Below are 55571 nucleotides of genomic sequence, written 5' to 3'. Positions count from 1 at the left end.
CCGCGAGGGCTTCCGCCGTGACGACCGGGGCACCGGCTTGCGCCGCGACGACCGTCAGGGCGGCTTCCGCGGTGGCGACCGCCGGGATGACCGTGAGGGTGGCTTCCGTGGCGGTGAGCGCCGCGAGGGCTTCCGCCGTGACGACCGGGGCACCGGCTTGCGCCGCGACGACCGTCAGGGCGGCTTCCGCGGTGGCGACCGCCGGGATGACCGTGACGGTGGCCCGCGGGGCGCTGACCGCCGCGAGGGGGGCTTCCGGCGGGACGGCGGAGCGCCGCGCGAGGGCGGCTTCCGTGGCGGGGACCGTGAGGGCGGTTTCCGTGGTGGCGAGCGTCGCGAGGGCGGCTTCCGCGGCGGCGACCGTGAGGGCGGCTTTCGTGGCGGGGAGCGCCGCGAGGGTGGCTTCCGTGGTGGCGAGCGCCGTGAGGGTGGCTTCCGGCGGGACGACCGTGAGGGCGGTTTCCGTGGTGGCGAGCGCCGTGAGGGTGGCTTCCGGCGGGACGACCGTGAGGGCGGTTTCCGTGGTGGCGAGCGCCGTGAGGGCGGCTTCCGCGGCGGCGACCGTGAAGGTGGCTTCCGTGGTGGCGACCGTGAGGGCGGTTTCCGTGGTGGCGAGCGCCGTGAGGGCGGCTTTCGTGGCGGGGAGCGCCGCGAGGGTGGCTTCCGTGGTGGCGAGCGCCGTGAGGGTGGCTTCCGGCGGGACGACCGTGAAGGTGGTTTCCGTGGTGGCGAGCGCCGTGAGGGTGGCTTCCGGCGGGACGACCGTGAAGGCGGTTTCCGTGGTGGCGAGCGCCGTGAGGGCGGCTTCCGCCGCGACGACCGCGAGGGCGGCATCCGGGACGGCGAGCGCCGTGAGGGCTTCCGCCGTGACGGTGGGGCGCCGCGCGAGGGCGGTTTCCGTGGCGGGGAGCGCCGGGAGGGCGGCTACCGGGGCGGCCGGGAGCGTACCGAGCGGGACGGGGAGCGCCGGGGCTACGGCGACCGGCCGCGTCGGGACGACGGCCGGCAGGGCGGCTACGGGCCGCAGCGGGAACGGCGGGACGACCGGTTCGAGCGTGCCGAGGGAAGCACGGGCGAGCGGGCGGCGGAGCCGGCGCTGCCGGACGAGGTGGTCGCCAGCGACCTCGACTCCACCGTCCGGGCCGAGCTCCTGTCGCTGGCCAAGCCGGTGGCGGAGACCGTCGCCCGGCACCTGGTCGCGACCGGGCTGCTGATCGACGACGACCCGGCGGAGGCGCTGGCGCACGCCATGGCGGCCCGCCGGCTCGCCTCGCGGATCGCGGCGGTGCGGGAGGCGGTCGGGCTGGCCGCCTACCACGCCGGGGAGTGGCAGACCGCCATCGCCGAGCTGCGCACGTACCACCGGATGACCGGGCTGCAGAGCCACCTGGCGGTGCTGGCCGACTGCGAGCGGGCGCTGGGCCGCCCGGAGCGGGCGATCGACCTGTTCCGTGGCGCGGACCGGGAGAAGCTCGACCAGGCCGTCGCGATCGAGCTGCTGATCGTGGCCGCCGGGGCGCGGGGTGACCTCGGGCAGAAGGACGCGGCCGTGGCGATGCTCCAGGTGCGCGAGCTGACCACCGACTCGACCGAGGCGTGGGCCGGGCGGCTGCGCTACGCCTACGCGGACGCGCTGCTCGCCGTGGGTCGCCGCGAGGAGGCACGGGAATGGTTCTCCCGGGCCGCCGACGTGGACGCCGAGGGCGAGACCGACGCCGCGGAGCGACTGCTGGAGCTCGATGGCGTGATCATCGAGGGCGACGACGAGGACGACGAGGAGTTCGCGGCCGGGCCGGGTGCTCCGGGCGGCGTGCCGGCCCAGCCGGACGCCGACCTCACCGGCGGCTCCGCCGAGGACGCACTGGGCCGCCGGGACGACGACGCGGACGACCTCGACGACGAGGACGAGGACGACGAGTTCGACGAGGACGACGACCTCGACGGTGACGCGGACGAGGACGCCACCGGTGGCGACCGGGACGACAACGCCGACGACGAGGACGACGACCTGGACGACGACGACCTGGACGACGACGACCTCGACAGCGACGCGCGGCTGCGCGGCGGGGACCTCGACGGCGCGGACCTCGAGGGCGAGTCCGCCGGTTACCGCGACCGCAACGCCGCCGACCTCGGCGACGACGAGCTGACCGACGGCACCGCCCGGTCCCTCGCCGACGACGCCACGGCGACCGGGGATGCCACGACGGCCGACCCGGCTGACGGATCCGGCGACGGCTCGCCGGCCGGTTCCGCCGAGGCGGGCGGTACGGCGGAGGCGCCCCGCACCGCCGAGACGGACCGCAGCGCGGAGGCGGACCGCCGGTGACCGAAAACGCCGGGGAACGGCTGGTCGACGGGTACACCCTGGTCGTCTTCGACCTGGACGGGGTGATCTACCTGATCGACCGGCCGATCCCCGGCGCGGTCGAGGCGGTCGCCCGGCTGCACGCCGAGGGCCGGGCGGTGGCGTACGCGACGAACAACGCCTCGCGCCGTTCCAGCGAGGTGGCCGACCTGCTCACCGGCATGGGCGTGCCGGCCCGGCCGGAGGAGGTGCTCACCTCCGCCGCCGCGACCGCCGAGCTGCTGCGCGACCGGCTGCCGGCCGGCGCGCCGGTGCTGGTTGTCGGGGCGGAAGCGCTGCGTGCGGAGCTTCGCGCCGTCGGCCTGCGCCCGGTGGCGACCGCCGACGAGGAGCCGGCCGCCGTGGCCCAGGGCTACGGCCCCCAGGTCGGCTGGGTCGACCTGGCCGAGGCGTCCCTGGCGGTCCAGGCCGGCGCGCCCTGGTACGCGACGAACACCGACCGGACACTGCCCAGCCCGCGTGGCCCGTTGCCGGGCAACGGTTCCCTGGTGGCGGTGCTGCGTACCGCCCTGGGTCGGGATCCGGACGTGGTGGTGGGCAAGCCGGAACCGGCGCTCTTCGCCACCGCCGCCCGGCGCGCCGGCGAGGGGCGGGCCCTGGTGGTCGGCGACCGGCTGGACACCGACATTGAGGGCGCCCGCCGGGCCGGGCTGGACAGCCTGCTGGTGCTCACCGGCGTCAGCGGCCTGCCCGAGCTGCTGGCCGCCCCGGAGGAGCGCCGACCGGCGTACGTCTCCGTCGACCTGGCCGGGCTCTTCGACCCGGCGGCGGTGGTCCGGGTGCCGGGCGCGCCGGACGGTGGCGGCTGGTCGGTGAACATGGCCGACGGCGGGCTGATCCTGGACGGCGCGGGACGCCCGCTCGACGCGCTCGCCGCGCTCTGCACGGTGGCGTGGTCGACGGGTGTCGGCCCGCGGGTGCGGCCCGCGTCCCCGGCGGCGGCAGAGGCCCTCGCTGCGCTGGGCCGGCCCGACTGACCTCTCCGGGCGGCCGGATCCGCTTGGGTCAGAGCAGCTTGCGGAGCTTCATCAGGTCGAACGGGTTCGCCTTGATGGACACCCGCCGGGCGGCGAGCGCCTTGGCGAGGTCGAGTTGGCCGTGCACCAGCGCGACCAGGTCGTCGCTGGTGGCGTTCAGCGCGATCTTCGCCTTCGGGTCGTCGCCTTCGGTCAGGTCGACCAGCCGGCCGCCCTCCAGCTTGCCGTGGAACGCCGTGTCCAGGTCAGTGATCCGGCACGCCAGGGTGCGGTCCAGGTCGATCCGCTCCTGCGCCTCCGCGTGGCCGTTCAGCCGGGCAGCCAGCTCCTGCAACGCCTGCCGGCACTCGTCCACGCTGGCCACATCGTCTCCTCACCACGCCACGCCGTTTCCCCCCGGCACGGTACCGCAATGGGACGTCCGGGGTGCCCGGTAGCGTGAACACCTGCACACCCCGCCCCGTGGAAGGACTCAGGCATGCAGGACGCGTGGCGCGCCTATCTCGAGCTGGCCATGGGCCTGACGGAGGCGCCCCGGAAGAAGGCCCAGGACGCCGTGCGACGCGCGGTCGGCCAGGGCGGCGCCACCGCCGCCCAGCTCCAGGCCCTCGCCGAGGAACTGGTCTCCACCGGCCTGGCGAACCGGGAGGCGCTGACCAAGCTGATCCGCTTCGAGGTGGACCGGGCGCTGGGCGCGGTCGGGCTGGCCACCGCCGACGAGGTCGCCGAGCTGACCCGCCGGGTGCATGAGCTGGAACGGCAGCTGCGCGAGGCGAGGACCGCCCCGACCCCGGCCGAACCGGCCGCCGCGGCCCCGGTCTCCGCCCCGCCGGACCGACCGGCGCCCACCCCCGGCAAGGCGGTGGCGAAGAAGGCCGTGGCGAAGAAGGCGATCGCGAAGAAGCCGGCCGCGACGGTGTCGCGTACCTCGGCCGAGGCGGCGCCGGTCAGGCCGGCGAAGAAGGCGACCGGCCGCAAGCAGACCGGCGGTGCCGCGTCGTGACCGCCCCGTACCGCCCCGGGCCGCCGCCCGGCCCGCGTCCGGGTCCGCCCCCGGTCGGCCCCCGCCCCGGGTCGCCGCCGGGGGTACGGCCGGCGCCCGCCCCCGTCGAGGACGTGGGGGATGCCCGGCACCCGGCGGTGGACGCCGCGGTGCACGCCATGATCAACGCCGAGGCGCTCTCCCCGGCGGACCAGATCGCCCAGTACGAGGCGGCGTACGAGACGCTGCGCGAGACCCTGGCCAGCATCGACCAGGCCTGAGGAGAGGCGGAGAAGAACCACCCATGGCACGTCGTACCCGGCTGGATGCCGAACTCGTCCGCCGCGGCCTGGCCCGCTCCCGCGAGCAGGCCGCCGCGCTGGTGGAGGCCGGCCGCGTCCAGCTGCGGGGGGTGCCGGCCCGCAAGCCCGCCGCGATGGTCGACCCCGCCGACCCGCTGCTGGTCACCGGCGCCGACCCCACCGCCGAGTACGTCTCCCGCGGCGGCCACAAGCTGGCCGGGGCGCTCGCCGCGTTCGCACCCGGCGGGCTGACCGTCGCCGGCCGGCGCTGCCTGGACGCCGGCGCATCCACCGGCGGCTTCACCGACGTGCTGCTGCGCGCCGGCGCCGCCGAGGTGGTGGCGGTCGACGTCGGGTACGGGCAGCTGGCCTGGTCGTTGCGGAACGACGACCGGGTGCGCGTGTTCGAGCGCACCAACGTCCGTACCCTCACGCCGGAGGCCGTCGGCGGCGAGGTCGACCTGACGGTGGCCGACCTGTCGTTCATCAGCCTGCGGCTGGTGCTGCCGGCGTTGGCCGGCTGCACCACCCCCGCCGGCGACCTGGCGCTGATGGTCAAGCCGCAGTTCGAGGTCGGCAAGGAGCGGGTCGGCGCGGGTGGCGTGGTCCGCGACCCGGAGCTGCGCGCGGAGGCGGTGCTCGACGTGGCCGCCGCGGCGGCGCAGCTCGGCCTGGGGCTGGCCGGCGTCGCGGCGAGTCCGCTGCCGGGGCCGAGCGGCAACGTCGAGTTCTTCGTATGGTTACGCCGGGACGCGCCCGCCGCGGACCCCGAGCGGGTCCGCGCGGTGGTGGCCGCCGGCCCGCAGGGCTTCCCGCCTCCGGCCGACGCGCCGGAGCCCACGACCGAGGAGGTGTCCGGGTGAGCCGAACCGCGCTGCTGGTGACGCACACCGGGCGTCGGCGCAGCACCGAGCACGCCCGGGCGGTGGCGGCGGACCTCATCGCGGCCGGCTTCGAGGTGCGGGTGGTGGCCGAGGAGGCCGACGATCTGGACCTGCCCGGCGTGGTGCCGGTGACCGGACTGGAGGCCGCCGAGGGCGCCGAGATCGTCTTCGCGCTGGGCGGGGACGGCACCTTCCTGCGCGCCGCCGAGCTGGCCCGACCGGCGAAGGCGCCGCTGCTCGGCATCAACCTCGGCAAGGTCGGCTTCCTCGCCGAGGCGGAGATCGACGACCTGGACAGCGCGGTACGCGACGTGGTCGGGCGCAACTACACCGTGGACGAACGGCTCACCCTGGACGTGACCGCGGAGTTCGACGGCGGCCCGACCATCGAGTCGTGGGCGCTGAACGAGATCAGCGTGGAGAAGGGCGAGCGGGCCCAGATGCTGGAGCTGCTGGTCGACGTGGACGGCCGGCCGCTGTCCCGGTACGGCTGCGACGGCGTGGTCTGCGCGACCCCGACCGGCTCCACCGCGTACGCGTTCTCCGGTGGCGGTCCGGTGGTCTGGCCGGAGGTGGAGGCGTTGCTGCTGGTGCCGATCAGCGCGCACGCGCTGTTCAGCCGCCCCCTGGTGACCGCGCCGACGTCCACCTTCGCGATCACGGTGGACCCGTTCACCACCCTCGCGGTGCTCTGTTGCGACGGGCGGCGGGTGTACGACCTGCCCCCGGGAGCCCGGGTCACCGTGCGCCGGGGTGCGCTGCCGGTGCGCATCGTCCGGCTCAAGGCGCGGCCGTTCACCGACCGGCTGGTCGCCAAGTTCGACCTGCCGGTGCAGGGCTGGCGGGGCAGCCGCCGCTGAGTGCGGGCTCAGCGGTCGGGGTGTGCCGGCATCGTCCGGTCGGCGTACCCGTGCCGCGTCGCCAACGGGTTACGGTAGGAGCCTCCCCCGACGGCGGTGTGCCGCCGCCGGGGCCGGCAGCGACCGTCGAGTGGGCGGTCATCGGGGCGTACGGGCTGCGCTGAGGTGGAGTCCGGGCGGGGCGGTAGGCCCGTGTCCGCCCGGACGCGCGGCCCGGCGGCCGTGGGCCTGGCCAGGGGGTGGTCGGGACCGCGGCGGTCGGGGTGCTGGAGGAGTCGCGGGCCGGCCGCGGCGGGCGGACCGGTTGAGCCGGACCCGATCGGGTGTCGACCCCGATCAGGTCGGTGGATCGGCGAGCCGTCGCCGGAGGAAGCGACGGCTCACGAGCCGAGCGGCGAAGCGCTCGTCCGGCACCCCGGCCATCAGCCACACCGTCCCCGATCGGCAACCCGCCGGCCATCCGGCGCTCCGACCCCGGACGGCCGTTGTCCACCTGGCGACATGTCGCCGATGCGGCAGGCCGCAGCTAGTGACCTTCTGATGATCTCCGTCGCAGACTCCGAGCGGTCGGTCTCCTGGGACCGGCCCTCGGAGTAGAGGAGCGCATCGCATGCACTGGCCCCCACGCTGGCTCGCCGCCGGCGCGGTCGGCGCGCTGGTGGTCGGGTTCGCCGCACCGGCGTCCGCCGACCCGCCCGCCCGGACCACCGCCCCGGCACCGGCCGCGTCCATCCCGGGCGCCGCGCCCGCCCGCATCACCCTCATCACCGGCGACCGGGTCGAGTTGGCCCAGGCGGCCCCCGGTCGGGTCGCCGCCACCGTCCACCCCGGCCCTGGCCGCGAGCGGATCACCTTCCAGACCGTGTCGGCCGACGGTGGGCTGCGCGTTCTGCCCAGCGATGTCGTGCCTTACGTCTCCGCCGGGGTGCTCGACGCCGACCTGTTCGACGTGCAGAAGCTGGTCGCCGAGGGGTACGGCGACGCCGCGCAGGGAGCACTGCCGCTGATCGTCCGCTACCAGGAGCCGGCCGCCGGCCGGCTCCGACCGCTGGCCGGGGCCACCGCCGCCCGGCCGCTCGAGAGCATCAACGGCGCGGCGCTGCGCGTCGCCACGGGCGACCTCGGCCAGCTGTGGAGCACGCTGAAGGTCGCGCCGGCCGCGCGGACCGCCGTGGACGGGCCGGTCCGGCTCGGCGCCGGCATCGCCCGGGTCTGGCTTGACGGGCGGGTCCACCCGGCGCTGGAGCACAGCGTGCCGCAGATCGGGGCCCCCGCCGCCTGGGCGGCCGGCCGGGACGGCGCGGGCGTCCGGGTCGCGGTCCTCGACACCGGAGTCGACGCCACGCACCCCGACCTGGCCGGCCGGATCGCCGAGACGCAGGACTTCACCGGCGGCGGCAGCGCCCGTGACGGGCACGGCCACGGCACCCACGTGGCGGCCACCATCGCCGGCAGCGGCGCCGCGTCCGGCGGGCTGCGCAAGGGCGTCGCGCCCGGCGCGAAGCTGCTGATCGGCAAGGTGCTCGACGACGGCGGCAGCGGCTACGACTCGGGGATCATCGCGGGCATGGAGTGGGCCGCCCACTCCGGCGCGAAGGTGATCAGCATGAGCCTCGGCGGCCCGGCCACCGACGGCACCGACCCGATGAGCCAGGCGGTCAACGACCTCACCGCCGAGACCGGCGCGCTGTTCGTGATCGCCGCCGGGAACGAGGGCGAGGCGGGCACCGTCGGGACGCCGGGCGCGGCCGCCGCGGCGCTCACCGTCGGTGCGGTGGACCGCGACGACAACCTGGCCGACTTCTCCAGCCGTGGTCCGCGCCTGGGCGACAACGGCCTGAAGCCGGAGATCACCGCGCCGGGCGTCGGCATCGTCGCCGCCCGCGCCGCCGGCACCGCCATGGGTACGCCGGTGGACGACGCGTACACGCGGGCGTCGGGGACGTCGATGGCGACCCCGCACGTCGCCGGCGCGGCGGCGATCCTCGCCCAGGAGCACCCGGACTGGACCGCCGGGAAGCTCAAGGACGCGCTGGTCAGCACGACGAAGGCGAACCCTGCGCTGACCGTCTTCGAGCAGGGCGGCGGCCGGGTCGACGTGGCCCGCGCGCTGGGCCAGCGGGTGTACGGCTCGGCCACCGCCGACTTCGGCCGGCTGTACACCGGCGGTGTGGCGGTGGAGCGGACCGTGACGTACACCAACGGCACCGGCGCGGCGCAGACCCTGCGGCTGGCGTTGCAGCTGCGCAACCTGGACACCGGTGCGGCCGAGCCGGACGGGGTGTCGCTCGACGGTGCGGAGGTGGCGGTGCCGGCCGGCGGCAGCGTGAACGTCCCGCTGCACGCCGACCCGGTGAAGCTGGACCGGGGGGTGTACGGCGGGTGGCTGGTGGCGACCGGTGCGGACGGTGTCGCGGTGCGCACCGCCGTCGGCCTGACCCTCAGCGGCCCGCTGCACACCGTCACCATCAAGGCGCTCGACATGCAGGGGCAGCCGGGCGGCGCATCGGTGGTGACCCTGTTCGGCGAGCACCGGGAGTCCGACTGGCTCGGCTACCTCTTCCGCGGGATGGAGTGGCAGGTGCAGGTCGAGGAGGGCCCGTACCTGCTTCAGGGGCTGATCGAGCACGGCGTCCCGCTGGACGAGCAGCTCACCCTGGTCACCGACCCCGAGCTGACTGTCGACCGGGATCTGACCCTGGTGCTCGACCCGCGCAAGGGCACGCCGGTGCGCATCGAGACGCCGAAGCCCAGCGAGCAGCGGGACACGCTCAGCTTCTACGAGCACCGCGTCTTCGGCAACGGCCGGCAGGTCGATCACGGCGTGATGGCGTTCAGCACGGTCCAGCAGGTGAACGTCACGCCGACCCGGCCGGTGCGCCAGGGCGAGTTCGAGTTCGCCTCCCGCTGGCAGTTGGTCGCCCCCATGGTGGACGCCCGGGTCAGCAACGTCTCCGGTCCGCTGGACATCAACCTGCTGGGTCGGTCGCCGGCCCCGGCGGGCCGGCGGAAGCTGCCGCTGGTCTGGGCGGGTGACGGCAGCGCCGCCGAGCTGGCCCGGGCCGGGGTTCGGGGCGCGGCCGCGCTGGTCGCCGGTAGCTACGACCGTGCCGAGGGGGACCAGATCGCCGACGCCGCGGCGGCCGGCGCCGCGATGGTGCTCATCGTCCGCGTGGCGGACGACAGCGCGTGGACGGTCTGGCGCCCGGATGGGGACCGGCTGCCGATTCCGGCGCTGGTGGTCGCGTACGACGACGGGCAGCCGATGATCGCGGCGGCGAAGAGCGGCCGGGCCACCCTGGACGTGGCGCTGACCGTGGACAGCCCCTACCTCTACGACGTGTGGCAGGTGTCGCAGGGGCGGGTCCCGGATCGGATCGTGCACCGGGTCACCGCGGACAACACCGCCGAGGTGACCGCCCGCTACGCCGACACCGGCGGGTTCGACTGGGCTAGCGAGCAGCGGTTCGGGTGGCGTCCCTGGCAGCAGTACTCGTGGAACGATGACCAGCGGATGGTGCGTACCGGCAGCGTGCGGCAGGAGTTCGTCAGCGCCGGGGACTCCTGGTGGCAGCAGCGGGTGCTGCACCGGCTGCCCTGGTCCGACTGGGGTCCGCTGGTCGGCGGGCTCGTCCAGCCGCCTCGGCGGTACGCCGCCGACGACCGGGTCACCGAGACGTGGCACGGCGCGGTGGTCCGGCCGGCCGTGCCGGCGGGCGGCGGGGCGCCGGTGCCCACGCGTACCGGCGACACCCTGAACCTGCGGGTGGCCGAGTTCGTTGACGCGGACGGCCATTCCGGACCGGCCCGGTTCAGTGAGGAGTGGGACCGGGTGCAGGCCCGGCTGAGCCGGGACGGGGAGCAGATCGCCGACCTCTCCAGCGGCTGGGCACCGGTGCCGACCACCCCGGGTGCGGCCCGCTACCGGCTGGACCTCAGCACCGAGCGGTCCTCCGAGGAGTGGCGCTGGGCCACGCGTACCGACACGGCGTGGCAGTTCACTTCGGCCCGGCCGGCCGGGGATGCCGCCCAGCCGCTGCCGCTGCTGCAGGTGGACTACCAGGTCCCCGCCGACCTGCGCGGCGAGGTGCCCGGCGGTCGACCGCACCAGCTCGGGCTGACCGTGCGCCAGCCGGCCGGCGTGCCGGTGCCGACGGGCGTCGGGATGCGGGTCGAGGTGTCCTTCGACGCCGGGCGGACCTGGCAGTCGGTGCCGGTCCACGGCTCGGGCACCCGGTTCACCGCCATGGTGCCGGCCGGGCGCGGCACGGTGTCGTTGCGGGTGCACGCCGATGACCGCGCCGGCGACAGCGTCGACCAGACCGTGCTCGACGCGTACGGGCTGCGCTGACCGGGGCGGGGCGGGGCGGCTCCCGGCCGTCCCGCCCCGTCGCCTCAGATCCAGCCCCGGCGCGCGGCCTGGAAGGCCAGCCCCGGCCGGGTGTCCACGCCGGCGACGGTCATCAGGTCGGCCAGCCGCCGCTGCACGGTACGGCGGCTCACCCCCAGCTGGGAGGCGATGGACTTGTCCGGGACGCCGGCCACGAACAGGGCGAGCAGCCGAACCTCGTCGGGGTCCGGCCGGTAGCCGTCGACGGCCAGCCCGTCGGCCGGCGGGGCGGACGAGCGCAGCGGCGTGGATATCCGCCAGTAACTCTCGAAGAGGGCGATCAGCGCGTCGAGCAGTTGGCTGCGGCCGATCACCGCGGCGCTCGGTTCGCCGCTCTCGCGGTCCGGCACCAGCGGGCAGATCGCCGTCCGTCCGTCCACGATGGCCAGCCGCACCGGCAGCCGGTCCAGCACCCGGGCCTGCTCTCCGGCGCGTACGCCCCGCTCGATGTCCTCGAGCCCGCCCGGTTCGAGGAGCATCTCGCGCTCGTAGATGGCCCGGTAGCGCACCCCGCGGGCCAGCGCGTCGAACTCCTCGACGTTGTCCTGGCCGGGCATGGCCAGCGGGTTGGCCCGGCAGAACCAGAGCACCTCGACCCGGGCGCCGTTCTGCGCGTCCCGCAGGCGCTCGCGGAGCATCCGCGCCCCGGTGATCACCTCCACCAGGTGGTCGGCGTCGTGCCGCCGCATCCCGGCGCGGTACTCCTCGGTCAGCTGGGTGACCGCCGACCGGGCCGCCTCCAGCGCCTCCTGCCGGCGCAGCAGCGCCTCACCGAGCGGGACGTCGGGGGCCAGCGGCCGCAGCGGCGCGTCCGGCTCCGGCCCGATCGGCAGCACCAGCCCCTTGCCGCGCAGGGCCTCGAGCTGCGCGACGACCTCCGCGCGCGGCCAGCGGAGCCGTTCGACGAGCTCCCCGACCCGGGCCGTGGTGAGCTGGACGAGGGAGCGGTACAGCTCCTCCTCGCCGGGGGTCAGGCCGATCACGTCCAACACGGGGCAGAACTGTACGACGTCAACCGCCATGCCCCGATGCGGCGTCGCCGGCTGGTCAACTGTCGGGGGCCGCGTCTACTGTCAGGTGCTGTGCTGGAAGAGCTGCGCATCACCGGACTGGGCGTCATCGAGGACACCACGCTGCCGTTGACCGGCGGGATGAACGTCATCACCGGCGAGACCGGTGCGGGCAAGACCATGGTGGTGACCGGCCTCGGCCTGCTCTTCGGCGGTCGGGCCGACGCCGGTCGGGTGCGCGCCGAACCGGGCCGCGCGGTGGTCGAGGGGCGGCTGCGCCTGCTCGGCCGGGTGGCCGAGACGGTGCACGCCCGGGTCACCGACGCCGGCGGCGAGCCCGACGAGGACGGCTCGCTGCTGCTGAGCCGTACGGTCACCGTGGAGGGCCGTTCGCGGGCGCATCTGGGCGGCCGGAGCATGCCGGTGTCGATGCTCGGCGAGGTGGGTGAGCAGGTGGTGGCGGTGCACGGCCAGTCCGATCAGCTCCGGCTGCTGCGCCCGGCCGAGCAGCGGGCCGCGCTGGACCGGTTCGCCGGCCCGGAGCACGAGAAGCTGCTCGACGCGCTGCGCGAGGCGTACACCCGGTGGCGGGCGGTGGTCGACGACCTGGCCGACCGGCGGCGCAACGCCCGCGAGCGCAACCAGGAGGCCGACCTGCTCCGCCTCGGCCTCGACGAGATCACCCGGGTGGACCCGCAGCCCGGTGAGGACGACGAGCTGAAGGCGGAGGCGCAGCGCCTGGAGCACGCCGAGGGGCTGCGCACCGCGGCCCAGCTCGCCCAGCAGTGCGTGGCCGGCGGGGTCGAGGCGGCCGACGACACTCCCGACGCCACCGCGCTGCTCGGCACCGCCCGGCGCACCCTGGAGGCGCAGGCCGGCACCGACCCGGCGCTCGGCGAGCTGGCCGTCCGGCTGGAGGAGGCGGCCACCCTGGTCGCCGACGTCTCCGCGGAGCTCTCCGCGTACCTGGCCGCGCTGGACGCCGACCCGGCCCGCCTGCAGGCCGTCTACGAGCGGCGGGCCGCACTGCGCGGGCTGACCCGCAAGTACGCCGACGACGTCGACGGGGTGATCGCCTGGGCCGAGCGGGCCCGCACCCGACTGTCCGACCTGGACACCTCCGACGAGCTGCTCGACGAGCTGGAGAAGGAGTCGTCCCGGCTGGCCGGGGAGGTGGCCGAGCTGGCCGGGCGGGTCGCCAGCTCGCGTCAGGAGGCGGCGGTCCGCTTCGCCGGGCAGGTCACCGTCGAGCTGGCCGGGCTGGCCATGCCGCACGCCCGGATCGAGGTGGCGGTGCTGCCGCGCCCGGTGGGGCGGGCCGAGCCGAGCCTGTCGGTCAACGGGGTGGAGGCCGGCGTCGGCCCGGACGGCGCCGACGAGGTGGAGTTGCGCCTGCTGGCCCACCCGGGCGCGCCCGCGCTGCCGTTGCAGCGGGGCGCCTCCGGCGGTGAGCTGTCCCGGGTGATGCTCGCCATCGAGGTGGTCTTCGCCGGTTCCGGTGGCCCGCCCACCCTGGTCTTCGACGAGGTCGACGCGGGCGTCGGCGGCCAGGCCGCGGTGGAGATCGGCCGGCGGCTCGCCCGGCTGGCCCGCAGTCACCAGGTCCTCGTGGTCACCCACCTGCCGCAGGTCGCCGCGTTCGCCGACCGGCACCTCGTGGTGGCCAAGGACACCGGGGGAGCGGTGACCACCAGTGGGGTACGTGTGGTGGAGGACACTGAGCGGGCCCGGGAGTTGGCCCGGATGCTCGCGGGTTTGCCCGATTCCGATCTGGGTATCGCCCATGCCGAGGAACTCCTGGCCGTGGCGGCCAAGGAAAGGCGCCCGTGATCTCCGGATTGTGAGCGCAAGCACACCAGCGTGCGCCGTGGTGTGCTTCCCTGGGTAGGCGGCCCTGCTCAGGCATGTCGCGACAGCAATACCTGCCTCACATGCCAGGATGGTCACGATGCGTCTACCCACGTTGCGCCGGACCCGAAACGCGGAACCGGGCTCAGTCCTCGGCACCGCGCGCCTCGACCGCCGGACGAAGCGGCTGGTCGGCCGGCTCCGTCCCGGGGACATCGCGGTCATCGACCACGTCGACCTGGACCGGGTGGCGGCCGACTCGCTGGTCGCGGTCGGGGTCGCCGCCGTGCTCAACGCCAAGCCCTCGGTCTCCGGGCGGTACCCGAACCTGGGCCCCGAGGTGCTGATCTCCGCCGGTATCCCGCTCCTGGACGACCTCGGCGAGAGTGTCTTCGAGCAGATCCGCGAGGGCGACCAGGTCCGGATCGAGGGGAACACGGTCTACGTCGGCGAGGAGCCGGTGGCGCACGGCGCGCTCCAGGACGCCGAGACGGTGGCCAAGTCGATGGCCGATGCCCGGGAGGGGCTGTCGGTGCAGTTGGAGGCGTTCGCCGCCAACACGATGGACTACCTCAAGCAGGAACGCGACCTGCTGCTCGACGGCGTCGGCGTACCGGACATCGAGACCCAGGTCCAGGGCCGGCACTGCCTGATCGTGGTACGGGGATACGACTACAAGGCCGACCTGGACGTGCTGCGCCCGTACATCCGGGAGTTCAAGCCGGTGCTGATCGGCGTGGACGGCGGCGCCGACGCGCTGGTCGAGGCGGGCTACACCCCCGACATGATCATCGGTGACATGGACTCGGTCACCGACGACGTGCTGCGCTGCGGTGCCGAGGTGGTCGTGCACGCCTACCCGGACGGCCGGGCGCCCGGCCTCGCCCGGGTGACCGCCCTCGGTGTGCCGGCGATCACCTTCCCGGCCGCGGCCACCAGCGAGGACCTGGCCATGCTGCTGGCCGACGAGAAGGGCGCCTCGCTGCTGGTGGCCGTCGGCACCCACGCCACCCTGGTGGAGTTTCTCGACAAGGGCCGGGGCGGCATGGCCTCGACCTTCCTGACCCGGTTGAAGGTGGGCGGCAAGCTGGTCGACGCCAAGGGGGTGAGCCGGCTCTACCGCCAGGGCATCTCCGGTTCCTCGCTGCTGCTGCTGGTCCTGTCGGCGGTGGCCGCGATGGCCTCCGCGGTGGCGGTCTCCACGGTCGGGAAGGCGTATTTGGGCGTGGTCTCCGAATGGTGGGACAATTTTGTGTTCCAACTCGGCCAGCTCTTTTAGCCCCCGACCGATCAAGAGGCTGCAAGCGTGATCAATTTCCGCTACCACGTGGTGTCCCTGACCGCGGTCTTCCTGGCGTTGGCGATCGGCCTGGTGGTCGGCACGGCCGCCCTGAACGGGCCGGTCGCCGACTCGCTCAAGGAGAACGTCAACGCGCTGCGCAAGGACAACCAGCAGATGCGCCAGACGGTCAACAGCCTCCAGAAGGAACTGGACATGGAGGAGGACTTCGCCGCCGAGACGGCGCCGCTCATCCTCCCCGGCAAGCTGGCCGGCCGCCGGGTGCTGGTGGTCAGCCTGTCCACCGGCCGGGAGCACACCGAGGGCGTGGTGAAGATGCTCCAGGTCGCCGGGGCCAATGTCACCGGCCGCATCGACATCCAGGACAAGTTCATCAGCCCGGACAGCGCGACCAACAACAACCTGCTGGAGTTGGCCGTCACCGCCGCCCGCCCCAACAGCGTGCCCACCGGCAACCTGCCGGGCAACGGGCACGGCGTGGAGACCTCCAGCGCCCTGCTGGCCAGCGTCCTGCTGGACCGGCCGGCGGGCAGCCCGCCGGTCACCGACGCCGATCGGAAGGTGGTTCTGCAGACGTACGCGACCGCCGGGTACCTCACCTCGGAGAACAACAAGGTCGCGGGGCCGGCCGAGGCGGTCGTGCTGGTCACCGGGCAGCCGTACGTCGACAAGGACTCGGCGAAGAAGGACGAGTCGGTGGTGAAGATCGCCGAGCAGTTCGACCACAACGGCGCGCTCGTCGTCGGCGGCATGGGCTCGGCCGGCGGCAACGTGGTCGCCGTGGTCCGGGGCGACCCGGTGCTCTCGCAGACCATCTCGACCGTCGACAACGCCAACACCGTGCAGGGTCAGGTCGTCACCGCGCTCGCCCTGGTGCAGCAGCTGACCGAGAAGAAGGCCGGCCAGTACGGTGTCGGGGACAACGCCGCGGGCGGGCTGCTGCCTAAACTGCCGCAGTGACCGAGCGGGCGTCCGCTCTGCACCGCGTCGCGCTGGGTATCCGGATCGGAGGAGTCGGGTGAGACTGGGTCGGCTGCTGGCCGTCGGCGCGGGGGCGGTAGCTGCCCGCTACGTGCTGCGGGCGGTGGGTACATCGCCGGGCGCGCCGGCGCTCGAGCGCACCAACTTCCGCGGTCGCACAGTCACCCTGGCCGCCGGTCCGGCCCTGGCCGTCGGGGCCGCCACCGCGGGCGCACTCGGCGCGGGCAGCGCCCCTGCCGGCGCCGCCGCCCTGGTCGCCGGCGTGGGCGCCGGCACGGTCGGGCTGTACGACGACGTCGTCGGCGCGCGGCCCGAGCAGAAGGCGGCCAAGGGCTTCGCCGGGCATCTGGCCGCGCTGCGCGAGGGCCGGGTCACCGCCGGGCTCGTGAAGATCGTCGGGGTGGGGGCGGCCGGCCTCGGCGCGGCCGCGCTGCTGGCCGCCGACCGCCGGGTCGCCGCCCATCCCCGCCGGCAGCGCGCCGGCGCCTTCGGCCGCGGGCTGGACGTGCTGCTCGGCGCCGGCGTGGTGGCCGGCACCGCCAACCTGGTCAACCTGCTCGACCTGCGGCCCGGCCGGGCGCTCAAGTCGGGGATGCTGCTCGGCGCGCCGCTGTCCACCGGCCCGTACGGCGGCATCGCCGCGGGCGCGGTCGGGGCCGCCGCCGGGCTGATCCGCGACGACCTCGACGAGCGGGTGATGCTGGGCGACAGCGGCGCGAACGCGCTCGGCGCGCTGCTCGGGGTGAGCCTGGCCGCGCGTACCGGGCCGCTGGGCCGGGCCGGCGTCCTCGCCGTGCTCGCCGCCCTCACCGCCGCCAGCGAGAAGGTCAGCTTCACCCAGGTGATCCAGCAGACCCCGGGGCTGCGGGAACTCGACGCGCTGGGCCGGCTCGAAGCCTGACGTGACGAAACCGGCCCCCCTCGCCGGCACCGGCCGGGTGGCCGGAGCGGCCGCACTCATCGCCGTCCTCACCGTGGTCAGCCGGCTCGCCGGCTTCGGCCGGACCGCCGTCTTCACCTGGACGCTCGCCCCCACCGACCTCGGTGGCGCGTACGTGGTGGCGAACAACCTGCCGAACTTCATCTTCGAGATCGTGGCGGGTGGGGCGCTGGCCAGCCTCGTCGTGCCGTTGCTGGCGGCGGCGGCCGACCGGGGCGACCGGCGGGCCGTGGCCGCCACCACCGGTGCCCTGCTCACCTGGGTGCTCGCCCTGCTGGTGCCGCTGGCCGTGCTGGTCGCGCTGCTCGCCGACCCGCTGGTCGCGCTGCAGGGCTCCGGCCTCAGCGAGGTGCAGCAGCAGGCCGGGGCGCGGATGCTGCGGCTGTTCGCGCCCCAGCTGCCGCTGTACGGCGTCGGCATCGTGCTGACCGGGGTGCTCCAGGCGCACCGGCGGTTCGCCTGGCCGGTGATCGCCCCGCTGCTGTCCAGCGTCACCGTCATCGCGGTGTACCTCGGCTTCACCGCCGTGGAGGGGCGACTGGCCACCGTGGCGACGGTGGGCGGGGGTGGTGAGCTGCTGCTCGCCGGCGGCACGACGCTCGGCGTGGTGGTGCTCTCGCTCTCCCTGCTCGTCCCGCTGCGCCGGCTGCGGCTGCCGCTGCGGCCCGGCTTCCGGTTCCCCGCCGAGGCCCGGGCCCGGGTCGGTGCGTTGGCCGTCGCCGGGCTGGTGACCGTCGCCGCCCAGCAGGTCGCCCTGATCGTGGTGCTCAACCAGGTCTCCTACGGGTCGAAGGCCAACCCGGGCATCTACAACATCGCGCAGACCATCTACTTCCTGCCCTGGTCGGTGCTGGCCGTGCCGCTCGCCGTGGCCGCGTACCCGACCCTGGCGGCGGCCCGGGCGGCCGGCGACGAGCGGACCTACCGAGCCACCCTGGCCCCGGCGGTGTGTGGGGTGGTGCTGTTCAGCCTGCTCGGCGCCGCCGCGCTGGTCGGCACGGCGATCCCCGTCGGGCACTTCTTCTTCGCGCCCGAGGCCGCCGGTACGGCCGCAGCCGCGATCGCCGGTTTCGCCCCCGGTCTGCTCGGCTACGGCCTGTTCGCCGTCCTCACCCGGGCCCTCTACGCCCGGGGGGAGACCCGCTCGGCGACCGCCGCCACCGCGGTCGGCTGGCTGACCGTGCCGGTCCTGGCGGTCCTGCTCGGGCATCTGATGCCGTTGGCCGACCGGGTGCTGGCGGTGGCGCTCGCCACCTCCGCGGGCATGCTGCTGCTCGGCGGCCTGCTGATCGTCGCCGTGGTCCGCTCCGCCGGCCGGGCCGCCCTGGCCGGCGTCGGTCGGGCCGGGGCCGCCGGCCTGCTCGCCGCTGCGGTCGCGGGGCTCGGCGGGGCCGCCACCGCCCGCTGGCTCGCCGGCCTCGGGACCCCGACGGCAGCCGGGGCGCTCGTGCAGGGCATGCTGTCCGGGGCCGTGGTCGGCGCCCTGTTCCTCGCCGTAGCCTGGCTGACCGATGCGCGGGACGTGCGGCCGCTGCTCACGGCCGTGACCCGTCGGCTCGGGCGGCGGCGACGGCCGGCTGCCGCCGACACGCCGGAGGAGCAACGCCCCCCGGAGCGGGGCGACGGGAAGGAGACTCTTACCCGGTGAGCGCGAGGAGTGAGCCGGGTTTGCGAGCCCCGCTGTCGCGAACGGAGGGGGCGCACGGTGAGCGCGAGGAGTGAGCCGGGTTTGCGAGCCCCGCAGTCGCGAACGGAGGGGGCGCACGGTGAGCGCGAGGAGTGAGCCGGGTTTGCGAGCCCCGCAGTCGCGAACGGAGGGGGCGCAATGACGGACGCCTCGTCGGCGCTGCGGTGGCCCGGCTCGGTCGCCCTGGTGCTCGCCTCCAGCACCGGCGGGGTGGGCCAGCACATCCGCTCGGTGGCCCGCGGCCTGACCGCCGCCGGCGCGTCCGTGCTGGTCTGCGGCCCGGCCGCCACCCAGGACCAGTTCGACTTCACCGGGGTGGGTGCCCGGTTCGCGCCGGTGGAGATCCCGGCCAGCCCCACCCCGGCCGACGCGCGGGCGGTCGCCGCGCTGCGCCGGGCGCTGTCCGGCGCCGAGGTCGACGTCGTGCACGCCCACGGGCTGCGGGCCGGCCTGGTCGCCGTCCTCGCCCGGCCGGCCGCCCCGCTGGTGGTCACCTGGCACAACGCCGTCCTCGCCGGCGGGCTGCGCGGCCGGCTGTCCCGGCTCGCCGAGCGGATCGTGGCCCGCTCCGTGCGGGTCGCCCTGGGCGCCTCCGACGACCTGGTGGCGCGGGCCGCCGCCCTGGGCGCCGCCGACGCCCGCCTCGCCCCGGTCGCCGCGCCGACACTGCCTCCGCCGCGCCGCCGCCGGGCCGCCGTCCGCGCCGAGTTCGGGGTCGCCGCCGACCGCCCGCTCATCCTCTCCGTGGGCCGGCTGCACCCGCAGAAGCGGTACGACATCCTGGTCGACGCCGCCGCCCGGTGGCGTACCCGGCACCCGGCGCCGGTGGTGGTGATCGCCGGCAGCGGGCCCGCGTACCTCCAGCTCGCCGCGCGGATCTCGGCCGCCCGGGCCCCGGTGACCCTGCTCGGGCACCGCACCGACGTGGCCGACCTGCTCGCCGGCGCCGACCTCGCCGTGGTGACCAGCGACTGGGAGGCCCGGCAGCTGTTCGCCCAGGAGGCGTTGCGCGCCGGCGTACCGCTGGTGGCGACCGCCGTCGGTGGCCTGCCGGACCTGGTCGGCGACGGCGCGGTGCTGATCCCGCCGGGCGACGTCGACGCGGTGGACACGGCGGTGCGCGCCCTGCTGGACGACGAGGCCGGGCGGGCCGACCTGGCCCGCCGCGGCGCCGCCCGGGCGGCGACCTGGCCGACCGAGGCGGACACGGTGGCCACCCTGGCCGCCCTCTACGCCGAACTGGCGCCCGAGCTGTCAACGGGGACCCGGTGATGCTGCGTCGACTGACCCCGGTCCTGCTGACCCTGCTGGTGGTGGTGCTCGGCGTCACCGCGCTGACCGCCCGGCCGCAGCACGGCAGCCCCGGCCGCAGCGCCGACTTCGTGGTGCTGGCCGGGGTGGCCGGGCTGCGCTGGGACGACGTGGACCCGGAGACCACCCCCACGCTGTGGCGGATGGCGGAGGAGGGCTCCATCGGCTCCCTCTCGGTACGCTCCGCGCACCGGCCCACCTGCCCGGTCGACGGCTGGCTCACCCTCGGCGCGGGCAACTTCGCCGCCTGGAACGGCAGCCGCCCGGCGGGTGGCTGCCCGGCCGCCGGAGTGACCGTCGAGCGGCCCGACAGCATCGGCGCCAACCTGCCCGACCAGGAGAGCGTCGTCGCGTACAACCAGGACAAGCTCGCGTGGGGGGCCACCCCGGGCGCGCTGCCCGAGTCCGTGCGCTGCTCGGTGGCGGTCGGGCCGGGTGCCGCGGTGGCCGCCGCCCGCCCGTTCGGCCGGGTCGACCGGTACGAGCCGGTCCTGCCCGCCGCTCCGGCGCGGCTGCTCGGCTCGTGCGTGCTGAGCATCGTCGACCTGGGCAGCGTCGACGGCGAGAACCTGGCGACCCGGGCCGCCCAGGCCCGGCAGGTGGATGCCCAGCTCGCCCGGGTGCTCGCCGCCCGGCCGCCCCGCTCGGCGGTGCTGGTCGCCGGCGTCGGCGACACCGAGGCGCCGTCCCGGCTGCAGGTGGCCATCGCCCACGGTCCGGGCTGGGAGCGGGGCTGGCTGACCTCGCCGAGCACCGGGCGGGAGGGCTACCTGCAACTGGTCGACCTGGCCCCGACCGCCCTGGCCGCGCTGGGCCGGCCGATGCCCGAGCGGCTCTTCCTCGGCCGGCCCGCCGTCTCGGTCGGCGGCCGGCCGGACGACCTGCGTACCGCGATCGACGCGCCGGCCAACGCGGACCGCGAGGCAGCCGCCCAGCGCCGCGTCGCCGGCTGGTTCTTCGGTCTGCTCGCCGCCGCCCAGGTGGCCCTCGCCGTCGCGGTGCTGCCCCTGCTGCGCCGGGCCCGCCGGCATGCCGGCCCGCACGGACCCGAACCGGTGTCCCGGCGGGTGGTGGCGGTCGTGGAACTGCTGCTGATCGCCGCCGCGCTTGCCGTGCCGGCCGCCCTGCTCGCCGATGCGGCGCCGTGGTGGCGGGGGGAGTACGCCGGCTGGTGGTTCGGCTTGGTGACCGTCCTGCTGATCGTCGGTGGCACGGCCGCCGTCCGGTTCAGTCCGGGCTACGAGCGCACCCTCGGCCCGCTCGGCGCGGTGGCCGGCCTGGCCGCGCTGGTGGTCGGGGTGGACGTGCTCACCGGCTCCCGGTTGCAGCTCAACGGCGTGGTCGGATACTCCGCCCTGGAGGGCGGCCGGTACACCGGGCTGGGCACCGTCGGGCTCGGCGTGTTCGTCGCCGGCTCGCTGCTCTGCGGGGGCTGGCTGGCGCAGCGCGTGCCCCGGGCCTGGCGCCTGATGGTGATGGTCGCGGTCGGCGGCGCCGCCGTGGTCGTCGTGGGCAGCCCGTACCTGGGGGCGGACTCGACCGGCGCGATCGCGCTCACCGCCGGGGTGAGCGTCGCCGCCGCGATCTGCACCGGTGGCTGGCTGACCGTGAGCCGGCTGGCCTGGGCCACCATGGCCGCGCTGGCGCTGACCATCGGCTACGCGGTCGTCGACCTGCGCCGGCCGGCGGTCGAGCGGGGCAGCGTCGGCCGTTTCCTGGCCGCGCTCGGCGACGGCACCGGCGGGCTCACCGTGCACCGCTCCAGCGCCGCCAACCTGCAGACCCTGGTGGACAGCCCGCTCACCGTGCTGGCCCTGGCCGGCGCCGCGCTGGTCTGGCTGGCCCTGCTCCAGCCCTGGGGCGGGCTGATGCGGCTGTTCGGCATCTACCCGGCGATCCGGGCGGCGATGGCCGGCACCGGCGTGGCCGCCGGCATCGGCGGAGTGCTGGGCGGTTCGGCGCTGGACGTGGCGGGGGCGGCAGGTGCCCTGGTGGTGCCGATGGCGGCCCTGGCGGCCCTGCGGGTGCTCGACCATTCCACCGACCGCACCCAGCCGGGCAGCGGCCGGCCGGGCGACGAGAGCGGGCTGCGGCCGGCCGGCCCCGGTGACGACGGGCGCCACTCCAGGAGCGGGCACCCGCCCCGAACCGCCGACCAGGGCGCCGACGGCGGCGGCGGTTCCGACGCCTCGGAAACCGACGAGGGCACGCGGGCCCGGGCCGAGGCGCGCCCGGCCCGGGTGCCCGCCCCGGCCCGTCCGGCATCGACGGAGGTCCCCACGGTGTGAGCCGGACCCGGCTTCACGTGCGCCGACGCCGGGTGCCGCGCCGGTCCGGGCCGGGAAACGTGTTACCGTGGAATCCCGTGGATCGCGTGATCACTTCGGTGGTCGGCACGGCGGTTCGCACGACCGCTACGGACGACACGGGAGCAGGCCTTGGCCCCTTCAGCACGGACGACCAGGCACATTTTCGTCACCGGGGGCGTCGCCTCCTCGCTGGGTAAGGGCCTCACCGCCTCCAGCCTCGGCAACCTGCTGACCGCGCGCGGGCTGCGCGTGGTGATGCAGAAGCTCGACCCGTACCTCAACGTCGACCCGGGAACGATGAACCCGTTCCAGCACGGCGAGGTCTTCGTCACCGAGGACGGCGCCGAGACCGACCTCGACGTCGGCCACTACGAGCGGTTCCTCGACCGGGACCTGTCCGGCAAGGCGAACGTCACCACCGGGCAGATCTACTCGGCCGTGATCGCCAAGGAGCGGCGCGGCGAGTACCTCGGCGACACCGTCCAGGTCATCCCGCACATCACCAACGAGATCAAGTCGCGGATCCTCGGCATGGGTGAGCCGGACGCCGACGGCCAGGTGCCCGACATCGTGATCACCGAGGTCGGCGGCACGGTCGGCGACATCGAGTCGCTGCCGTTCCTCGAGGCGATCCGTCAGGTCCGCCACGACCTGGGCCGGGACAACTGCTTCTACCTGCACGTCTCGCTGGTGCCCTACCTGGCGCCGTCCGGCGAGCTGAAGACCAAGCCGACCCAGCACTCGGTGGCGCAGCTGCGCAGCATCGGTATCCAGCCGGACGCCCTGGTGCTGCGCTGCGACCGGGACATCCCGGACAAGGTCAAGGAGAAGCTCTCCCTCTATTGCGACGTGGACCGGGAAGCGGTCACCGCCGCCCCGGACGCGCCGAGCATCTACGACATCCCCAAGGTGCTGCACCGTGAGGGCCTCGACGCGTACGTGGTGCGCCGGCTCGGCGTCTCGTTCCGTGACGTCGACTGGTCCCGCTGGGACGACCTGCTGGACCGGGTGCACCAGCCGCAGCACACGGTGACCGTGGCGCTGGTCGGCAAGTACGTCGACCTGCCCGACGCGTACCTGTCGGTGAGCGAGGCGATCCGGGCGGCCGGTTTCGGCCACCGGGCCCGGGTGCAGCTGCGCTGGGTGCCGAGCGACGACTGTGTCACCCCGGCCGGGGCGGCGGCCGCGCTGGCCGGCGTGGACGGCATCGTCATCCCGGGCGGGTTCGGCGTCCGCGGCATCGAGGGCAAGATCGGCACTGCCCGGTACGCCCGGGAGAACGGCGTCCCGCTGCTCGGCCTCTGCCTCGGCCTGCAGTGCATGACCATCGAGGTGGCCCGCCACCTGGCCGGCCTGGACGGGGCGAACTCGCTGGAGTTCGACGAGGAGGCCCGGCACCCGGTCATCGCCACCATGGCCGACCAGGAGGACATCGTCGCCGGCAAGGGCGACCTGGGCGGCACCATGCGGCTCGGGGCGTACCCGGCGAAGCTGGCCGAGGGCTCGCTGGTCGCCGAGGCGTACGGCAGCACCGAGGTCAGCGAGCGGCATCGGCACCGGTACGAGGTGAACAACGCCTACCGCGACCAGCTCACCAAGGCCGGCCTGCAGATTTCGGGCACCTCGCCGGACGGGCGGCTGGTCGAGTTCATCGAGCTGGACCGGAAGCTGCACCCGTTCTTCGTGGCCACCCAGGCGCACCCGGAGCTGAAGAGCCGGCCGACCCGGCCGCACCCGCTGTTCGCCGCGTTCGTCAAGGCCGCCGTCGCGTACTCCCAGGCCGACCAGCTTCCGGTCGACCTGGCGACCGCCCCGCCGGAGGCCGCGGCCGCGAAGGCGAGCCGCAACGGCGCCGCCGCCGCGGCGAAGGCGACGTCCGCGTCGTGAGCGAGCGAGCCATCCGGATCAGCAGCGAGGGGGCGGCGTGAGCGCGGTCGAGCACCGGTACGAGGTGACCGCGCACCGGGAGATCTGGTCCGGCCGGATCTTCCAGGTGGTCAGCGACGACGTCACCATGCCGGGCGGCGGCACCGCGGCCCGCGACTACGTCACCCACGTCGGCGCGGTGGCCGTGGTGGCGCTCGACGACGCCGGCCAGGTGGTGCTGATCCGGCAGTACCGGCACCCGGTCGGCCGGCACCTGTGGGAGCTGCCGGCCGGGCTGATGGACGTCAGCGGCGAGGACCTGGCCGCCGCGGCGGCCCGGGAACTGGCCGAGGAGGCCGACCTGACCGCCGGGACCATCGACGTCCTGGTCGACCTGCACAGCTCGCCCGGCTTCTCCAACGAGGTGGTCCGGGTCTTCCTGGCCCGCGATCTCGCCGACGTGCCCGCCGATCAGCGGCACGACCGGCGCGACGAGGAGGCCGACCTGCAGGTGGTCCGGGTCGGGCTCGACGAGGCGGTGCGGATGGTGCTGGCCGGCGAGATCACCAACGCGGCCTGCGTGGCCGGGGTGCTCGCCGCCGCCCGAGCCCGGGAGACCGGCTTCACCGAGCTGCGCCGGCCGGGGGCGCCGCTGCCCCGCTGAGCCGGATCGGACAGACAGCGGGGCCGCGCGGTGGTGACACCGCGCGGCCCCGTTCGTCGATGCCGGCGCTCAGTCGCGCAGCGGGCGTCCCTGGCCGTCGACACCGCCGTTGACCAGGATCAGGATGCCGTCGACGAGGCCCCAGATCGCACCGAAGCCGCAGGTCACCAGGGTCACCACGAGCTGGATCACGCCGATCTTGACATCGCCCATGTAGAACCGGCCGATACCGAAACCGCCAAGGAGGATCTGCAGGATGCCGGCGACGATCTTGCTCTTGTCCGAGACACCCTGCGGGGGGTACTGCTGGTAAGGAGTGGTCATGAGCGGACACCCTAGTGATCCAGAGGCGTCCTGTCCGCACTGGCACTCCAACGGTGGGACGATGTTTATCCAAAAGTGTCCTGACGGCTGATGCGGCTCCACCGCCCAGCCCGGTTCATGCCTGACACATCGTCAGGACCACCGGGCACCGGATGTCACTGTGCTGCCCTCCGCGGAGTTCGCACGGGCCTAGACTGCCGCCGGCGGGACCGGTGGACTGCGTCGGCAAAGGGGCCGCCGCGGCGCCGCAGCCGGGGTGAGCAGCCCCGAAGGAAGGTGTTCGCATCGTGAAGGTCGGAATCCCCCGCGAGGTCAAGAACCACGAGTACCGGGTGGCGATCACGCCCGCGGGCGTCAACGAGTTCACCCGCCACGGCCACGAGGTGTTCGTCGAGTCCGGCGCGGGCGTCGGTTCCAGCATCACCGACGACGAGTTCACCGCCGCCGGCGCGAAGATCCTGCCCACCGCCGACGAGGTCTGGGACGCCGCCGAGCTGGTGCTCAAGGTCAAGGAGCCGATCGCCGAGGAATACCACCGGATGCGCGAGGGGCAGGTGCTGTTCACCTACCTGCACCTGGCCGCCTCCCGGGACTGCACCGACGCGCTGCTCGACCGCAAGGTCACCGGCATCGCGTACGAGACCGTCGAGCTGCCCGACCGCTCGCTGCCGCTGCTCGCCCCGATGTCCGAGGTGGCCGGTCGGCTCGCCCCGCAGGTCGGCGCCTTCTACATGATGCGCACCGGCGGTGGCCGGGGCGTGCTGCCCGGCGGCGTCTCCGGCGTGTACGCGGCCAAGACCGTGGTCATCGGCGCCGGCGTCTCCGGCATGAACGCCGCCGCCATCGCGCTCGGCATGCAGTCCGAGGTGCTGCTGCTGGACAAGAACGTGGCCCGGCTGCGCCAGGCCGACGCCATCTACCGCGGCCACCTGCAGACCGTCGCCTCCAACGCGTACGAGATCGAGCGGGCCGTGCTCGACGCGGACCTGGTCATCGGCGCGGTGCTGGTCCCCGGCGCGAAGGCGCCGAAGCTCATCTCCAACGAACTGGTCTCCCGGATGAAGCCGGGTAGCGTGCTCGTCGACATCGCCATCGACCAGGGCGGCTGCTTCGAGGACTCGCGTCCCACCACGCACGCCGACCCGGTCTACAAGGTCCACGAGTCGATCTTCTACTGCGTGGCGAACATGCCCGGCGCGGTGCCGAACACCAGCACCCACGCGCTGACCAACGTCACCCTGCCGTACGCCCTGGAGTTGGCCAACCGCGGCTGGCGGGAGGCGCTGCGGGTCGACCCGGCGCTCGCGCTGGGCCTGAACACCCACGCCGGTCACGTGGTCTACGGCCCGGTCGCCGAGGCACACGGCATGGCCGTCCTCCCGCTGGCCGACGTCATCGGTTGAGAGGCGACAGCCTGACCAGCACAGTGGACGGGGCCGGCCCGGGCGAGCAGCCCGCGCCGGCCCTGCGCCGTGCCGTCCGGGGCTACCTGGACCATCTCACCGTCGAGCGGGGACTCTCCGCGAACACCCTCGCGTCCTACCGCCGCGACCTGGAGCGCTACCTGGACACCCTGGCCGCCGCCGGGGTGACCGACCTGGCCGCCGTCGGCGCCGCCGAGGTGGAGAGCCATCTGGCTCGGCTGCGGGCCGGTGACGCCGAGCACCCGCCGCTGGCCGTGTCCTCCGCCGCCCGCGCCGCCAGCGCCGTCCGCGGCCTGCACCGCTTCGCGCTGCGCGAGGGCCTGGCCGGCGCCGATCCCAGCCGCGACGTCCGCCCACCCACCCCGCCCCGCCGGCTGCCCCGCGCCCTGCCGGTCGAGGACGTGCTCCGGCTGCTGGAGACCGCCGGCCCGGTCACCGCCGCCGGCGACGCGGCGCCCCGCGCGCTGCGCGACCGGGCCCTGCTGGAGTTCCTGTACGGCACCGGGGCGCGCATCTCCGAGGCGGTCGGCGCCGCGGTGGACGACCTGGACCTTGACGAGGGCACGGTGCTGCTGCGCGGCAAGGGCGGGCGCACCCGGCTGGTCCCGATCGGCGGGTACGCCGTCGAGGCGCTGCGCGCCTGGCTGGTCCGGGGCCGTCCGGCGCTGCTCGCCGCCGGGCGGGGCACCCCGGCCGTCTTCGTCAACGCCCGCGGCGGACCGCTGACCCGGCAGGGCGCCTGGGCCGTCCTACGTCGCGCGGCCGAGCGGGCCGGCCTGCCGGTGGACGGCCCCGGCGCGGTATCCCCGCACACTCTGCGCCACTCCTACGCCACCCACCTGCTCGACGGCGGCGCCGACGTCCGGGTGGTGCAGGAACTGCTCGGTCACGCCTCGGTGACCACCACTCAGGTCTACACGTTGGTCACTGTGGACCGGCTGCGTGAGGTGTACGCGACCGCCCACCCGCGGGCGCGCGGCTGACCGGTGGCGGGCGGCCCGGAGCCGCCGGCCGGCCGACACGCCGACCCGGTACCGAACGCGCTGCTGGCGGGTGGCGTACAGTCGGCATCGGCGCGGACCTCATGGGCCGACACCGGGGTGCGCAGCGGCGCCGCGAAGGACGTCGGACGGCTCCGACACCGGGTGGTCGTCGGGAGGGGGCAACGAGGACATGGCTGGCAATGAGAACCGTGCCGAGACCTGGACGTCGGAGCTCCGCGAGCAGCAGGCGACGCTCGGCTCCGACCTCGGCCCCGCCGACCCGGCCGCGTACACCATGCGCAAGCCGATCCCGGAGCCGATGCCGACTGACCGGCACGGGCCCGCGCGGATCATCGCGATGGCCAACCAGAAGGGTGGCGTCGGCAAGACCACCACCACCATCAACCTGGGCGCCGCGCTGGCCGAGTACGGCCGCAAGGTGCTGCTGGTCGACTTCGACCCGCAGGGCGCCCTCTCCGTCGGCCTCGGCGTCAACCCGCACAACCTCGACCTGTCGGTCTACAACCTGCTCATGCAGGACGACGTCACCGCCGACGACGTGCTGATCAAGACCGATGTGGCCGGGTTGCACCTGCTCCCCGCCAACATCGACCTCTCCGCCGCCGAGATCCAGCTGGTCAACGAGGTCGCCCGGGAGATGGCCCTGGCCCGGGTGCTCAAGACGATCCGCAAGGAGTACGACTACATCCTGATCGACTGCCAGCCCTCGCTGGGCCTGCTGGCGATCAACGCGCTGACCGTGGCGCACGGCGTGCTCATCCCGCTGGAGTGCGAGTTCTTCAGCCTGCGCGGCGTCGCGCTGCTGCTGGACACCATCGACAAGGTGCGCGAGCGGCTCAACTTCGACCTGGAGCTCGAAGGCATCCTCGCCACCATGTACGACAGCCGCACCACCCACTGCCGGCAGGTGCTCCAGCGGGTGGTGGAGGCGTTCGGCGACAAGGTCTACCAGACCGTGATCACCAAGACCGTGAAGTTCCCCGAGTCGACCGTGGCCGGCGCGCCGATCACTACCCTCGACCCGGCCTCCTCCGGCGCCCGCAACTACCGGCAACTGGCCCGTGAGGTGATCGCCGCCCAGGCGGAGCGGTAGGCCGAACGCCGGGTGTCCGGAGCGTGGACTACGGTTTTCCGGTGACCGCACCGCCCCTCGACCCGCCGGCGCCACCCGACGCCGGCGATTCCGTGGCCGCCGCCGAGCTGGCCGCCGAGGTCGACGGCGTGGTGCCCGCCGGCCCGGCCACCGTCGAGGCGGCCGCCGCCGGGGAGGGCAGCGGCTTCACCGTCCGGCTGGCCAACTTCACCGGCCCGTTCGACCTGCTGCTCCAGCTGATCAGCAAGCACAAGCTCGACGTCACCGAGGTGGCCCTGCACAAGGTCACCGACGAGTTCATCGCGTACATCCGGGCCATGGGCGACCAGTGGGACCTGGACGAGACCAGCGAGTTCCTGCTGATCGCCGCCACCCTGCTCGACCTGAAGGCGGCCCGGCTGCTGCCCGCCGCCGAGGTGGAGGACGAGGAGGACCTGGCCCTGCTGGAGGCCCGGGACCTGCTCTTCGCCCGGCTGCTGCAGTACAAGGCCTACAAGGAGGCGGCGGCGCACCTCGCCGAGCTGGAGGCGGTCGGCGGTCGCCGCTACCCCCGGGCGGTCACCCTGGAACCCCGGTACGCCGACGCGCTGCCGGACCTGGTGCTCGGCATCGGCCCGGAGCGGCTGCTCAAGCTGGCGCTCAAGGCAATGACCCCGAAGCCGGTGCCCGAGGTGTCGATCGCGCACGTGCATATGGTCCGGGTCAGCGTCCGGGAGCACGCGGAGATCATTTCGGCGCGGCTGCGCCGGGCCGGCACGGCCACCTTCTCGTTGCTCTGCGCCGACTGTGAGATCACCCTGGAGGTGGTGGCCCGCTTCCTCGCCCTGCTGGAGCTCTACCGGCAGGGGTTGGTCGCCTTCGTCCAGGAGCAGGCCCTGGAGGAGCTGACCGTCCGCTGGACCGGCTCCGCCGACGGCGACACCGAGCTGACCATCGACGAGTACGCCGGCTCCCCGGAGCCGGCCGCCCCGGCGGCGCCCGCGACCGCCGGCGACGACCCGGCAACGACGCAGGAGTGACCCCGATGAGCGAGCGAAGCGGAGTGCCGGCATGAGCGACGAGGAGCGCCACGACTCCCTGGCCGACCAGGCCGCCGCCTGGGTCCCGCCTTGGCAGCGCCCCGCACCGGAGAGATCCGCCCCCGCCGAGCCCGCCGCCGAGGCAGATCCGGAGTTCGCCGCGGCCGAGCCTGCCGCGACCGCAGCGCCGGCGGAGGCGGCCGAGCCCCCCACGCCGGAGCCCGAGCCCGCCCCGGCCGCAGCGCCGGCAGCAGCCGAGCCCGCCACCCCGGAGCCCGAGCCCGCCGCAGAGCCCACGCCCACCACCGCGGATCCCGAGCCCGCCGCAGATCTCCGCAGGGACGGGTCCCTGGAGGGCCCGACCCCTGCCAATATCTCCACGTCGCCGGAACCGGCCGCCGATCTTGGTGTGGAGGTGCCCCTGGAGGGGCCGAGCGGTACCAAGATCTCCGAGGCGCCGACGGAGGCGGTCGGCGGGGAATTGGCGGGGGAGAGCGGTAGTGCGGGCGTACCTCTGAAGCAGGCGGTGGGGCGGCGGCGGGTGACGGCCGTGCCGGAGCCCGCGCCGGAGCTCAGCGACGCCGAGCTGCGCGGCGCGCTGGAGGCGATCCTGCTGGTGGTGGACCAGCCGGTCAGCGAGCTGACCCTGGCCCAGGTGCTCGAACAGTCCCCGGAGCGGATCGGCCCGATGCTCGACGACATCGCCGCCGGCTACACCGCCGCCGGGCACGGCTTCGAACTGCGCCGGGCCGCCGGTGGCTGGCGTCTCTACACCCGCCCGGAATACGCCACCTACGTGGAGCGGTTCGTTCTGGACGGGCAGTCCGTGCGGCTCACCCAGGCCGCGCTGGAAACCCTGGCGGTGGTCGCCTACAAGCAGCCGGTGACCCGGTCGCGGATCTCCGCCATCCGGGGTGTCAACTGCGACGGGGTGATCCGTACCCTGGTCTCCCGCGGCCTGGTCGAGGAGTGCGGCACGGAACCGGACAGCGGGGCCTTCCTCTACCGGACCACCACCATGTTCCTGGAGAAGCTGGGGTTGAACTCGGTGGACGACCTGCCGCCCCTGGCCCCCTTCCTCCCCGACGACGTAGAAGAGCTTGCCGATGCGACGCGATGACCGTGCCCCCAAGCCCGACGCCCCCGTGTACGAGGGCGCCGAGCGCCTGCAGAAGGTGCTCGCCGCCGCCGGGGTGGGTTCGCGGCGCGCCTGCGAGGACCTGATCTTCCGGCGCCGGGTCACCGTCAACGGCCGGGTCGCGCAGCTCGGCGACAAGGCCGACCCGGCGCACGACGTCATCCACGTCGACGGGGAGCGGCTCCAGGCCGACACCCGGCTGGTCTACCTGGCCATGAACAAGCCCCGCGGGGTGGTTTCCACCATGGCGGACGAAAAGGGACGCGCGGCGCTGTCGGACTTCCTCGGCAACCGGGTGGAGCAGCGGGTCTACCACGTGGGGCGGCTCGACGCGGACAGCGAGGGCCTGCTGCTGCTCACCAACGACGGCACCCTCGCCCACCGGCTCATGCACCCGTCGTACGGGGTGCAGAAGACCTACCTCTGCGAGGTCACCGGTCCGATCCCGCGCAACCTGGGCAAGCGGCTGGCCGCCGGGGTCGAGCTGGAGGACGGGCCGGTGAAGGTCGACTCGTTCAAGGTGGTGGACACCCTGGGCAAGACCGCCCAGGTGGAGGTGAGCCTGCACGAAGGGCGCAAGCACATCGTCCGGCGGCTGCTGGCCGAGGTGGGGCACCCGGTGAGCCGGCTGGTGCGGACCGCGATGGGGCCGATCCGGCTGGGTGACCTGCGCGCCGGGCGGACCCGGCGGCTGACCAACGCCGAGGTGGCCGCCCTGTTCAAAGCGGTAGGCGACTGACCCCGGGCGTTCCGGGTACCGCTGCCGGTAGGCTTCGTCGCGGCCCGCGACGGCTCCAGGGCGTGGCGCGGCTTCAGACGCGCCGAGCTGGAGTTGTCGTAGCGGGCCGTCGTGGCGCGGATCGCGCCCGGCGGCACCGTGCGCGGGCCGTCCTGCGACGGCGGGCATCATTGACGATGGACATCCGCTCAACGGCGCCGGAGGAACCGGCGACCCGCGAGATACGGGCTGAGGAGGAACACGGTGGGGCAGAACGAACGGACCGGACGGTGCGTGGTCGCGGTGGACGGGCCATCCGGTTCGGGTAAGTCCACCGTCTCGCGGCGGCTCGCCGTCAGCCTCGGCGCCCGCTACCTCGACACCGGCGCCATGTACCGGGCGGTCACCTGGGCGGTGCTGCGCTCCGGCGTCGACCTGACCGACGTCGAGTCGGTGGCCAAGGTCGCCGGCGAGGTCGACCTGCGCATCGGCACCGACCCCCAGGGGTACGGCGTGATCGCCGACGGCGTGCACGTGGAGAAGGAGATCCGGGGCCCGGAGGTGACCGCCGCGGTGTCCGCGGTGGCCGCCGTGCCGGCCGTCCGCGAGCAGCTCGTCGCCCGGCAGCGGGAGATGATCACCAACTCCGACCGGATCGTGGTCGAGGGCCGCGACATCGGCTCGGTGGTCGCCCCGGACGCCGACCTGAAGGTCTACCTGACCGCCTCGGAGTCGGCCCGCGCCCAGCGACGCAGCGCCGAGGACGCCGCCGACGTCGCGGCGACCGCTGCCGACTTGGCCCGCCGCGACCGGCTCGACTCGACCCGCGAGGTCAACCCGCTGCAGCAGGCCCCCGACGCGGTCGTGCTGGACACCACCGAGCTGGGCATCGACGAGGTCGTCGCCCGGCTGCGGGCGCTGCTCACCGAGCGGGGCGTGGCGTGACCGAGGAACTTGGCGGCTGGGTCGAGCTGCGCGACCCCGAACTCGAGGCCGGCGAACCGTCCGGCCCGCAGCCCGTGGTGGCCGTGGTCGGCCGGCCCAACGTGGGCAAGTCGACGCTGGTCAACCGGATCATCGGCCGCCGCCAGGCGGTCGTCGAGGACATTCCCGGCGTCACCCGCGACCGCGTCCCGTACGACGCGCAGTGGAACGGCCGGGCGTTCACCGTGGTGGACACCGGCGGCTGGGAGCCGGACGCGAAGGACCGGGCCGCCGCGATCGCCGCGCAGGCCGAGGCCGCCGTCGCCACCGCCGACGTGGTGCTCTTTGTGGTGGACGCGACGGTCGGCGCGACCGATGTGGACGAGGCCGCGGTGAAGATGCTGCGGCGCAGCGCCAAGCCGGTGATCCTGGTGGGCAACAAGGCCGACAACACCGCCGTCGAGATGGAGGCGACCGCGCTGTGGTCGCTCGGCCTCGGCGAGCCGTACGCGGTTTCCGCGTTGCACGGCCGCGGCTCCGGCGACCTGCTCGATGCGATCATGGAGGCGCTGCCCGAGGCCCCGAAGGTGGTGGAGCATCGCCCCCGCGGCCCGCGCCGGGTCGCCCTGGTCGGCCGCCCCAACGTCGGCAAGTCCAGCCTGCTCAACCGCTTCTCCGGCGAGGAGCGGGCGGTGGTCGACTCGGTCGCCGGCACCACCGTCGACCCGGTGGACAGCCTGGTGGAGATCGGCGGGGAGACCTGGCAGCTGGTGGACACCGCCGGCCTGCGCAAGCGGGTTGGCAAGGCCAGCGGCACCGAGTACTACGCCAGCCTGCGGACCGCCTCCGCGATCGAGGCGGCCGAGGTGGCGGTGGTGCTGCTCGACGCCGGCGAGGTGATCAGTGAGCAGGACCAGCGGATCCTGTCCATGGTCGTCGAGGCCGGGCGGGCCCTGGTGATCGCGTTCAACAAGTGGGACCTGGTCGACGCCGACCGCCGGTACTACCTGGACAAGGAGATCGACCGGGAGCTGCGCCGCATCCCCTGGGCGATCCGGCTCAACCTGTCCGCGAAGACCGGCCGGGCGGTGGACAAGCTCGCCCCGGCGCTGCGCAAGGCCCTGGCCAGCTGGGAGACCCGCATCCCCACCGCCCAGCTCAACCAGTGGCTCACCGCCCTGGTCCAGGCCACCCCGCACCCGGTGCGCGGTGGTCGCGCGCCGCGCATCCTGTTCGCCACCCAGGCCGGGGTGGCCCCGCCGCGGTTCGTGCTCTTCACCACCGGTCCGCTGGACGCCGGCTACCAGCGGTTCGTCGAGCGCAAGCTCCGCGAGGAGTTCGGCTACGAGGGCACCCCGATCGAGATCTCGGTACGCCCGCGCAAGAAGGTCGGCCCGGGCGGGCGCGGCAAGGCCCACGGCTGAGTCTCCGCCCGTCAAGAAGCCGCCGGGGCCTCCCCGGCGGCTTCTCCTTCCTAGGACGCTTTCGGGGAGCGGAGCGGGCACCCGCGACGCGGGAGGGGCCTCTGCGCAACCGCGAAGATCCTGCGCTAAGCTGTACCGGCTGCCGCGGGCAAGACCAGCGGGAGCATCGGGACGTGGCGCAGTTTGGTAGCGCACTTGACTGGGGGTCAAGGGGTCGTCGGTTCAAATCCGGCCGTCCCGACAGCACAGCAGAAAGGCCGCTGACCGGAGCGTATGCCCTGGTCAGCGGCCTTTCTGCTGTGCTGAAACAGTGGGGAGTCTGCGATCTAGACCGCGCGTAGCTGGGGACCATTTGGGGACCGGCGGGCCTTCAGGTGGGCGCTCAGCGCGCTTCCCGCGTCCGTGATCGACTGCCGGTCCGGGTGTAGGTACCGCTGCGTTGTGGTCAGCGACCCGTGCCCGGCGATCTTCCGTAGGACGTGCACCGGCACGCCTGCGTCGGCCATCCAGGTCAGCCCGGTGTGCCGTAGGTCGTGCCGGCGTAGATGCTCGTAGCCCAGCTTCGTGACCACCTCATCCCAATGCGTCGCGTCGCGCAGCACGGCTGTGCTGATCCGACCACCGCGCGGCCCCTTGAACAGTCGGGCGTCGGGCGTGGGCGCCGCGTCCAGGCGGCGAGCCACGATCGGCCGTACCTCTTCGATCAGCGGCACCGTGCGTGCCCGCTTTGCCTTGGTGCCCTTGTCGATCAGGCCACCGGGGCTGGGTGTGGTCTGCCGGCGTACCGTCCACATCCAGGATTCCCGGTCGATGTCCTCGGCCCGTACGCCTGATACTTCCCCGATTCGCGCCGCTGTGCAGGCTGCGAATATCACCACGTCGGCCCACCCGGTGAAGCCGTTCGCGGATCGCTCGACCAGCGCGCCGGCAAGGGTGGTCAGCGATTCCCAGTCAGGCAGTGCCAGCGAGCGGGGATCGTCCAATTCGTCTGCGGCTCGCTGGTACTCGCGTTGCCACCCGGTTACCTGCGCCGGGTTGCGCTGAATGATGCCGTCACGTACGGCCTGTTCCATCACGCGGACCAGCACGGCAAGACTGTTCTTCACCGTGGATCGGCTGCATTCGTCGGCAATCCAGGAGTGAACAGCGCGGTCAACTGCGCCGTTGGTAATCATGCGAACGGGAATGTGGCCGAGGGTCGGAACTACGCGCTTGCGCCAACCTGCCAGGTAGGGATCAAGCGTCTTGCGCTCCAACCCGCGCAGCGCCAGCGTCATCACGCTCTCGCCGTATTCCGTCAGGCGCTTGGTTGCGGCGAGCGGGTCGACTCCACCCTGCGCCGCACTGGTCATTCCGTCGATCCACGCCTGCGCCTCTTCGGGCGTGGCGACCGTCGTGGACTTGGACAGCCGGCGCTTGCTGGTCGGGTCGACCCACCGGACCCGTGCGCGATAGGGGCGGTCACGGCCCGGCCGAACCTCGACGTCAGTGGCCAGCCGGACACCGATCGGCGGTTGCTGAGGTTTGCCCGGCCAACGGCGGCGTAGTCAGCGTCGTAGGCGGACATGCCAGGGGCGGACGTGCCACGCAGCTTGGCGAACACGTCGATGATGACCATGCGGGCATCGCGGTTGCGGTCCAGCCAGGCGGCGATGGCCTCGTCACCGCCCTGCGGCAGCGGCGGGCAAGCGGTGGCCAGGGTCAACCCGGCCGGCGCGGACCGTCCAGCGAGGATCTTCCCCATGCGGGACTGCAACCGGCGCGGGGTGTCCTCCAACGCGAGGTAGAGCACCGGACCCGGTTCGGTGTCGATGCTGCCGAACGCCTTGCCGCCCTCGGCGACGGTCAGGCCGAGGCCGAGGGACAACCACGACTTGCCCACCTTGGGCGGTCCGGCGAGCAGGTTCACGCCCTCGGACAGCACACCGGGCACGGCCCACCGGGGCGGTGGGAACTCCATCGCCATCAGGTCAGCGGCGGTCCACGAGGTGCGGATACGGCCCGGCTCCCGGCGGACGGGGGAGATGACTTCAGCGGCGGTGTCGTCGCCCGGCTGCACCACGCGCAGGTCGGGACGCTCAGCCGGGGCGCTCATGCGGCCACCTTTCGGGGACGCCGCGCCCCGGCCCGCAGCCCGGACGCGATCGTGCGGGCCGTCTCCACCGGCCGCAGGCCGGCGGTGTGGGCGGCGTCGGTGAGGACGGTGGTGGCGTCGGACTCGGCGAGCGCGCCACCGGCCACGAGCTGGCCGAGGGCAACCGCGGAACGGTAGAGCGCGTGATTGCGCCCGCCGGGTGCGGCGCCGGTGACCTCGGCGACCTGGGCGCGGATCGCGGCGTCGATGTAGGCGGCGCGGCGGCCGGTGCCGAGGTCGACCACCACCGGCCGCTGCGGCGGCAACGGCGCGGGTGCCAGCAGATCGGCGAGCCACCCGGGCAGCGGAGCCGGGTCGGTGTCGAGGTCGACCACGTACGGGCGGCCGGTGACCGTTGAGCCGGCGGCGACTACGTAGCCGCCGTGGGCGCGGGTGTCGACCATCGGGCCGAGAGTGCCGGCGGTGTTGCGCAGCGCCGGCCCGTCGTCCGGGTGCCGGTAGTAGAGGTGGGTGCCGCCTCGGCCGGTGGTGACGGTGTAGGTCGGGTCGATGCCGGCGGCGTGCGTGGCGGCCAGCTCGGCGAGCACGGCCAGGCCGTCACGCCCGCCCGCCCCGTCCTTCGGGGTGTCCAGGTCGACCACCACGAGGCGGGACGGGCCGCAGGCGAGGCCGATGCCGTAGGGGCGGGTCGACCACGCCCGGCGGATGCGGTCGGGGTCGGTGGTGGCTCGGGCCTCCCACCCAAGGTGACGGCCGGCGGCGCGGCAGCGCGGGTCGCGGCCGGTGCAGTCGTCGGCGGCGTGGTCGGGGAACGCGGGCCGCTTGTCGTCGGGCCGTAGCGGGAAGACGTGCCATCCGCGTTCGGCGTGGGCCAGGGCGGCGGCGAGAAGGTCAGTCACGGTGTCTCCTGTTCAGGCGGGTCGGCGGTGGGCGCGGGCGGCGTCGAGGTCGATCAGCGCGCCGCCCGTGGTGTCCGGGGCGCGGCCGGGCCGCTTCGCGGTGGTGGTGACGTTCAGGCGCAGGTAGAGGCGGCAGCGGCCGGCGTCGTTGCCGGTCAGCGGCCACCGGGTGCCGCGCTGGGTCAGATGGCCGGTGGTGACCAGGGCGGCGGTGGCGGCGTCCAGCTCGGCCGGCGTGCCGGTGAGCCAGATTTCGAGGCCAGTCAGGTGCGGGTCGCGGGGCGATGCCCCGTCGCGCCGTGGGCCGGTCATCGGGCGGCCCGCCTCGCTCGCGGCCGGGCGGCGATGGCAGCGCGGGTGACGGCCTCGCGCACGTCGCCGAGCAGTCCCACCAATTGGCGGCGGGCGGCCAGCTCCCCGGCGGCGAGGGCGACCCTGACGCGTACCTCGGCGTGGTCGCGTCCGGCGGCGGTGCGTACGCGGACCAGGACGGCGCGGGCGCGGCCGGGCAGGTCGACCACGATTTCCTCGGAGCGGTGTTCGCCGAGGCCGCATCGGTGGTCCCGGCCGCACCAGTCGGTGTGACCAGCAGCGCGGCGGTTCATCGGTTGCCCGCCTCGTACTCGTCCTTGATGTGGTTGATGACGTGCCGGCCGACGCGCAGTCGCAGGCCGGTGCCGGCACAGCGGCGGCACTCCCGCCCGGCGCGGGTGAGCGGGGAGCGCTTGCGGCCGGTGCCGTCGCAGGTGCCGCAGCGTCCGAACGGCGCGACCACGCACACGGCGAGGTAACCGAGCGTGGCCAGGGCGAGAGCGAGGCACGGAAGGGCGGCTAGCAGGTCGCGGGGGGTCATGACAGCCTCCAAGGCCGGTTTCAGGGTGTGGTCGGGGGAGGCCGCTAGGTTCCTAGCGTCCTGATCAGGTATCGGATGGCGTCCTAGGGGCGGTCCTAGGTCTAGGAGCCGTCAGGTCCTAGACCTAGGACCGATCCGTGGTTAGCTCGCGTCCCGCTTCCGGTTACGCTCCGCGATGGCGGCGATGATCGCGGCGCGTTCGAAACCGCCCCGGTTGGCTCCCTTGCCGGTGTCCGGGTCGGTGCCCCACGTCTGCCCGACCTTCACCCCGAACGGCTTCAGCGCGACGGTTACCTGCTCGGCGTCCCACCCGGCGTAGACGTCGGGCCGCAGCTCGGCCAGCCGCGTGGCGACGGTGCGGCACCACACCTTGGTCTCGCTGGCGGGCACCACGGCGGCGATGTCATCCAGCAGGTTGAACGACAGGGCCTGAGCCTTGGCCGGCTGCTCGCCGAGGGCGTGGCCGGTGAGCCGGCCTGCCGCCTCACGGGCGGTGCGGGCGCGGGTGGCGATCCGCTCGGCCATCGGCCCGTCAATGAACACGGTGTTGGTGATCCGGGCGTCGGCTCCCTCGCCGACGAAGTAGCCGGTGCCCTTGTCGCCCCAGGCGAACATGGTCGCCCGGATGCCCTGCTTGTACTTGGACGTGCCGAGCACCATGTCGTTCTCGGTCTGCCCCATGACCTTGAGGCAGAACCGGGTCGACGCGTTTGCGCTGATCCCGGTCGGGAGGCTCTTGGCGTCCGGCCGCTGCGTGGCGAACACGGTCACGATGCCCAGCGCCGGGCCGCGCTTCACGAGGTCGACGCAGATGGCTTCCAGTTCCTTGCCGTACTCGGGGTGCTCGAACCACACCTGGCACTCGTCCACGCCCACGACCAGGGGGTGAAGCCCCAAGCTCTTCTTGGACGCCAGTTCCGGGGTGACCTTGTTTTCCGGGCACAGGTCGCGGGGCAGATCGCGGATCACCTTGGCGCGGCGGCGCAGCTCGTCACGCAGCTCCCGCATTGCCGCTACCGCGTACTCGATGTCCTCGTCCTCTTCCCCGGCGCGGTAGCGGTGGGCGACCTGCTCAAGCGCGGACAGGTCGCCAGTGCCCTTGAGGTCGTAGGCGTGGATCTCCGCACGCGGGTCCAATGCGGCGATGAGCAGCACCTCCCGCAGCGTGAACGTCTTGCCCATGCGGGGGATGGAGCCGATGACCATGGCGGTGAACATGAGCGTGAGGTCGACCCACCGACCGCGTGGGTCGGTGCCGAACGGCTGCGCCCGGAACAGGTCCACGGTGCCGGCCTTGAGCAGCGGCCACGCCGGCTTGCGGGCCTTGGACATGTCCTGATCCCCGACCCACAGCACGAGGCGGCCGGGGTGCACCTCGGGCTGCCCCTCGGGCCACACACAGCCGAGCGGGCGGCCGAGGCCGGCGGCCAGCTTCTCCCGCTTCTCGATCACCTCCGTGGCGGTGACCGCGTTGGGCAGCTCCACGTCGGCGCGCCAGCCGGGGCCGTCGCGGGTGATCGGGGCGGGGAACCAGTCCTTGCCCCGGTCGCCCTTGGCGATGGCCTGGTTGATGCCGGTGATGCCGAGGTTGCCCAGCGCCCGCACCACCACATCCGAGGTCAGCTTCTGCACCCTCGGCACCACCACAGCCGTGTCGAGCAGCGGCTTGTCGGCCGGGCGGCCGAGCGCGCCGAGGGCGGCGATCAGGGCGGCGAGGGTGGCGTAGCGGGCCTCGGGCGGGGCGAGGGCGTAGGCGATGCCGAGGGCGGGCAGTACGCCGAGGACCACGGCGGCGGTGACGAAACCGCGCCACCGGACGCGCTGGTCACGCAGCTTCGACACCTTCAGGTACAGCTCGGCGTCGCCCTTGTCCGCCATGAGCTGGCGGACGTGCTCGCCTTGCAGGTCGAACAGCCACCGGCCCCACCCGGTCAGCAGCCGGCCCGCGCCGCGCGGCGCCCGCCACGCCAGCTTGCCGGCGTACTTCGGGGTGCGGGTCAGGTGATACGCCCCGGCGTGAAAGAGGTGCCCGATCGTCCACCGGGCGGCGTCGCGCAGCTCGGCCCGCGAACGCAGCCACGCCGGCACGATCGGCCGCCGCTTCGCGCCCTGCAAGCCGGCGACGGTGAACCGCGGGGACCGCTGCGCTTGCGGGGAGTCGACCAGCCGGCGACCGGCGTCGGCCGGGTCGCTTCCGTCACCGGGCGTGCCGGACGCCTGCCGCCGGGACCTGGCAGCGTCCAGGTCGACCACCTCAGCGTCCGGGGTGTTCAGGTCACGCTCGGCGGCGTGCCAGTCGAAACGGTCATCGTTCGGGGGGTTCATGATGGGGGTTCCTCCAACGGTCTACGGATCGACAGGGGGACCGGCGGCACAGCGGGTTTCCTAGGCCGTGAGCTGTGCCGCCGGGCGGAACTAGTCGTGCGTGCGAACGAGGTGCGCCAGGGCGGCGCCCATGCCGAGCACCGCCACCGGCAGGCAGGCGACGGCGGTGGTGATCCACCACGGGGCCGTGGTGACGCCGGCCGCTTCCAGAAGGTGGTAGGCGATCTGGCCGAGCGCGCCGACCAGCAGTGAGGCGATGGCCGACCACTTGGCGAACCGGCGTGCCCGGTCCGGCACCCGGCCGGACAGCCACACGTAGAGCGCGTACGCGCCGTAGGTCTCCACGCCGATCGGCAGGGTGATGGCGGAGTTGATGGAGAAGCTGTCCCAGATGCCTGGCAGCGGGTGAACCACCCCGAATCCGGTGAGTCCGCCGAGTCCGACCCAGCCGGACCAGATCGCGACGAACGCCGGCAGCGCCAGCAGCACCACCGGCCACACCACCGCCGGGCGGGACGGCGCGGGCGGGGTGGGTGTGTCCGGGTGACCGACCGTGCTGACCTCGGCCGGCGGCTCGGCGGGGGCGATCTCCACCGGGGGCGCGGCGTCCGGTTCGACCGCCGGGGCGGACTCGGGCACGGCCGGAGCGGGCAGCGGGTCCGGGTCGATCGGCTGGGCGTCCAGCGCGCCCCGGGCGGTCGCCCTCATGAAGTCCGACGCCGCCGGGTCCGCCGCCACCTTTCGGGCCGCCTCGGCGATCTCGGCGTCGGTGGCACCACCGGTGCCGCCCCGGATCAGGTTGTAGGTCCGCGTCGCGGCGGCCTGGCTCATCTGCTCGGCGAGCAGCGGCCATTCCTCGGCCAGCATCCGCCGCAGCTCGGTCGCCTTCGGTGCGCCGATGCGGTACTCGCTCATGAGTCGGTTCCGGCTGGGCACCTCGCCCAGCTCCTTGGTGAGTTCACGGGCGGCCGGCAGCAGCGCGTCTACCGGCTGCGGGTACTTCGTGCCGTTGATGGTGGGGGCAGTCATGCTGCGTCCTCCTGGGGGAAGGCGCACGCGAGGCATTCGCCCAGCGAGCGCGGGATGTAGTAGCTGCGCACCTGCCGACAGGTGGGGCACGTACGGCGGGCGGCCAACGCTTTGCCGATGGCGGCGCGTTGGGCGGGGGTGGCGGTGCGCTTCAGTCGGGCCAGGTCGACCCGGTAGAGGTAGGCGGCGCGGGTGCCGCCGACGCCGCGCCAGAGCACCTGTGCGGCGATCGGCTGACCGCCGGGGCGTAGGCCGGCGGCTGCCAGCTGGCGGCGGGTGGCGTAGCCGGGCGGGGCACCCCGCCACCAGTAGGTGGGGATGCCGTACCGCGCCCCGTCCGGATCGAAGTAGGCGGCGCGGACGCGGGTCATCAGGCCGCGCGGTGCGGGGTGGGGTGGGCGGCCAGCTCGGCGGCGGCGCGGGTGACGCGGGCCTCGGCCCGGCGCAGCCGACGCCAGTCGAGCGCGGTCGGGCCGCCGTGGTCCTCGGCGTAGATCAGGGTGATCTCGGCGTCCAACAGGTCCAGCTCGGCCGCGATCAACGGCCATTCACGGTCGATGGCCGCCAGGTCGGCGGTGGTCGGCTCTGCGGTGACGGGGGCGAGACGCTTCCTCACGGGAAACCTCCGGTGGTCGATGCGATGGGGGAGCGCGGCGGTGCGGACCAGGACAGCCCGCGCCGCCGCGCCAACTTGGGAGATGAGCTGCACGGACCTCGGCCGTGCGTGGCCACCTTTTCCGGGGAGGTGACAGCCCTTGTGTTGTCAATGAACGGGTGCACGGTGGTCCGTAGGCGCGCAGCACCGAAGCGCTGCCTTCCCCGGCTTCCGCCCGGCTGACTAGCAGACCGAATACAACTCGACGTTGTATTCATTAACGTGGACGCTACAGCGCGACGTTGTATTCGCGCAAGGCGTGAACCTTGATCAGCGCGGCGTGTTGGGTGACGGGTGGCGTACCCTCGCTGGTGATGTCTGAGACGACGGGTGAGCTACCGACTGACTGGTGGACGACTGCCGACGTACTGGCGTTCCTGAAGGCTGCGGGAGCGCCGGTAAGCCGTGCTACCTGGGCGGCCTACGTGTCCCGAGGGCAGGCGCCCGCTCCTGACCGCATGTTCGGTCGGTCGCCGGTTTGGCGGCCGGCGGCGGTCCGGGAGTGGCAGGCTTCCCGGCCGCGCAGGGGTTCCGTCGAGGTCTGAACCTGCCGTAGTGACCTCGGCCGTCTTGGCGAGTCCAGTTCGTTTCCATGGGTTCTAGTCAACGCGAGTAGCCGCTGACTTCCCATGAACCGTATGGAACTGGCGATGCATGGCCATGGAACTCAGACGGCAACCACCGATCGACGTACACCGCTAGACTCGCCGGAAACACAGCCTGCGGGGGAGGTGGGCGCATGCACGTCGTTGCCTCATGGACGGGGCAGCGCGCGCGGGCACTCCGGCTGGCGCTGCGGATGACGTTCGACGACTTCGCCGCGCACCTGGGCGTGTCCACCCGGGGCGTGACGAAGTGGGAGGCGCAGCTGGACGCGGAACTGGCAATGCGTACCCAGCAGCTCCTTGACGTAGCGTTGAAGCGAGCGGACGACGACGCGCTGGCGCGGTTCGCGCAGTTCCTCCAAGAGCCGGCGCAGTCTGCCCCCGAGCCAACGGCCGAAACGCCAACGGCCCCCGTGCTGCCGCCGAGAACCGTTGCGGCCCGCCGAGTGACACCGGACCTGCTCCGTTTCCTTCGCCGTTCGCTACGCGACCACTACACGGCAGACAACCTGCTCGGGCCTCGCGCCCTACTTCCGGCCATCACGGCTCACGCTGACACCATCGAGCAGATGGCGCGAGAAGCGTCGGGCCAGTCGCTGGACGACTTGTTGCGGGTGGGCGCTGGGTACGCCGAGTTTGCAGGCTGGCTTCACCAAGACGCGGGTGACGCGGAGGGCGCTACCGCGTGGTATCGCCGTGCGCTGGAGTGGGCCGAGGCTGGCCAGGACGACCGGATGGCTGCCTTCGTCCTGACTCGCCGTGCCGTTCAATCCATCAGCGCCCGCAACGGCGCCCACGCCGCCCGGCTGGCCAGCGCCGCACAGCGGGATCGGGGACCGGAAACGCTGCGGATCCGCGCCATCGCTGCCCAGACAGAAGCCCTCGGGTATGCGGTCCACGGTGAAGGCGGAGACGCGGATCGCGCCCTGGACCTGGCCGAGAGGCTGCTTGATGACGGCGGTGCAGACGCGCCGTTGGAAGGCGACCCGTCTGACGGGCGGTATTGCGACCTGCGGCTGTACCTGGCCATTTCGCGAGCCAAGTGCCACCTGGAACTCGGCCGCGCCTCGGCCGCCGTGTCGGCCTTCACGGCGGTGCTCGACACGCTTCCGCCGGACTACCATCGCGACCGTGGCCAGTACCTCTCCCGCCTCGCTCATGCCTACGTGCTTGCAGGTAGCCCGGAGGAGGCCTGCGCGTGCGCCGAAGAGTCCTTCGCCATCGCGGTCACGACCGGATCGTCCCGCACCCTCAATGACCTGCGAAATCTGCTCGGCCAGCTACGGCCCTGGGCCTCGTCCCCGGCCGTGGCGAAGCTGCGCGACCTGCTGACCACTGCTGCCTGACCAGAGAGGCCATCACCGTTGTTCTCGCTCGCAACCGACGCCGCGCCCGGCCGCCCCAACGAGGATTTCGTGATCGCCTCTGCCGACTTGGCGGTGGTCGTGGACGGGGCAGGCATCCCGTTCGGTGGCTGCCACCACGGCGTGGCGTGGTACGCGCGCCAGCTCGGCGTCCGAACGATGGCCGCGCTGGTCGCCTCACCGGATGTGCCAGTGGTGGATGGCTTGGCCGAGGGAATCGCAGCTGTGGCTGCGTTGCACGCTGATACCTGCGATCTGACTAACCCGGGCACGCCCTGTGCTGCGGTCGGCATTCTGCGTGTGGGGCGCGAGCGCGTCGACGCGCTGGCGCTCTCCGACGTGAGCGTCGTGGTCGACCTCGACACCGGACCGGAAGTCACGTGTGACCTGTCCATCGAGGAAATCAGCGGCACCGAGCCGGACGCGGTCGCGGGAATGCGGTTCGGTACCCCTGAACACGCCAACGCGCTGGCCGCGCTGGTCGCGAGGCAGACCGCGACCCGCAACCGTCCCGATGGATGGTGGGTGGCGGCTGCTGACCCGACCGCAGCGCAGTATGCACGGACCGCCAGCTACCCCGCTGATGCCATGCGGCGGGCCGTTGCGTTCTCGGATGGTGCTACCCGGCCAGTGGACCAGATGGAGATCTACGGTTGGCCGGAATACCTCGACCTGCTCGACAAGGTCGGTCCGGCAGGCCTGATCGCGCATGTCCGGTCCATCGAGTCGGACGACCCACACGGGGACCGGTACCCACGGACCAAGCGTCACGATGACGCTTCGCTGGCCCAGTTCTTGCCGGAGTAGCGATGGCTGTCACCCCCGTCACCGGTGTCACCCGATGGCCGTTGAGCTGCTCCAAAGCTAAGTCGACGGGTGACACCTCGGGTGACAGCACCCGAGTGAGCGCGGGGCAAGTCTCACGGGTTCACCCGGAGATGGCCTGCCGAGTCGTTTGCTCTCAACGCGGCCCGGGCCGCGTCGGCCCGGCTCCGGCATGCTGGCGCACCCGGCCGGCCAACCGGGCCGGCCGGACGCGCGAGGGGGCGGATCACCTCGCCGGGCAACCACAAGGCCTACAACTCCACCTGGTCCCGTCCGGGAGGTTGGAAGGTCTACCACTGCACGACGAGGAGGCCCGCTCAATACGCTCTCACTATGCCGGGTTTCGAGAGATGAAGTCTTGGACGCCCATCGAGAAGAGCCGGACCTGATCCAGCGTGTAATCGCCGTAGTTGGCGTGGGCCGCCTTGTTGCGTAGATCCAGCCACGAGGTCACCGTTTTCTGTTGAAGCAGGTTGTAGGCACCGGCTTTCGCTAGGTCCTGATTCAGCCGCTCTGCCTTCTTCGGCCTTGAGTTGCCTCCGATGTTTTCCACAGTATCGACGCCATGCTTTTGGGCGAGCTTCTTGAGATGGCTTTCAAGTGCGCCTCCGACCAGGACTGCGGCCGGGTCTTTGTACCCTTCCGTTAGCAGGTGATCGGCCATCTCCATAAAGTCTGCAAATACGTCCGCGTGAACGATTTCGGCGAAATCCTGGGTGAAGCCCATGTCTATATCGCGCTTAAGGGCACCCGCGATTCCGTAGAAGTGCGGCACTACATGTGAATGCGCAATAGGGTATCGCTTAAGGACACCCTCGGCCTGTTGTGCATAAACACTGCCCTCGCCTGCAACGCGATGAATGAAAGCGAGGCACGCTGAGTTGAAGTCGACATATTCGCGTACTGTGATGTCGCCGCCTGAGAAATCGTCGTAAGTGCTTCTACGCTCGAGATCCTTGTATATTCTTTCCAGAACCTGAAACTGGTCGGTGGCTTGGTCGCGCAGACTCTTCATGTGAACACTCAAGCCGGATTGATGATCAACTGGTGTTGACAACGCCGGGCATTCCAGCGCCGCCCCGGCAATCTGTGGCATTTGCCGAAAACGTCCACCGGTTCTCGCTGCGGCTGAGGGCCTTGACCCGGCTTCCTGATTGGAGGGGCAGTCGTACGTGTCAGTTCCTCCCTTCACGTGAGCGCAGCAACTCTTCCTCTTCCAGGTCTATTTGCTGCTGCACTACCGCAAACGAGTTGCATGTCTCGTCTACGTAATGACTCATGGTGGTCATGTACAAGAGCTCCTGTGGATCTATGGCCGAATAGGTCAGCAGCGCCGATAAGCATTGCATAAGCGCTATAAGGGCGATCTGAGCAGGATCGGCGAGGTGATGGTTTGTTCGGTTGACGAGGCGGACTTCCCGACCTCGGAAGTCGATCGAATTAAAATGGAGGCTTCGAGGGCCGGAATGCACTTCTTGGCTCGACCATCGGTAATAGCCGCGTAGGCGCGAAAGCTCGGCTCTCTCTTCGAGGTCTCGAAATGTAGGCCGGTCTTTGGCGAGAAGTTTGGACGCCCAGCCGTAGTCATGCTTGTAAGAGCGACCGAAGCGGGTAAGTAACTCCTCTCTTTTCTCCCGCATACGTTCTACCTCTTCCTCGCTAAACGGCTCGTATCCCAAGAAGGTGGCGTTCTCCTGATACACCAAGGCGTCGCCGTATGCGCTTATGTGTCCGTGAAGGCGGAACCGCTCCGCCAAGTCTCGGTTGTCTGCATCGTTGGCGGAATCAGAAATCAGAAGTGCAGCCACCGCAAGCTCGTGGATAGTTCGCGCTCGCGAAAGCGCGTCGAGGGGGAATCCGCCGCACAATAGATGGTGCACCGCGTGTGACACTCGACATGCTCGCGCGCAGATGCCTACAAGTGCATAAAAAATGTGGTCCTGCCGCTCGGCGGCATCCTGCCCATTGGCGTTGTCGATGCGTTGCAGAAAGTCAACGCCAAGACCAACTAGAGCGAGATACCTGTCCAGTGGCACGCGCCATCGGTCATATAGCCGATTCTCAAAAGATCTTGTTTCGTGTCGAGTCTGTTCCGCGTAGGCGATGCTGTCCTTTTCGAACGACCTAATTGCTTCTACGCTTGCCTCGTTCAGTGCTCGCTCGAAGGTCTGGAGGCCGATCGCCTCCGCCTCTGCCTCCGCCAGTCCGCGGTTGAGCGCGTCTACTTGAGCCGCCTGCATTTGATCAAGCACGGTGCGGCCGAGTTGTGCGATCTTGGGAAACATATGGCCTCCTCACACCTAGTCTCGGAGAACACTTCCCCGATCAGCCTCTTGTCGCCAAGCTTGTCTGCGCGGGGGGACCAGGTGGGAATATCCGCCTTGTCGCCTTGTCGCCTTGTCGCCTTGTCGCCTTGTCGCCTTGTCGCCTTGTCGCCTTGGCCCTGGCCCGCCTCACGGGGTGCGGGCCGACGGCAGTCAGTGATGGCGAACATCAGGTAGCAGCAGTCTGCTCTGTCGCGGAGACGGCGGTTAAGCCCACTACGCGGGGCGTGTGTGCCTTCCAGTGAATTCTTTTCAGCGCCTCGGGCGTGATTTCATCAAGAGCGCCAACGATTAAGAGTAGCGGGATCTCGATCCCCGCCAGATCTTCTAATGCCTGCCGAACCCTTGATGCCACCACGGCATTCGCGTCTGGCTGGCCAATTTGGAATAGCGCTTGCTGTCCGGGACCGCCGTTCGCGTCAACCACGAAGAAGACGACGGGAAGGAAGGGTTGTTTCAATTCAAGCTTGGCGGCCCGTCGTACTCGCACCGACCAGGCTATCGCCTCGTCCACCCGCGTGCGCACCGAGGTTCGCTGAGGGCGAATCACCCTTACGTCCACCAAGAGGTTGGGTATTCGCGGATTCCGAGAGGTTACTGCTGCGTCTACATAGGTGCTACCAATTCGGATCTCAGGAACGACGTCCAGTTCTTCGCCGTACGTGGACGCCAGGGCACGCATGATGTCTTGAGTCGCTATTTGCGTCATTTTGCCGAGACTGGGGACGGGCTGACCTGCTGTTGCTTTGGTGGTCGATATGCTATCCGGGCCCGGCATTGGCTGGTCAGTCCCGGCAATCTCCAATGGTGAGGGCATTTCGTTATCGGCCGCCGGATCTGAGGCTTGCTCCTTCTCTTCCCGAATCAGTTCCGCAACCTCGGGTGACTCTTGGTGGTTGCGCAGCAGAACGAGAGTTTCCTGATAAGTCTTCTCTCGTTCGGCTTCGATTTTCGCAAGCTCTGCTATCTCTCGATTGTCGGTCCGGCTTTGCTGTCGCTTCCAAAGCGTCGCGCCCCAAATGATGAAACAAAGCCCCGCGATAACCAGCACGGCGGATGCATATGGCCAATAATGCAGCATGAAAGCCACTTGGCTCTGTTGTGCTCGGATGGCTTCACGGGCGTCAGAGTTGAGTTCTAGAAATTCCTTCTGTGGAATCTTGAGAGTTGATTGGTTTCGGAGAAGAAGAACAGGTATTCCGACTCCCACGCCACATGCGACGCCGCCAACGCTGACGAGAAACTTGTGGAAGTCGGTGTACTGGAGACTGGGCAGCACCGCGCCACACTAGACCAACTGGCTCCACGGTGCTGTCGCCTGGCCGACGCTTGGAGTTCGAGGTGCGCACGACTTGGTCTCTTTTGTACCTCGCTCGCCGTGCCCGTTGGGATGGGAAACAGGGGACAACGGCGGCCAGGTCCTGGACTGACAGCGAGCGTAGCGGGGCAGGTGAGGGCAGCTCACTGCCGAGCAGCTTCCGGCCGTGTCCACGCTTCCTGATCCGCGTGCTGCGATCGCCAAGCGTGTCAGCGCTCTGGGGACCAGGTGGGGACCACACGGTGTGCGCGATGATGGTCGGCATGCCGTCGATCACACGGCGTGATCTTGGGGATAGCGTGTGTGACGTGCGTGGACGTGTGGCGAAGCGTCCTGGGGGTCAAGGGGTCGTCGGTTCAAATCCGGCCGTCCCGACGCAGGTCAAAGGCCATTCGGAATCTTCCGGATGGCCTTTTCTGATCTTGTACAGCAGCCATGTACAGCAACGGCTCATTGATCGAGGCTTTCGCCGAGCTTCCGTAGGGCTTCGCGGGTGGTCTTGGACGAGACCTGGCTGTAGATCTCCATCGTGATCGAGAAGTCTCCGTGTCTGAGGATCGCCATCGCGATCCGGGGATGCACGTCCAGGTCGACCAGCAGAGAACCGCAGGTGCGTCGGGCGTCGTGAACGGTGATCTTAGGGACGCCGGCGTGGCCGATGCGGCTGTCGTAGGAGCGGTTGAAGTGCCGCGGCTCGACCGGCAGCCCGTAGCGGGTCGTGAAGACATGCCGGTGTCGTGCCACGCCTCGGCCGTGACCTACCTACCCCCATCGGGTCCCCTCTCGCCGAATGCCTTCGTCCCCGGGCAGGCGGGGCGGCGGCGCGGGTTGGTGCATTCATGGCAACTTGAGAATGAAAACGATCACCACTTAGCCTGTGGGCTGCACATGCGGGAGGAGATCAACATGATGTGGCGCAGGCTGGCGGCCTTGGGCGTGGCAATGGCGGTTTCAGCGGTGCTGGTGGCCTGCAGCGGACCGCCCGAGGGCGGGCGACAGCCTCGTGGCGGAGCGGAGCTGCTCCGCGTCGTCGGCCCGTTCGAACTGCACAGCCTTGAGCCGTCGCGGAGCGACGGCTTCTTCACCCGGCTGCAGGTGGCCGAGACCCTGGTGGACGCCGATGGACAGGGTGTCCTGCGGCCGGGACTCGCAACCGGGTGGCGGGTGTCGGGCGACCAGCGGGCGTGGACGTTCGTGCTGCGCCCGGACGCGGTCTTCCACGACGGCACGAAGGTCACCGCCGAGGCGGTCGCCGCCTCGCTCAAGACTGCCCGCGACGAGCCTGGGACGCCGTGGGGTGAGGCGCCGGTGGCTGCGATCACGGCCGACGGCGGGGAGGTGCGGGTCCAGCTCGAACGGCCGTACGCTCCGCTCCCGGCTGTCCTCGCGCACGCCAGCACGCAGGTGCTCGCGCCGGCCTCCTACCTCGCGGACGGCAAGGTCGGGAAGGTGATCGGCACCGGACCGTACCGGGTGGAGCGGATCGAGCAGCCATCGAAACTCGAGGTGGTGGCGTTCGAGCGGTGGAACGGCGAGAAGCCGAACATCAAGCGCATCTCGTACCAGGCCGTCGGTCGCGCCGAGACGCGCACGCTGATGGCTGAGAGCGGGCAGGCCGAGGTGACCTTCGGCATCGACCCGGTCAGCCGGCAGCGAATCCAGCGGGCCGCCGGCGTCGAGATCTCGTCGGTCACGCTTCCGCGCACGATCCTGCTCAAGGCGAACGCCGGGCACGAGGTGCTCGGCGACCTACGGGTGCGGCGCGCGATCAGCGCGTCCCTGGATCGCAAGGCGATGGCGACGGCCCTGCTGCGCGACCCCGAGATGGCCGCGACCCAGCTCTTCCCGCCCTCCCTCCCGGAGTGGCACCAGGACTCCGTGCCGCCGCTCGCGTACGACCCCGGACAGGCTCGCAACCTGCTCGCCGAGGCAGGGTGGGCGCCGGGAACCGACGGAATCCTGACCCGCGACGGCAAGCGGTTCGAGATCTCGCTGCGTACCTTTCCCGACCGCCCGGAGCTGCCGATCCTGGCCACCGCCGTGCAGGCCGCGCTGAAGGAGGTCGGCATCCGCGTGAACGTGCAGGTGGGCAACTCCAGTGAAATCCCCGCCGGCCACCAGGACGGCACGATGGAACTGGGCCTGTACGCCCGAAACTTCGCGCTCGTCCCCGACCCGTTGGTCACCCTCCGCACCGACTACGGTCCCCAGGGCGCGGACTGGGGCGCCATGGGGTGGAGCAATGCCGAACTCACCCGCACGCTGGGTGCCCTCGCCGACGGCACCGACCCCGCCGCGGCGGCGGCCGGACGCGAGAAGATCTCCGGCATCCTGCAGAGCGAGCTGCCCGTCATCCCGGTGGCCTGGTACCGCCAGAGCGCGGTGGTCAGCGACCGCGTCGACGGGTTCACTCTCGACCCGCTCGAGCGTTCCTGGCTGCTCGACAAGCTGAGGTGGTCGTCGTGACGCCCGCACCGCCACCGGTCGCCACCGACGAGGTCGAACTGGCGGTCCGCAGACCGGCGGTCGGACGCAGGCGCACCACCCCTCCCGTCGCCCGGGTGCTGGCACAGCGGGCCCTGCAGGCGGTCTCGGTCACGCTGCTGGTGTCAACGGCGTGCTTCGCCATCGTGCAGAACCTGCCAGGGGACATCGCGTTCCGGATCGCCGCCGGCCGTTACGGCTACGACCGGGTCACGGCCGCGTCAGCCGACGCCGTGCGCGCCGACCTCGGTCTCGACGCCCCGGGGTGGCAGCAGTTGGCTCGCTGGTGGGCTGACCTCGCGCAGTTCGACCTCGGCACGTCCCTGGTGACCGGCGGCTCGGTGGCGCACGAGTTGCTGCTGCCGGTGACCAGCAGCCTGCAGTTGGCCGCCACGGCGCTCGCCCTCGCGGTCGCCGTCGGCGCGCCGGTGGGGGTGGCCGCCGCCTGGCGTCCCGGTGGCCCGCTCGACCGGCTGACCACGGTCTGGGTTGCAGGCGCCCGCGCGCTGCCGCCGTTCCTGCTCGGGCTGCTGCTCATCATGCTCTTCTCCGTGCATCTCGGTTGGCTCCCGGCCGTCGGGCACGGCGGCGCGGCCAACGTCGTCCTGCCCGCGGCGGCCCTGGCGGTGGGGCTGTCCGGGCTGTTCGCCCGGGTCACCCGCGACACCGTGGCGCAGTTGCGCAGCTCGGACTTCATCGCCTTCGCCGAGACCAAGGGGCTTCGCGGCCGAGCCGTCCTGGCCCGGCACGTGCTGCGCAACGCCGGCGTCACCCTCGCCGCCTACGTGGGCGCGCAGGCGCTGATCCTGATCGAAGGGGTCGTCGTGGTGGAGAGCCTGTTCGCCTGGCCCGGACTTGGGCACACCCTGGTCCACGCGGTCTTTTGGCGGGACGTGCCCGTCATCCAGGCGGCCGCTGTGGCGCTCGCCCTGCTCGTCGTGTTGATCAACACGGTCGTCGACGTGGCGGGCCTCGCCCTCGATCCACGCCCGCGACGGCGGCAGGTGGCCTCGTGAGTACCACCACGATGACCACATCGGTCCGCCGGCGGGCAGGGCAGCGGCTGCGCCGGCTCTCACCGGCGCAACGGTGCGCCGCGGCAGCGCTGATGCTTCTGGGCCTGTTCGCCGTGATCGGGGCGTGGGTGTGGCCGGACCCAGCCGCGCAGGACCTGACGCGCTTCCTGGAGCCGCCCAGCCTGGCCGAGCCTCTGGGGCGCGACCACCTCGGACGAAGCGTCGCGGGGAGGCTCGCGTCAGCCACCCGGCTGTCCCTGGTGATGGCGGTCGCCTGCGTGGCGACGGCCATCACCGCGGGGACGCTGGCCGGCATCCTCGCCGCCTGGCGAGGCGGCATCGTCGACACCGTGCTGCACGGCATGTCCGAGGCGTTCGTGGCGCTCCCCGCACTGCTGATAGTCCTCATCGTGTCCGCGATGTCCGGCGGCGAGTTGTGGGCGCTGTACGCCGGCCTCGCGCTGGCGCAGTGGGTCGAGTACTTCCGCGTCGTGCGGGCGCGCAGTGCCCTGTTGCTGAGCGGACCGGCCGTGGAGGCGGCACAACTCCTGCGACTGGGCGCAGTGCACGTGCTGCGCCGCCACCTGTGGCCCGACCTCGGCCCGCTGCTGACCACCATGGCCACGTTCGGCATCGGGACCTCGGTGCTGGCCCTGTCCACCCTCGGCTTCGTCGGCGTCGGCGTCGCGCCGCCGACCCCCGAACTCGGCCTCATGGTCACCGAGGCGTTTCCGTTCTACGACGAGGCACCGTGGATGTCGCTGGCACCGGCGCTTGTCCTCGTTACGGTCCTGGTCGGGCTCCTGGGCCTGCGGAGCAAGGAGAGCACGTCATGACCGTGCACGTACAGGACCTGGTCGTCACCCACGCCGGTCGGATCCTGCTGGACGTCGCTGACCTGCGGCTCGAGCCCGGCCGGGCGGTGACGATCGTCGGCGAGAGCGGCTCTGGCAAGTCGCTGCTCGCGCACGCCGTCATGGGAACCCTCGCCGCGAGCCTGGAGGCACGTGGCCGCGTGGTCGTCGAGGGAACCAGCTACGACGTGGCCGAGCGGCGGGCCCGCCGGGGCCTGTGGGGCCGCGTGATGGCGCTGCTGCCGCAGGAACCGGTGCTGGCGCTCGACCCCACCATGCGCGTGCGCGGACAGGTCGCCGAGGGCTCCGCCGAATTCTGGTCGGACCGGCGGTCCGCCTACCGCGCCGCCGAGAAGGTGCTCGAGGAACTCGGTGTGGCAGGCGCGGGACGAAGCTACCCGCACACCCTCTCCGGCGGAATGGCCCAGCGGGTCGCCTTCGCTGCGGCGACCATCGGGGGAGCCCGAATGCTCATCGCCGACGAACCGTCCAAGGGGCTCGACGACCAGGCACGCAACGACCTCGCTGCGCTGCTGCACCGGCACGTGGCAGCCGGCGGGATCCTGCTCACGATCACCCACGACCTCGACCTGGGCCGTGACCTGGGCGGCGACGTCCTGGTGATGCGGAAGGCCGGCATCGTCGAGCGCGGGCCCGCCCACCAGGTGCTCACCACGCCGTCGCACTCCTACACCCGGCGGCTGCTGGCCGCCGAGCCCGGCCGGTGGCAACATCCGTGGGTACGCGGACGGGGGAGCGGGACGCAGGAGCGGACCGTGGAGCCCGCAGCGCCGCCGCTCGTACAGGCCGACCGGGTCACCAAGGGCTTCGCCGGCCGGACGTTGTTTTCCGACGTGTCGCTCACCATCCACCCGGGGGACCGGCTGGGCCTTTCCGGTCCGAGCGGCTCGGGCAAGACGACCCTGGGCAACATCCTGCTGCGTCTGCTCCACCCCGACACCGGCAGCGTCCGGCACGCCGAGGAACTTGCCGGCGGACGCCTGCAGAAGCTGTACCAGGACCCCGCCGTGGCATTCCCCGCCCGCGTACCCATCGAGGCGGCGCTGGCGGACGTGGTACGCCGGCACCGGCCCGCGCCAGAGCGCCTCCCGTCGCTGATGGCGGCGATGCGCCTGCACGAGGGTCTACTGAAGCGCAGGCCCGGCCAGGTCTCCGGCGGCGAACTGCAGCGCCTAGCGATCATCCGCGCCATGCTCCTGGACCCGCTGCTGATCTTCGCCGACGAGCCGACATCACGCCTGGACCCCGTGACCCAGGAAGAAACAATGTGCTGCCTTATGGACCAGGTCGAACGGTCCCGCTGCGCCCTGGTGCTGGTCACCCACGATCGGGCCCTCGCAGACACCGTCGCCGACCAGGTCTTGGCAGTGGCCACCGCACGGCCCGAGCGCACCCCGCCGGCCCAGGCCGAACCGGCCGGATCGTCCATCAGCACGACAGCGGCTGGTCGCGTGTTCAGGTGACTGGCCCTCGGTTGGGGCCCGCTGTGACCTTGACGGCCTGGCCGGTACATCCGAACGAACTGGCCAGGCCGTCTGCTGGCTCGGCAGCGTCGACTGCGTCAGCGGTTGCGGTGGGTAATAGGGTGACGACGTCGTGGAAGGCTTTCGGGCTGCGGCCTTCAGCAGCTCTAGGGGCCTCGTCGTGGTCGGTTTTTACAGCCGTACGGGCCGGAGCGGGCTGCAAGTCAAGCACCCTGGACCAGCCCCAAGGCGTACCACAGCAGGGTGCCGGCCGTGGCGGCTGCGGCGGTGGCGGCGAGCAGCATCGGCCAGGCCCGGCCGAGACGGTGTGCCGCGACCAGCCACGCCAGAGCAGCCAGCGGCAGCACCACTCGCACGATCTCGCCGAACGCGACGCCGTAGAAGAATGGATCACCAAGGGCGAGCAGGCGCCAAGGCGGCGCCTGCACGATCGCGTGCCAGCCCTCGGCGGATAGCAGCCCGCATGCGATACCGGCGGCGAGGGCGGCGCGGCGGGTGGTGTTGGCGCGTACTGCGTAACCGAGCAGTCCGAGCAGCGGGCCGGTGAGCAGCGACCCGGCCAGCCACACCGCAGTCATTACCGCGACGGAGCGCAGTCCGGCCATATTGGCCGAACTGCCGTCCGCCAAGGTGGCACCGCTCCACCGGCGGCTAACCAGCAGGATGAGTAGGTAGTACAACACGGTGGCCAGGACCAGCAGGCCGGTGGCGCCCGTGACGGCCCGCCGCGTGGTATCCGCGTACCGGCCGGCCAGGACGGCGGCCAGCCCCCAGGCGAATCCGCTGGAGGTCAGCGCGACCATCACGTGGCCGGCAACACCGTCGACGGAGTCGGCGGCGAAGGCCAGCAGTCCCAGTGCGGCCGCGGCGGCGGCGACGTTCACGGCGTACGCGGGCCGGCGCTGCTGTCCAGCGATGTCGGTCATGCCCGGCCTCCTCGGGTTCGGCAGCGCAGGGCCAACCCGGGCGTGCCTTTGCGCGCGCGCGTCGACGCGCCAACGTCGGCCATGCTAGAGGCCTATACGAATCGATCACCGGGAAGGTACGCCCCTCCCGGCCGATCCACAGGTCTTGAGCATTGCTTGCTGGTGGCGGTCGGCCTGTTCTGCACCAACGAAGCCAACCGGAAGCAGCAGGAGCTGGCCGGGCGGGGTCAGGTCACCGACCCGCTTCACCAAGGCCCTTGACGTCGGCCGACGTGCCGAACCTGCCCGCGCCCGCCGTTGAGGACGATTGGTGCGTGCTGGCCACCGCCAGCCTCGACGTATCGGGCAGGGTGTTTATTCGGCGTCATGGAGGGCGCCGAGGATCTTGGCGTGAACAGGCACTGTGGGGTAGGGGCCGGCCCGCGTTCTGCCGCGCCCCGCAGCGGGGCCCGCCACCGTTCCGCTCTCGTTCGACTCCAGGCCGCCTGCCGGTGCGAAAAGGGGCCGAAGGACGGCTGACCACCGACCCTCGACCCCGAGATCCACGCGCAGCGCCCTGCGTGGGCGCAGCGTCGACTGGCTTTGACGCCGCCACGGCCTCGCCAACCGCGGTGGCGAACGCGACTTCCGCTGTCGGTCCACAGGCCAGGTTGCCACGTTTGGCGTGTGGCGGGAGACCGCGCTCAGGAGGACACGCCTCAGGTGATGCCGCTCGTCCAGGCTACGCAGACGATCTGCGGATATCCC

General features: G+C 72.4%; 48 protein-coding genes, 1 tRNA gene and 2 pseudogenes (1 of these 51 cut by a window edge). 31 read left to right on the top strand and 20 right to left on the bottom strand.

Annotated features, from left to right (window positions below; genetic code table 11):
• Positions 1–1192: hypothetical protein (locus tag ABZ783_RS23215; protein ID WP_357441634.1), on the bottom strand; the 1192-nt coding region annotated here is incomplete at its 3' end.
• Positions 1193–1249: 57 nt separating this feature from the next.
• On the opposite strand from ABZ783_RS23215, the gene ABZ783_RS23210 reads away from it, so the two are divergent.
• Complete coding sequence (locus tag ABZ783_RS23210; RefSeq protein WP_357441648.1) at positions 1250–2329, top strand: hypothetical protein; 1080 nt, start codon at positions 1250–1252, stop codon at positions 2327–2329.
• Complete coding sequence (locus tag ABZ783_RS23205) at positions 2326–3345, top strand: HAD-IIA family hydrolase (RefSeq protein ID WP_357441632.1); 1020 nt, start codon at positions 2326–2328, stop codon at positions 3343–3345. The genes ABZ783_RS23210 and ABZ783_RS23205 overlap by 4 nt, the downstream gene beginning before the upstream one ends.
• A 28-nt stretch (positions 3346–3373) precedes the next feature.
• Here the strand turns inward: ABZ783_RS23205 and ABZ783_RS23200 are convergent, their stop codons facing one another.
• Positions 3374–3709 carry an alkyl sulfatase C-terminal domain-containing protein gene (locus ABZ783_RS23200; RefSeq protein ID WP_357441631.1) on the bottom strand — a complete coding sequence of 112 codons (336 nt, stop codon included), beginning with the start codon at positions 3707–3709 and terminating at the stop codon, positions 3374–3376.
• Positions 3710–3823: 114 nt separating this feature from the next.
• On the opposite strand from ABZ783_RS23200, the gene ABZ783_RS23195 reads away from it, so the two are divergent.
• The 5 genes from ABZ783_RS23195 to ABZ783_RS23175 all read left to right on the top strand — a co-directional run bounded on the left by ABZ783_RS23195 (position 3824) and on the right by ABZ783_RS23175 (position 10724).
• Positions 3824–4348, top strand: coding sequence for a hypothetical protein (locus ABZ783_RS23195; RefSeq protein ID WP_357441629.1), 525 nt, complete (start codon positions 3824–3826; stop codon positions 4346–4348).
• Entirely contained in the window at positions 4345–4608 is a 264-nt protein-coding gene (locus ABZ783_RS23190; RefSeq protein WP_357441627.1) for a hypothetical protein, read from the top strand. The genes ABZ783_RS23195 and ABZ783_RS23190 overlap by 4 nt, the downstream gene beginning before the upstream one ends.
• Before the next feature lie 23 nt (positions 4609–4631).
• Positions 4632–5492, top strand: a complete 861-nt coding sequence (locus ABZ783_RS23185; RefSeq protein ID WP_357441626.1) for a TlyA family RNA methyltransferase — start codon at positions 4632–4634, stop codon at positions 5490–5492.
• A complete protein-coding gene (locus ABZ783_RS23180; RefSeq protein WP_073833321.1) occupies positions 5489–6373 on the top strand; it encodes an NAD kinase in 885 nt (294 codons plus the stop codon). The genes ABZ783_RS23185 and ABZ783_RS23180 overlap by 4 nt, the downstream gene beginning before the upstream one ends.
• Positions 6374–6983: 610 nt before the next feature.
• Positions 6984–10724, top strand: coding sequence for a S8 family serine peptidase (locus ABZ783_RS23175; protein ID WP_357441624.1), 3741 nt, complete (start codon positions 6984–6986; stop codon positions 10722–10724).
• Positions 10725–10768: 44 nt separating this feature from the next.
• Here ABZ783_RS23175 and ABZ783_RS23170 read toward each other — a convergent pair whose 3' ends face one another.
• Complete coding sequence (locus ABZ783_RS23170) at positions 10769–11755, bottom strand: TrmB family transcriptional regulator (RefSeq protein ID WP_357441623.1); 987 nt, start codon at positions 11753–11755, stop codon at positions 10769–10771.
• 90 nt (positions 11756–11845) lie between these two features.
• On the opposite strand from ABZ783_RS23170, the gene recN reads away from it, so the two are divergent.
• The 9 genes from recN to ABZ783_RS23125 all read left to right on the top strand — a co-directional run bounded on the left by recN (position 11846) and on the right by ABZ783_RS23125 (position 24679).
• Positions 11846–13603, top strand: coding sequence for a DNA repair protein RecN (gene recN, locus ABZ783_RS23165; RefSeq protein WP_357441621.1), 1758 nt, complete (start codon positions 11846–11848; stop codon positions 13601–13603).
• A 118-nt stretch (positions 13604–13721) separates the two neighbouring features.
• Positions 13722–14900 (top strand): putative cytokinetic ring protein SteA, encoded by a 1179-nt coding sequence (gene steA / locus ABZ783_RS23160; RefSeq protein WP_357441619.1) that lies wholly within the window; start codon positions 13722–13724, stop codon positions 14898–14900.
• A gap of 27 nt (positions 14901–14927) precedes the next feature.
• Complete coding sequence (locus tag ABZ783_RS23155) at positions 14928–15881, top strand: copper transporter (protein WP_357441618.1); 954 nt, start codon at positions 14928–14930, stop codon at positions 15879–15881.
• Between the two features lie 58 nt (positions 15882–15939).
• Positions 15940–16803: a hypothetical protein gene (locus ABZ783_RS23150; protein ID WP_357441617.1), complete on the top strand. Its 864-nt coding sequence runs from the start codon at positions 15940–15942 to the stop codon at positions 16801–16803.
• Position 16804: 1 nt separating this feature from the next.
• A complete protein-coding gene (locus tag ABZ783_RS23145) occupies positions 16805–18490 on the top strand; it encodes a lipid II flippase MurJ (protein WP_357441615.1) in 1686 nt (561 codons plus the stop codon).
• Positions 18491–18667: 177 nt separating this feature from the next.
• On the top strand, positions 18668–19801 hold the full coding sequence (locus ABZ783_RS23140) for a glycosyltransferase family 4 protein (protein ID WP_357441614.1): 1134 nt from the start codon (positions 18668–18670) through the stop codon (positions 19799–19801).
• Positions 19801–22128 carry a hypothetical protein gene (locus tag ABZ783_RS23135; protein ID WP_357441612.1) on the top strand — a complete coding sequence of 776 codons (2328 nt, stop codon included), beginning with the start codon at positions 19801–19803 and terminating at the stop codon, positions 22126–22128. Before ABZ783_RS23140 ends, ABZ783_RS23135 begins: the two co-directional genes overlap by 1 nt.
• Positions 22129–22278: 150 nt before the next feature.
• The gene (locus tag ABZ783_RS23130; protein ID WP_357441611.1) at positions 22279–24036 is read left to right on the top strand and encodes a CTP synthase; all 1758 of its coding nucleotides are present in this window, start codon (positions 22279–22281) and stop codon (positions 24034–24036) included.
• A gap of 37 nt (positions 24037–24073) precedes the next feature.
• Positions 24074–24679, top strand: a complete 606-nt coding sequence (locus ABZ783_RS23125) for an NUDIX hydrolase (protein ID WP_357441609.1) — start codon at positions 24074–24076, stop codon at positions 24677–24679.
• A 69-nt stretch (positions 24680–24748) separates the two neighbouring features.
• Here ABZ783_RS23125 and ABZ783_RS23120 read toward each other — a convergent pair whose 3' ends face one another.
• Positions 24749–25003: a TM2 domain-containing protein gene (locus tag ABZ783_RS23120; protein WP_083673085.1), complete on the bottom strand. Its 255-nt coding sequence runs from the start codon at positions 25001–25003 to the stop codon at positions 24749–24751.
• Positions 25004–25290: 287 nt separating this feature from the next.
• Between ABZ783_RS23120 and ald the strand changes: the two genes are divergently transcribed.
• From ald to ABZ783_RS23075, 9 genes are all read left to right on the top strand, one after another.
• Positions 25291–26406, top strand: coding sequence for an alanine dehydrogenase (ald, locus tag ABZ783_RS23115; RefSeq protein WP_357441607.1), 1116 nt, complete (start codon positions 25291–25293; stop codon positions 26404–26406).
• Entirely contained in the window at positions 26403–27410 is a 1008-nt protein-coding gene (locus tag ABZ783_RS23110) for a site-specific tyrosine recombinase XerD (protein WP_357441606.1), read from the top strand. The genes ald and ABZ783_RS23110 overlap by 4 nt, the downstream gene beginning before the upstream one ends.
• 190 nt (positions 27411–27600) lie before the next feature.
• Complete coding sequence (locus ABZ783_RS23105) at positions 27601–28524, top strand: ParA family protein (protein WP_073838671.1); 924 nt, start codon at positions 27601–27603, stop codon at positions 28522–28524.
• 41 nt (positions 28525–28565) lie between these two features.
• Positions 28566–29543 carry a segregation/condensation protein A gene (locus ABZ783_RS23100; protein ID WP_357441604.1) on the top strand — a complete coding sequence of 326 codons (978 nt, stop codon included), beginning with the start codon at positions 28566–28568 and terminating at the stop codon, positions 29541–29543.
• A 31-nt stretch (positions 29544–29574) separates the two neighbouring features.
• Positions 29575–30663 (top strand): SMC-Scp complex subunit ScpB, encoded by a 1089-nt coding sequence (scpB, locus tag ABZ783_RS23095; RefSeq protein ID WP_357441602.1) that lies wholly within the window; start codon positions 29575–29577, stop codon positions 30661–30663.
• Positions 30650–31420, top strand: a complete 771-nt coding sequence (locus ABZ783_RS23090) for a pseudouridine synthase (protein ID WP_357441600.1) — start codon at positions 30650–30652, stop codon at positions 31418–31420. Before scpB ends, ABZ783_RS23090 begins: the two co-directional genes overlap by 14 nt.
• A 243-nt stretch (positions 31421–31663) precedes the next feature.
• Entirely contained in the window at positions 31664–32344 is a 681-nt protein-coding gene (gene cmk / locus ABZ783_RS23085; RefSeq protein ID WP_357441599.1) for a (d)CMP kinase, read from the top strand.
• 26 nt (positions 32345–32370) lie between these two features.
• Positions 32371–33747 carry a ribosome biogenesis GTPase Der gene (gene der / locus ABZ783_RS23080; RefSeq protein WP_357441646.1) on the top strand — a complete coding sequence of 459 codons (1377 nt, stop codon included), beginning with the start codon at positions 32371–32373 and terminating at the stop codon, positions 33745–33747.
• A 167-nt stretch (positions 33748–33914) separates the two neighbouring features.
• Positions 33915–33988 (top strand) — tRNA-Pro (locus ABZ783_RS23075).
• Between the two features lie 85 nt (positions 33989–34073).
• Here ABZ783_RS23075 and ABZ783_RS23070 read toward each other — a convergent pair.
• The 10 genes and pseudogenes from ABZ783_RS23070 to ABZ783_RS23025 form a co-directional block, all read right to left on the bottom strand.
• The gene (locus ABZ783_RS23070; protein WP_357441597.1) at positions 34074–35099 is read right to left on the bottom strand and encodes a site-specific integrase; all 1026 of its coding nucleotides are present in this window, start codon (positions 35097–35099) and stop codon (positions 34074–34076) included.
• Between the two features lie 173 nt (positions 35100–35272).
• A pseudogene (locus ABZ783_RS23065) lies at positions 35273–35842 on the bottom strand (AAA family ATPase); the annotation flags it as partial.
• Positions 35839–36741 (bottom strand): bifunctional DNA primase/polymerase, encoded by a 903-nt coding sequence (locus ABZ783_RS23060; RefSeq protein ID WP_357441595.1) that lies wholly within the window; start codon positions 36739–36741, stop codon positions 35839–35841. The pseudogene ABZ783_RS23065 and the gene ABZ783_RS23060, both read right to left, overlap by 4 nt.
• A gap of 12 nt (positions 36742–36753) precedes the next feature.
• The gene (locus ABZ783_RS23055) at positions 36754–37053 is read right to left on the bottom strand and encodes a hypothetical protein (RefSeq protein WP_357441593.1); all 300 of its coding nucleotides are present in this window, start codon (positions 37051–37053) and stop codon (positions 36754–36756) included.
• Positions 37050–37346 (bottom strand): hypothetical protein, encoded by a 297-nt coding sequence (locus ABZ783_RS23050; protein WP_357441592.1) that lies wholly within the window; start codon positions 37344–37346, stop codon positions 37050–37052. Before ABZ783_RS23050 ends, ABZ783_RS23055 begins: the two co-directional genes overlap by 4 nt.
• The gene (locus ABZ783_RS23045; protein ID WP_357441591.1) at positions 37343–37594 is read right to left on the bottom strand and encodes a hypothetical protein; all 252 of its coding nucleotides are present in this window, start codon (positions 37592–37594) and stop codon (positions 37343–37345) included. Before ABZ783_RS23045 ends, ABZ783_RS23050 begins: the two co-directional genes overlap by 4 nt.
• A 141-nt stretch (positions 37595–37735) precedes the next feature.
• Positions 37736–39919 (bottom strand): cell division protein FtsK, encoded by a 2184-nt coding sequence (locus tag ABZ783_RS23040; protein WP_357441589.1) that lies wholly within the window; start codon positions 39917–39919, stop codon positions 37736–37738.
• Between the two features lie 90 nt (positions 39920–40009).
• Positions 40010–40948, bottom strand: a complete 939-nt coding sequence (locus ABZ783_RS23035) for an ABC transporter permease (RefSeq protein WP_357441588.1) — start codon at positions 40946–40948, stop codon at positions 40010–40012.
• Positions 40945–41319 (bottom strand): RRQRL motif-containing zinc-binding protein, encoded by a 375-nt coding sequence (locus tag ABZ783_RS23030; RefSeq protein ID WP_357441586.1) that lies wholly within the window; start codon positions 41317–41319, stop codon positions 40945–40947. The genes ABZ783_RS23035 and ABZ783_RS23030 overlap by 4 nt, the downstream gene beginning before the upstream one ends.
• Positions 41319–41564 carry a DUF6284 family protein gene (locus tag ABZ783_RS23025; protein ID WP_357441585.1) on the bottom strand — a complete coding sequence of 82 codons (246 nt, stop codon included), beginning with the start codon at positions 41562–41564 and terminating at the stop codon, positions 41319–41321. The genes ABZ783_RS23030 and ABZ783_RS23025 overlap by 1 nt, the downstream gene beginning before the upstream one ends.
• 778 nt (positions 41565–42342) lie before the next feature.
• Between ABZ783_RS23025 and ABZ783_RS23020 the strand changes: the two genes are divergently transcribed.
• Positions 42343–43554 carry a hypothetical protein gene (locus ABZ783_RS23020; RefSeq protein WP_357441583.1) on the top strand — a complete coding sequence of 404 codons (1212 nt, stop codon included), beginning with the start codon at positions 42343–42345 and terminating at the stop codon, positions 43552–43554.
• An 18-nt stretch (positions 43555–43572) separates the two neighbouring features.
• On the top strand, positions 43573–44379 hold the full coding sequence (locus ABZ783_RS23015; protein WP_357441581.1) for a hypothetical protein: 807 nt from the start codon (positions 43573–43575) through the stop codon (positions 44377–44379).
• 349 nt (positions 44380–44728) lie between these two features.
• Here the strand turns inward: ABZ783_RS23015 and ABZ783_RS23010 are convergent, their stop codons facing one another.
• The 4 genes and pseudogenes from ABZ783_RS23010 to ABZ783_RS22995 all read right to left on the bottom strand — a co-directional run.
• A complete protein-coding gene (locus tag ABZ783_RS23010; RefSeq protein ID WP_357441580.1) occupies positions 44729–45493 on the bottom strand; it encodes a hypothetical protein in 765 nt (254 codons plus the stop codon).
• A 79-nt stretch (positions 45494–45572) separates the two neighbouring features.
• The gene (locus ABZ783_RS23005) at positions 45573–46682 is read right to left on the bottom strand and encodes a DUF5677 domain-containing protein (protein ID WP_357441578.1); all 1110 of its coding nucleotides are present in this window, start codon (positions 46680–46682) and stop codon (positions 45573–45575) included.
• A 208-nt stretch (positions 46683–46890) separates the two neighbouring features.
• Positions 46891–48000: a hypothetical protein gene (locus ABZ783_RS23000; RefSeq protein WP_357441576.1), complete on the bottom strand. Its 1110-nt coding sequence runs from the start codon at positions 47998–48000 to the stop codon at positions 46891–46893.
• A gap of 489 nt (positions 48001–48489) precedes the next feature.
• Positions 48490–48788: pseudogene (locus ABZ783_RS22995) on the bottom strand (site-specific integrase); the annotation flags it as partial.
• Between the two features lie 157 nt (positions 48789–48945).
• Between ABZ783_RS22995 and ABZ783_RS22990 the strand changes: the two are divergent.
• Genes ABZ783_RS22990 through ABZ783_RS22975 form a run of 4 tightly spaced genes read left to right on the top strand, consistent with a single transcriptional unit; the run spans position 48946 to position 53877 of the window.
• Positions 48946–50505, top strand: a complete 1560-nt coding sequence (locus ABZ783_RS22990) for an ABC transporter substrate-binding protein (RefSeq protein WP_357441574.1) — start codon at positions 48946–48948, stop codon at positions 50503–50505.
• Positions 50502–51539 carry an ABC transporter permease gene (locus ABZ783_RS22985; RefSeq protein ID WP_357441572.1) on the top strand — a complete coding sequence of 346 codons (1038 nt, stop codon included), beginning with the start codon at positions 50502–50504 and terminating at the stop codon, positions 51537–51539. The genes ABZ783_RS22990 and ABZ783_RS22985 overlap by 4 nt, the downstream gene beginning before the upstream one ends.
• Positions 51536–52375: an ABC transporter permease gene (locus ABZ783_RS22980; protein ID WP_357441570.1), complete on the top strand. Its 840-nt coding sequence runs from the start codon at positions 51536–51538 to the stop codon at positions 52373–52375. Before ABZ783_RS22985 ends, ABZ783_RS22980 begins: the two co-directional genes overlap by 4 nt.
• Positions 52372–53877 carry an ATP-binding cassette domain-containing protein gene (locus ABZ783_RS22975; protein ID WP_357441568.1) on the top strand — a complete coding sequence of 502 codons (1506 nt, stop codon included), beginning with the start codon at positions 52372–52374 and terminating at the stop codon, positions 53875–53877. The genes ABZ783_RS22980 and ABZ783_RS22975 overlap by 4 nt, the downstream gene beginning before the upstream one ends.
• A gap of 224 nt (positions 53878–54101) precedes the next feature.
• Here ABZ783_RS22975 and ABZ783_RS22970 read toward each other — a convergent pair whose 3' ends face one another.
• Positions 54102–54824 carry a hypothetical protein gene (locus tag ABZ783_RS22970; protein ID WP_357441566.1) on the bottom strand — a complete coding sequence of 241 codons (723 nt, stop codon included), beginning with the start codon at positions 54822–54824 and terminating at the stop codon, positions 54102–54104.
• Between the two features lie 698 nt (positions 54825–55522).
• On the bottom strand, positions 55523–55571 hold the end of the coding sequence (locus ABZ783_RS22965) for a hypothetical protein (RefSeq protein ID WP_357441564.1). The gene runs 200 nt beyond the window's last position; 49 of the gene's 249 nt are visible here — the last part of the coding sequence; its start codon lies off the right edge, out of view — the gene reads right to left on this strand; its stop codon occupies positions 55523–55525.

Origin of the sequence: Micromonospora sp. NPDC047738 (genome assembly GCF_040642675.1) — a bacterium.
Lineage (GTDB): Bacteria > Actinomycetota > Actinomycetes > Mycobacteriales > Micromonosporaceae > Micromonospora.
This window is presented reverse-complemented; position numbering and strand designations above follow the sequence as displayed.

Excerpts from the sequence above, each read along its gene's own strand:
- ABZ783_RS23210 (WP_357441648.1), top strand. The coding sequence starts at position 1,250 with ATGGCGGCCCGCCGGCTCGCCTCGCGGATCGCGGCGGTGCGGGAGGCG.
- ABZ783_RS23195 (WP_357441629.1), top strand. The coding sequence starts at position 3,824 with ATGCAGGACGCGTGGCGCGCCTATCTCGAGCTGGCCATGGGCCTGACG.
- ABZ783_RS23185 (WP_357441626.1), top strand. The coding sequence starts at position 4,632 with ATGGCACGTCGTACCCGGCTGGATGCCGAACTCGTCCGCCGCGGCCTG.
- ABZ783_RS23175 (WP_357441624.1), top strand. The coding sequence starts at position 6,984 with ATGCACTGGCCCCCACGCTGGCTCGCCGCCGGCGCGGTCGGCGCGCTG.
- steA (WP_357441619.1), top strand. The coding sequence starts at position 13,722 with ATGCGTCTACCCACGTTGCGCCGGACCCGAAACGCGGAACCGGGCTCA.
- ABZ783_RS23140 (WP_357441614.1), top strand. The coding sequence starts at position 18,668 with ATGACGGACGCCTCGTCGGCGCTGCGGTGGCCCGGCTCGGTCGCCCTG.
- ABZ783_RS23135 (WP_357441612.1), top strand. The coding sequence starts at position 19,801 with ATGCTGCGTCGACTGACCCCGGTCCTGCTGACCCTGCTGGTGGTGGTG.
- ABZ783_RS23120 (WP_083673085.1), bottom strand. The coding sequence starts at position 25,003 with ATGACCACTCCTTACCAGCAGTACCCCCCGCAGGGTGTCTCGGACAAG.
- ABZ783_RS23105 (WP_073838671.1), top strand. The coding sequence starts at position 27,601 with ATGGCTGGCAATGAGAACCGTGCCGAGACCTGGACGTCGGAGCTCCGC.
- scpB (WP_357441602.1), top strand. The coding sequence starts at position 29,575 with ATGAGCGACGAGGAGCGCCACGACTCCCTGGCCGACCAGGCCGCCGCC.
- ABZ783_RS23090 (WP_357441600.1), top strand. The coding sequence starts at position 30,650 with ATGCGACGCGATGACCGTGCCCCCAAGCCCGACGCCCCCGTGTACGAG.
- ABZ783_RS23070 (WP_357441597.1), bottom strand. The coding sequence starts at position 35,099 with ATGACCAGTGCGGCGCAGGGTGGAGTCGACCCGCTCGCCGCAACCAAG.
- ABZ783_RS23055 (WP_357441593.1), bottom strand. The coding sequence starts at position 37,053 with ATGACCGGCCCACGGCGCGACGGGGCATCGCCCCGCGACCCGCACCTG.
- ABZ783_RS23050 (WP_357441592.1), bottom strand. The coding sequence starts at position 37,346 with ATGAACCGCCGCGCTGCTGGTCACACCGACTGGTGCGGCCGGGACCAC.
- ABZ783_RS23045 (WP_357441591.1), bottom strand. The coding sequence starts at position 37,594 with ATGACCCCCCGCGACCTGCTAGCCGCCCTTCCGTGCCTCGCTCTCGCC.
- ABZ783_RS23040 (WP_357441589.1), bottom strand. The coding sequence starts at position 39,919 with ATGAACCCCCCGAACGATGACCGTTTCGACTGGCACGCCGCCGAGCGT.
- ABZ783_RS23035 (WP_357441588.1), bottom strand. The coding sequence starts at position 40,948 with ATGACTGCCCCCACCATCAACGGCACGAAGTACCCGCAGCCGGTAGAC.
- ABZ783_RS23030 (WP_357441586.1), bottom strand. The coding sequence starts at position 41,319 with ATGACCCGCGTCCGCGCCGCCTACTTCGATCCGGACGGGGCGCGGTAC.
- ABZ783_RS23020 (WP_357441583.1), top strand. The coding sequence starts at position 42,343 with ATGCACGTCGTTGCCTCATGGACGGGGCAGCGCGCGCGGGCACTCCGG.
- ABZ783_RS23010 (WP_357441580.1), bottom strand. The coding sequence starts at position 45,493 with ATGCCACAGATTGCCGGGGCGGCGCTGGAATGCCCGGCGTTGTCAACA.
- ABZ783_RS23005 (WP_357441578.1), bottom strand. The coding sequence starts at position 46,682 with ATGTTTCCCAAGATCGCACAACTCGGCCGCACCGTGCTTGATCAAATG.
- ABZ783_RS22990 (WP_357441574.1), top strand. The coding sequence starts at position 48,946 with ATGATGTGGCGCAGGCTGGCGGCCTTGGGCGTGGCAATGGCGGTTTCA.
- ABZ783_RS22975 (WP_357441568.1), top strand. The coding sequence starts at position 52,372 with ATGACCGTGCACGTACAGGACCTGGTCGTCACCCACGCCGGTCGGATC.
- ABZ783_RS22970 (WP_357441566.1), bottom strand. The coding sequence starts at position 54,824 with ATGACCGACATCGCTGGACAGCAGCGCCGGCCCGCGTACGCCGTGAAC.